The organism is Zemynaea arenosa (genome assembly GCF_004614185.1).
Lineage (GTDB): Bacteria > Pseudomonadota > Gammaproteobacteria > Burkholderiales > Burkholderiaceae_D > Telluria > Telluria arenosa.
In genome coordinates this window covers 1-55497 of record NZ_SPVF01000253.1, presented here as the reverse complement: position 1 = coordinate 55497, position 55497 = coordinate 1, and the positions used below count along the sequence as shown (strand labels likewise).

Annotated in this window: 55 protein-coding genes and 1 tRNA gene (1 of these 56 only partly in view); 31 read left to right on the top strand and 25 right to left on the bottom strand. The window is 65.2% G+C overall.

The features are described from left to right. Together E4L96_RS20480 and E4L96_RS20475 are read right to left on the bottom strand one after the other, a co-directional pair. Positions 1-2247: the 5' portion of an ABC transporter permease gene (locus E4L96_RS20480; protein ID WP_135209067.1), read on the bottom strand. 264 nt of this gene lie to the left of the window's left edge; only the first 2247 of its 2511 coding nucleotides appear in the window; it begins with the start codon at positions 2245-2247; the stop codon falls past the left edge of the window. A 29-nt stretch (positions 2248-2276) separates the two neighbouring features. Beyond that, a complete protein-coding gene (locus E4L96_RS20475; protein WP_135209066.1) occupies positions 2277-3290 on the bottom strand; it encodes an adenosine deaminase in 1014 nt (337 codons plus the stop codon). A gap of 585 nt (positions 3291-3875) precedes the next feature. Between E4L96_RS20475 and E4L96_RS20470 the strand changes: the two genes are divergently transcribed. The 15 genes from E4L96_RS20470 (at position 3876) to E4L96_RS20400 (ending at position 20929) form a co-directional block, all read left to right on the top strand. After that, positions 3876-5798, top strand: a complete 1923-nt coding sequence (locus E4L96_RS20470; protein WP_135209065.1) for a PrkA family serine protein kinase — start codon at positions 3876-3878, stop codon at positions 5796-5798. A gap of 86 nt (positions 5799-5884) precedes the next feature. Next, positions 5885-7156, top strand: coding sequence for a YeaH/YhbH family protein (locus E4L96_RS20465; protein WP_135209064.1), 1272 nt, complete (start codon positions 5885-5887; stop codon positions 7154-7156). A 12-nt stretch (positions 7157-7168) separates the two neighbouring features. After that, on the top strand, positions 7169-8698 hold the full coding sequence (locus E4L96_RS20460) for a SpoVR family protein (protein WP_135209063.1): 1530 nt from the start codon (positions 7169-7171) through the stop codon (positions 8696-8698). A 533-nt stretch (positions 8699-9231) separates the two neighbouring features. Continuing rightward, the gene (locus E4L96_RS20455; RefSeq protein WP_135209062.1) at positions 9232-9888 is read left to right on the top strand and encodes an energy transducer TonB; all 657 of its coding nucleotides are present in this window, start codon (positions 9232-9234) and stop codon (positions 9886-9888) included. 86 nt (positions 9889-9974) lie between these two features. Beyond that, positions 9975-10883, top strand: a complete 909-nt coding sequence (locus tag E4L96_RS20450; protein WP_220433461.1) for a MotA/TolQ/ExbB proton channel family protein — start codon at positions 9975-9977, stop codon at positions 10881-10883. A gap of 3 nt (positions 10884-10886) precedes the next feature. Continuing rightward, positions 10887-11318, top strand: a complete 432-nt coding sequence (locus E4L96_RS20445) for an ExbD/TolR family protein (RefSeq protein ID WP_135209061.1) — start codon at positions 10887-10889, stop codon at positions 11316-11318. Positions 11319-11380: 62 nt separating this feature from the next. Next, on the top strand, positions 11381-11812 hold the full coding sequence (locus E4L96_RS20440; protein ID WP_181017630.1) for an ExbD/TolR family protein: 432 nt from the start codon (positions 11381-11383) through the stop codon (positions 11810-11812). Between the two features lie 70 nt (positions 11813-11882). Beyond that, positions 11883-13103, top strand: coding sequence for a tetratricopeptide repeat protein (locus E4L96_RS20435; RefSeq protein WP_135209060.1), 1221 nt, complete (start codon positions 11883-11885; stop codon positions 13101-13103). 148 nt (positions 13104-13251) lie between these two features. Then, complete coding sequence (locus E4L96_RS20430; protein ID WP_135209059.1) at positions 13252-14202, top strand: bifunctional riboflavin kinase/FAD synthetase; 951 nt, start codon at positions 13252-13254, stop codon at positions 14200-14202. 9 nt (positions 14203-14211) lie between these two features. Next, positions 14212-17091 (top strand): isoleucine--tRNA ligase, encoded by a 2880-nt coding sequence (gene ileS / locus E4L96_RS20425; RefSeq protein WP_135209058.1) that lies wholly within the window; start codon positions 14212-14214, stop codon positions 17089-17091. Positions 17092-17115: 24 nt separating this feature from the next. Beyond that, positions 17116-17643: a signal peptidase II gene (gene lspA / locus E4L96_RS20420; protein WP_135209057.1), complete on the top strand. Its 528-nt coding sequence runs from the start codon at positions 17116-17118 to the stop codon at positions 17641-17643. Positions 17644-17661: 18 nt separating this feature from the next. Beyond that, positions 17662-18882, top strand: a complete 1221-nt coding sequence (gene coaBC, locus E4L96_RS20415) for a bifunctional phosphopantothenoylcysteine decarboxylase/phosphopantothenate--cysteine ligase CoaBC (protein WP_135209081.1) — start codon at positions 17662-17664, stop codon at positions 18880-18882. A 26-nt stretch (positions 18883-18908) separates the two neighbouring features. Further along, positions 18909-19358 carry a dUTP diphosphatase gene (gene dut / locus E4L96_RS20410; RefSeq protein ID WP_135209056.1) on the top strand — a complete coding sequence of 150 codons (450 nt, stop codon included), beginning with the start codon at positions 18909-18911 and terminating at the stop codon, positions 19356-19358. Positions 19359-19391: 33 nt separating this feature from the next. Then, positions 19392-20462, top strand: a complete 1071-nt coding sequence (locus E4L96_RS20405; protein WP_135209055.1) for a M48 family metallopeptidase — start codon at positions 19392-19394, stop codon at positions 20460-20462. Between the two features lie 2 nt (positions 20463-20464). Next, on the top strand, positions 20465-20929 hold the full coding sequence (locus E4L96_RS20400; RefSeq protein WP_135209054.1) for a surface-adhesin E family protein: 465 nt from the start codon (positions 20465-20467) through the stop codon (positions 20927-20929). 23 nt (positions 20930-20952) lie between these two features. Here the strand turns inward: E4L96_RS20400 and E4L96_RS23915 are convergent, their stop codons facing one another. Further along, positions 20953-21090: a hypothetical protein gene (locus E4L96_RS23915; protein WP_167758761.1), complete on the bottom strand. Its 138-nt coding sequence runs from the start codon at positions 21088-21090 to the stop codon at positions 20953-20955. 20 nt (positions 21091-21110) lie between these two features. Between E4L96_RS23915 and E4L96_RS20395 the strand changes: the two genes are divergently transcribed. From E4L96_RS20395 to E4L96_RS20385, 3 genes are all read left to right on the top strand, one after another. After that, complete coding sequence (locus E4L96_RS20395; protein WP_135209053.1) at positions 21111-22127, top strand: XdhC family protein; 1017 nt, start codon at positions 21111-21113, stop codon at positions 22125-22127. A 94-nt stretch (positions 22128-22221) separates the two neighbouring features. Beyond that, positions 22222-23112 (top strand): DMT family transporter, encoded by an 891-nt coding sequence (locus E4L96_RS20390; protein ID WP_135209052.1) that lies wholly within the window; start codon positions 22222-22224, stop codon positions 23110-23112. Between the two features lies 1 nt (position 23113). Beyond that, positions 23114-23995 (top strand): DNA-3-methyladenine glycosylase 2, encoded by an 882-nt coding sequence (locus E4L96_RS20385; protein WP_135209051.1) that lies wholly within the window; start codon positions 23114-23116, stop codon positions 23993-23995. A gap of 7 nt (positions 23996-24002) precedes the next feature. On the opposite strand, the gene E4L96_RS20380 is transcribed toward E4L96_RS20385, so the two are convergent. Further along, positions 24003-26474, bottom strand: a complete 2472-nt coding sequence (locus E4L96_RS20380; protein WP_135209050.1) for a hybrid sensor histidine kinase/response regulator — start codon at positions 26472-26474, stop codon at positions 24003-24005. 148 nt (positions 26475-26622) lie between these two features. On the opposite strand from E4L96_RS20380, the gene E4L96_RS20375 reads away from it, so the two are divergent. Next, positions 26623-26859, top strand: coding sequence for a hypothetical protein (locus E4L96_RS20375; protein ID WP_135209049.1), 237 nt, complete (start codon positions 26623-26625; stop codon positions 26857-26859). Between the two features lie 76 nt (positions 26860-26935). Here the strand turns inward: E4L96_RS20375 and E4L96_RS20370 are convergent. After that, a tRNA-Met gene (locus E4L96_RS20370) sits at positions 26936-27012 on the bottom strand. 129 nt (positions 27013-27141) lie between these two features. On the opposite strand from E4L96_RS20370, the gene E4L96_RS20365 reads away from it, so the two are divergent. The 5 genes from E4L96_RS20365 to E4L96_RS20345 are packed head-to-tail and all read left to right on the top strand — an operon-like array spanning position 27142 to position 31399. Next, a complete protein-coding gene (locus tag E4L96_RS20365; RefSeq protein ID WP_135209048.1) occupies positions 27142-27720 on the top strand; it encodes an NUDIX hydrolase in 579 nt (192 codons plus the stop codon). A gap of 3 nt (positions 27721-27723) precedes the next feature. Continuing rightward, positions 27724-28458 carry a leucyl/phenylalanyl-tRNA--protein transferase gene (aat, locus tag E4L96_RS20360; protein WP_135209047.1) on the top strand — a complete coding sequence of 245 codons (735 nt, stop codon included), beginning with the start codon at positions 27724-27726 and terminating at the stop codon, positions 28456-28458. A gap of 60 nt (positions 28459-28518) precedes the next feature. Continuing rightward, positions 28519-29253: an arginyltransferase gene (locus tag E4L96_RS20355; protein WP_135209046.1), complete on the top strand. Its 735-nt coding sequence runs from the start codon at positions 28519-28521 to the stop codon at positions 29251-29253. A 49-nt stretch (positions 29254-29302) separates the two neighbouring features. Continuing rightward, positions 29303-30340, top strand: a complete 1038-nt coding sequence (locus E4L96_RS20350) for a quinone-dependent dihydroorotate dehydrogenase (protein ID WP_135209045.1) — start codon at positions 29303-29305, stop codon at positions 30338-30340. Between the two features lie 12 nt (positions 30341-30352). After that, the gene (locus E4L96_RS20345) at positions 30353-31399 is read left to right on the top strand and encodes an aldo/keto reductase (protein ID WP_135209044.1); all 1047 of its coding nucleotides are present in this window, start codon (positions 30353-30355) and stop codon (positions 31397-31399) included. Here the strand turns inward: E4L96_RS20345 and E4L96_RS20340 are convergent. From E4L96_RS20340 to cysT, 6 genes are all read right to left on the bottom strand, one after another. After that, positions 31393-32166 (bottom strand): sulfite exporter TauE/SafE family protein, encoded by a 774-nt coding sequence (locus tag E4L96_RS20340; protein WP_135209043.1) that lies wholly within the window; start codon positions 32164-32166, stop codon positions 31393-31395. The genes E4L96_RS20345 and E4L96_RS20340 overlap by 7 nt on opposite strands. A gap of 120 nt (positions 32167-32286) precedes the next feature. After that, positions 32287-32925, bottom strand: coding sequence for a peroxiredoxin (locus E4L96_RS20335; protein WP_135209042.1), 639 nt, complete (start codon positions 32923-32925; stop codon positions 32287-32289). 62 nt (positions 32926-32987) lie between these two features. Then, positions 32988-33926 (bottom strand): CysB family HTH-type transcriptional regulator, encoded by a 939-nt coding sequence (locus tag E4L96_RS20330; protein ID WP_135209041.1) that lies wholly within the window; start codon positions 33924-33926, stop codon positions 32988-32990. After that, positions 33923-34933, bottom strand: coding sequence for a sulfate/molybdate ABC transporter ATP-binding protein (locus E4L96_RS20325; protein ID WP_135209040.1), 1011 nt, complete (start codon positions 34931-34933; stop codon positions 33923-33925). The genes E4L96_RS20330 and E4L96_RS20325 overlap by 4 nt, the downstream gene beginning before the upstream one ends. After that, entirely contained in the window at positions 34930-35817 is an 888-nt protein-coding gene (cysW, locus tag E4L96_RS20320; protein WP_135209039.1) for a sulfate ABC transporter permease subunit CysW, read from the bottom strand. The genes E4L96_RS20325 and cysW overlap by 4 nt, the downstream gene beginning before the upstream one ends. Then, positions 35814-36686, bottom strand: a complete 873-nt coding sequence (cysT, locus tag E4L96_RS20315) for a sulfate ABC transporter permease subunit CysT (protein WP_135209038.1) — start codon at positions 36684-36686, stop codon at positions 35814-35816. Before cysT ends, cysW begins: the two co-directional genes overlap by 4 nt. 149 nt (positions 36687-36835) lie before the next feature. Here cysT and E4L96_RS20310 point away from each other — a divergent pair, with 149 nt between their 5' ends. Then, positions 36836-37519, top strand: coding sequence for a hypothetical protein (locus E4L96_RS20310; protein ID WP_135209037.1), 684 nt, complete (start codon positions 36836-36838; stop codon positions 37517-37519). On the opposite strand, the gene E4L96_RS20305 is transcribed toward E4L96_RS20310, so the two are convergent. Next, a complete protein-coding gene (locus E4L96_RS20305) occupies positions 37434-38036 on the bottom strand; it encodes an RBBP9/YdeN family alpha/beta hydrolase (protein ID WP_135209036.1) in 603 nt (200 codons plus the stop codon). The two genes, E4L96_RS20310 and E4L96_RS20305, sit on opposite strands and share 86 nt — an antisense overlap. Positions 38037-38041: 5 nt before the next feature. Continuing rightward, positions 38042-39037: a sulfate ABC transporter substrate-binding protein gene (locus tag E4L96_RS20300; RefSeq protein ID WP_135209035.1), complete on the bottom strand. Its 996-nt coding sequence runs from the start codon at positions 39035-39037 to the stop codon at positions 38042-38044. A 158-nt stretch (positions 39038-39195) separates the two neighbouring features. On the opposite strand from E4L96_RS20300, the gene E4L96_RS20295 reads away from it, so the two are divergent. Then, a complete protein-coding gene (locus E4L96_RS20295; RefSeq protein ID WP_135209034.1) occupies positions 39196-40089 on the top strand; it encodes a helix-turn-helix domain-containing GNAT family N-acetyltransferase in 894 nt (297 codons plus the stop codon). Here E4L96_RS20295 and E4L96_RS20290 read toward each other — a convergent pair. Further along, the gene (locus E4L96_RS20290; protein ID WP_135209033.1) at positions 40073-40459 is read right to left on the bottom strand and encodes a diacylglycerol kinase; all 387 of its coding nucleotides are present in this window, start codon (positions 40457-40459) and stop codon (positions 40073-40075) included. The genes E4L96_RS20295 and E4L96_RS20290 overlap by 17 nt on opposite strands. A gap of 121 nt (positions 40460-40580) precedes the next feature. On the opposite strand from E4L96_RS20290, the gene E4L96_RS20285 reads away from it, so the two are divergent. Continuing rightward, positions 40581-41381 (top strand): IclR family transcriptional regulator, encoded by an 801-nt coding sequence (locus E4L96_RS20285; RefSeq protein ID WP_135209032.1) that lies wholly within the window; start codon positions 40581-40583, stop codon positions 41379-41381. A gap of 665 nt (positions 41382-42046) precedes the next feature. Here E4L96_RS20285 and E4L96_RS20280 read toward each other — a convergent pair. From E4L96_RS20280 to E4L96_RS20270, 3 genes are all read right to left on the bottom strand, one after another. Then, positions 42047-43156, bottom strand: coding sequence for a serine hydrolase (locus E4L96_RS20280; RefSeq protein WP_135209031.1), 1110 nt, complete (start codon positions 43154-43156; stop codon positions 42047-42049). Between the two features lie 97 nt (positions 43157-43253). After that, positions 43254-43949 (bottom strand): nitroreductase, encoded by a 696-nt coding sequence (locus E4L96_RS20275; protein WP_135209030.1) that lies wholly within the window; start codon positions 43947-43949, stop codon positions 43254-43256. 7 nt (positions 43950-43956) lie between these two features. Next, the gene (locus E4L96_RS20270) at positions 43957-44856 is read right to left on the bottom strand and encodes a DMT family transporter (protein ID WP_135209029.1); all 900 of its coding nucleotides are present in this window, start codon (positions 44854-44856) and stop codon (positions 43957-43959) included. A gap of 231 nt (positions 44857-45087) precedes the next feature. Here E4L96_RS20270 and phaP point away from each other — a divergent pair, with 231 nt between their 5' ends. Continuing rightward, complete coding sequence (gene phaP, locus E4L96_RS20265; RefSeq protein ID WP_135209028.1) at positions 45088-45666, top strand: TIGR01841 family phasin; 579 nt, start codon at positions 45088-45090, stop codon at positions 45664-45666. A 285-nt stretch (positions 45667-45951) separates the two neighbouring features. Here the strand turns inward: phaP and E4L96_RS20260 are convergent, their stop codons facing one another. The 6 genes from E4L96_RS20260 to E4L96_RS20235 form a co-directional block, all read right to left on the bottom strand. Next, on the bottom strand, positions 45952-46698 hold the full coding sequence (locus E4L96_RS20260; RefSeq protein ID WP_229414654.1) for an ABC transporter ATP-binding protein: 747 nt from the start codon (positions 46696-46698) through the stop codon (positions 45952-45954). 7 nt (positions 46699-46705) lie between these two features. Beyond that, positions 46706-47485: an ABC transporter ATP-binding protein gene (locus E4L96_RS20255; RefSeq protein ID WP_135209027.1), complete on the bottom strand. Its 780-nt coding sequence runs from the start codon at positions 47483-47485 to the stop codon at positions 46706-46708. Between the two features lie 9 nt (positions 47486-47494). Beyond that, on the bottom strand, positions 47495-48724 hold the full coding sequence (locus E4L96_RS20250; RefSeq protein WP_135209026.1) for an ABC transporter permease subunit: 1230 nt from the start codon (positions 48722-48724) through the stop codon (positions 47495-47497). Positions 48725-48742: 18 nt separating this feature from the next. Continuing rightward, positions 48743-49672: a branched-chain amino acid ABC transporter permease gene (locus E4L96_RS20245; RefSeq protein ID WP_135209025.1), complete on the bottom strand. Its 930-nt coding sequence runs from the start codon at positions 49670-49672 to the stop codon at positions 48743-48745. Positions 49673-49895: 223 nt separating this feature from the next. Beyond that, positions 49896-50846, bottom strand: a complete 951-nt coding sequence (gene ispH / locus E4L96_RS20240) for a 4-hydroxy-3-methylbut-2-enyl diphosphate reductase (protein WP_135209024.1) — start codon at positions 50844-50846, stop codon at positions 49896-49898. 13 nt (positions 50847-50859) lie between these two features. Next, the gene (locus tag E4L96_RS20235; protein ID WP_135209079.1) at positions 50860-51303 is read right to left on the bottom strand and encodes an FKBP-type peptidyl-prolyl cis-trans isomerase; all 444 of its coding nucleotides are present in this window, start codon (positions 51301-51303) and stop codon (positions 50860-50862) included. 61 nt (positions 51304-51364) lie between these two features. On the opposite strand from E4L96_RS20235, the gene radC reads away from it, so the two are divergent. The 3 genes from radC to rpmG all read left to right on the top strand — a co-directional run bounded on the left by radC (position 51365) and on the right by rpmG (position 52621). After that, the gene (radC, locus tag E4L96_RS20230; RefSeq protein ID WP_135209023.1) at positions 51365-52039 is read left to right on the top strand and encodes a RadC family protein; all 675 of its coding nucleotides are present in this window, start codon (positions 51365-51367) and stop codon (positions 52037-52039) included. A 161-nt stretch (positions 52040-52200) separates the two neighbouring features. Then, the gene (rpmB, locus tag E4L96_RS20225) at positions 52201-52437 is read left to right on the top strand and encodes a 50S ribosomal protein L28 (protein ID WP_091657194.1); all 237 of its coding nucleotides are present in this window, start codon (positions 52201-52203) and stop codon (positions 52435-52437) included. Positions 52438-52453: 16 nt separating this feature from the next. After that, positions 52454-52621 carry a 50S ribosomal protein L33 gene (rpmG, locus tag E4L96_RS20220; protein WP_135209022.1) on the top strand — a complete coding sequence of 56 codons (168 nt, stop codon included), beginning with the start codon at positions 52454-52456 and terminating at the stop codon, positions 52619-52621. Positions 52622-52968: 347 nt separating this feature from the next. Here the strand turns inward: rpmG and E4L96_RS20215 are convergent, their stop codons facing one another. Both E4L96_RS20215 and E4L96_RS20210 read right to left on the bottom strand, forming a co-directional pair. Then, complete coding sequence (locus E4L96_RS20215; protein ID WP_135209021.1) at positions 52969-54168, bottom strand: DesA family fatty acid desaturase; 1200 nt, start codon at positions 54166-54168, stop codon at positions 52969-52971. Positions 54169-54286: 118 nt separating this feature from the next. Then, positions 54287-55497 (bottom strand): mechanosensitive ion channel family protein (locus E4L96_RS20210; RefSeq protein ID WP_135209020.1); only part of this gene is annotated, 1211 nt, incomplete at its 5' end.

The following is a 55497-nucleotide window of genomic DNA, read 5'->3' as shown; positions in this document are numbered from 1 at the left end:
CAGGGCCCGCAGAAGGCCTGCTTCGCGGCGCCGCTCGTCGGTGGAGCTCATGAGGGCCGCGTACAGCACCAGCAGGCCGGAAGCGAGCGTGAACGCGAACAGGAACTCCACCGCCTGCACCACCTGGTCCAGCACATCCTGCAGCTGGCGGATGATCGCGGAGACGTCGATGATGGTCAGGTTGGGGTAGTCGCGCGTGAGCTCATTGGTCAGCTCCGTGGCGCGCGGCGGCTGGTGGTAGGCCGTCATGTAGGTGGTCGGCGCCTCGGCCATCGCGGCGGGATTGATGATGACGAAGAAGTTGGCGCGCATCGAACCCCATTCCAGCTTGCGCAGGCTGGTGATGGTCGCTTCCACCACCTGGCCGGCCATGTCGAAGCGCAGCTTGTCGCCAAGCTTCCAGCCCAGCGTCTTCGCGATGCCCTGCTCCACCGAGGCTTCCGCGCGGCCGGGCTGGTCCACATACCACTGGCCCGCGACGATGCGGTTGGTGGCCGGCATGTCCTTCATGGTGGAGAGATTGAATTCGCGTTCGGCCAGGCCGCGCGCGCGCCCTTCGGCATAGGTCTGGGCGGTGATGGGCTTCCCGTTCACGGCGACCAGGCGCCCGCGGATCATCGGGTACAGGGTGGCCTCGGGCACCTGTGCGCGCGCGAGCTGGCGCGCCACGCCATCCCTTTGGTCCGGACTGATGTTGATGATGAAGTGATTCGGCGCGTCCGGCGGTGTGGCCTGGCGCCAGGCGGCGAGCAGGTCGCCGCGCACCACGGTCAGCACCAGCAGCGCCATCAGGCCGAGCGCCAGCGACACCACCTGCACCACGGTGGCGCCCGGGCGCCGCTGCAGGGAGGTGATGGCGAAGCGCCAGGACTGGCTGGACGAAGCCCCGCGCAGGCGCCGCAGCAGCACCAATCCGCCCCACCCCACAAGCGCGAACAGCCCGAAGCCGCCGAGGAAGCCGCCCGCGATGATGCACGCGAGCTGCAGATCCCCCGCCTGCCACAGGAGCAGCGCGCCGAAGGCCAGCGCCCCGACGCCATAGGTGGCCAGCACCATCGGCTGCGGGGCCGCCTGCTCGCGCCGGATCACACGGTTGTGCGGCACGTTGCGCAGCTGGAGCACGGGCGGCAGCGCAAAGCCGAGCAGCAGGACCATGCCGGTGGCGAGACCATGCGCGGCGGGCACCCAGGACAGCGGCGGCAGCTCGGTGTTGATCAGCGGGGCCAGCGAGGCGGCCAGCACGTAATGCGCGCCCAGGCCCACCAGCACGCCGAGCACCGAGCCGGCCAGGCCGACCAGCAGGAACTCGACCAGGTACATGAGCGCGACCTGGTTCTGCGTCATGCCCAGGCAGCGCAGCATGGCGCAGGCGTCCAGGTGGCGCAGCATGAAGCGGCGCGCGGCCATGGCCACCGCCACCGCCGCCAGCAGCGCGGACATCAGCCCGACCAGCGACAGGAAGCGCTGTGCGCGGTCGATGGTGTTCTGCATGTCCGGCCGCGCATCGTCGAGCGTTTCGATGCGCACACCGCGCACGTTGTCCGCCTTGACCCGGTCGCGCAGCCACTCGGCGTAAGCCGCGACCGGGCGCATGTCGTTGATGTCCTGCGCCGCCACCTGCATCCGGTACGACACGCGCGCGCCGGTGGCCACCAGCCCGGTCTCGGGCAGGTCGTGCAGGGAGAACAGCACGTGCGGCGCCAGGCTGGCCATGGTCGGACCACGGTCCGGTTCCTGCGCGATCAGCTGGGCCACGCGGAAGGTCTTGTCGCCCAGCTTGACCTGATCGCCGACATGGATCTTGAGGGCGCCCAGCAGGGACGGGTCGAGCCACACCGTGCCGCGCCGCGGCTCGTAGCTCACGGCCTGGCCGATGCCGTTGAGGGCATCCTCCCGGCTGGTGGTGACCTTCATGCGTCCGCGCAGCGGGAACAGTTCGGACATCGCCTTGGCCATGATGAGCTGCGAGGCCGACTGCTCGCCCTCCCCGGCTTGCAGCATGCTGGGGAAGTTGACGCTGTCCGCCAGCAGCAGGTGGCGGCGCAGCGCTTCCTCGCGCCACTCCAGCGGCACCGGCCCATCGCTGTTGACCAGCATGTCGGCGCCCATCAGCTGGTGCGCGTCGCGCTCCAGGCCGGAGCGCATGCGCTCGACGAAGAAGCCGACCCCGCACAGCGCCGACACGGCCACGATCAGCGCCACCAGCAGGAAGCGCAGCTCACCCGCGCGCCAGTCGCGCAGGGTCATACGGAAAGCCTGTCTCACATGACTCATCATCAGGGCATCACTTCCCGGAAGTACGCATCGACTTCGCCGAGATAGCGCTGTTTGGTGGCGTCATCGAGGAAGGCCGCGGCGAAGCTGTTGCGGGCCAGGCGCTGCGCGTGGGACAGGCCAAGGGGCAGCGCATCGAAGGCGGCTTCGAAGTTCGCATTCATGTAGCCGCCGAAGTAGGCCGGGTCGTCCGAGTTGATGGTGACCGCCAGCCCGGCATCGAGCAGGCGCAGCAGGTTGTGCTCATCCATGCGGCCGAACACGCACAGCTTGATGTTGGAGAGCGGGCAGACCGTGAGCGCCATCTGCTCGCGCGCCAGTCGCGCGGTCAGCTCCGCGTCCTCGATGGCGCGCACGCCGTGGTCGATGCGCTCCACGTGCAGCACGTCCAGCGCGGAATGAATGTAGGCCGGCGGCCCTTCCTCGCCCGCATGCGCGACCAGGTGCAGGCCCAGCTCACGCGCCTGTGCGAATACGCGCGCAAATTTCTCGGGCGGGTGGCCGACTTCGGAGGAATCGAGGCCCACGCCGATGATCTTGTCCAGGTGCGGCCGCGCCATCTCCAGCGTCTGCAGCGCCGCCTCTTCCGACAGATGGCGCAGGAAGCACATGATCAGGGTGGCGCTGATCGGCCCTTCCGCGCAGGCGCGGTGGATGCCGTTGATGACCGTCTCGAACGGCACCCCGCGGCCGGTGTGCGTCTGGGGGTCGAAGAAGATCTCGGCATGGCGCACGTTGTCCGCGGCGGCGCGGCGCAGGTAGGCCATGGTCATGTCATAGAAGTCCTGCTCGTGCAGCAGCACGCTGGCGCCGGCGTAGTAGACGTCGAGGAAGGATTGCAGGTCCGTGAACGCGTATGCCGCACGCAACTCTTCCACCGACTGATAGGCCAGCTGGACAGCATTCCGTTGCGCCAGCTCAAAGATCAGCTCGGGCTCCAGAGACCCCTCAATATGGATATGTAATTCAGCTTTTGGCATGCCGCGGACAATGCCGCGCAACTGCTCGTTCATCATGGTGATTCCTCGATATCCAGACCTGGGTAGCGCAGTGTAGCGCATGCCCGCCAATCGCCTCGGAGCACCCCGAATGCGAATCGGAAAGAGTGTAAAACATGTTTCGCGTGCGCCAGTCGGGCTGAAGATCGGGCAATATCGAATCAGGCTTTTGGATTGATGCATCGCTATCGCGGGCGACGCTGCAACTGGCTGCACAACGGCTGGGTTACGCCATCAGTAAGAGTCGGGATTTGACACACGATCCGCGCCAATCGAATCGGTCTTTTTTCATATTAATCAATGACTTACGGCAGTTACAAATGCTCACTAGGGATTGCTTTGACTTCAGCAACCAATAGGCACATAATCAATTTCACAGGCGTAAGAAGACGTTGATACAACGCGCAAATCCCGGACAAAACCGGGCAAAAAAATACCATCCATATTCGATTTTTGTTGCCGACTTTGTAAAGCAGGGTTGGTCCGAAACCGAATATCGGCTCAAGAAGAAGGAGTACGCCCACGACCAGGTGCCGGTCAGCATGCCAGAGTGCGTTCGACTGCCGACGACAGTGATGAGTTTTTCTTAAAGAGGACATTCATATGACCATTTTTGACAACTACGCTGCGCGCTACGAGCGTACTCGCGAAGAGGAGTACTCCCTCTCCGAGTACCTCCAGCTCTGCAAGAAGGACCCGCTGACCTATGCCAGCGCGCCTGAGCGGATGCTGGCGGCGATCGGGGAACCGACGCTGATCGATACGCGCAACGATACGCGGCTGTCGCGCATCTTCGCGAACAAGGTCATCAAGATTTACCCGGCATTCAAGGACTTCTACGGCATGGAAGAAGTCATCGAGCAGGTCGTGTCCTATTTCCGCCATGCCGCGCAAGGGCTGGAAGAGCGCAAGCAGATCCTCTATCTGCTGGGGCCGGTCGGCGGCGGCAAGTCGTCGATCGCCGAGAAGCTCAAGCTGCTGATGGAACAGGTCCCCTTCTACTGCCTGAAGGGGTCGCCGGTGAACGAGTCCCCGCTGGGCCTGTTCAACGAAGACGAAGACGGCCAGATCCTCGAAGAGGACTACGGTATCCCGCGCCGCTACCTGCGCGGCATCCCCAGCCCGTGGGCGGTCAAGCGCCTGCACGAGTACGGCGGGGACATCAACAAATTCCGCGTGGTCAAGCGCTACCCGTCCGTGCTCAAGCAGATTGCGATCTCGAAAACCGAGCCGGGCGACGAGAACAACCAGGACATCTCCTCCCTGGTCGGCAAGGTCGACATCCGCAAGCTCGAGGATTACGCCCAGGACGACCCGGACGCCTACAGCTATTCCGGTGGCCTGTGCCTGGCCAACCAGGGCCTGATGGAATTCGTGGAGATGTTCAAGGCCCCGATCAAGGTGCTGCACCCGCTGCTGACCGCCACGCAAGAAGGCAACTACAAGGGCACCGAGGGCTTCGGCGCGATCCCGTTCGAAGGCATCATCCTGGCCCACTCCAACGAGTCGGAATGGAAGACCTTCCGCAACAACCGCAACAACGAAGCCTTCCTGGACCGGATCTACATCGTCAAGGTGCCCTACTGCCTGCGGGTGCAGGACGAGGTCAAGATCTACGACAAGCTGCTGCGCAACTCGTCGCTGGAAAAGGCGCCCTGCGCGCCCGGGACCCTGCGCATGATGGCGCAGTTCGCGGTGCTGTCGCGGCTGAAGGATCCGGAAAACTCCTCGATCTTCTCCAAGATGCTGGTGTACGACGGCGAGAACCTGAAGGACACCGACCCGAAGGCCAAGTCGATCCACGAGTATGTGGACTACGCGGGCGTGGACGAGGGCATGAACGGCCTGTCGACCCGCTTCGCTTTCAAGATCCTGTCCAAGGTCTTCAACTTCGACAACACCGAAGTGGCGGCCAATCCGGTGCACCTGCTGTACGTGCTGGAGCAGCAGATCGAGCGCGAGCAGTTCCCGCCCGAGACCGAGCAGCGTTACTTCTCCTACATCAAGGAGCACTTGGCGCAGCGCTATGTCGACTTCATCGGCAAGGAGATCCAGACGGCCTACCTGGAGAGCTATTCCGAGTACGGCCAGAACATCTTCGACCGCTACGTGACCTTTGCCGACTTCTGGATCCAGGACCAGGAGTTCCGCGACCCGGACACCGGCGAATCGTTCGACCGCGAGCAGTTGAACTCGGAACTGGAGAAGATCGAGAAGCCGGCCGGCATCTCGAACCCGAAGGACTTCCGCAACGAGATCGTCAACTTTGCGCTGCGGGCGCGGGCGACCAACGGCGGCAAGAATCCGGCCTGGACCAGCTACGAGAAGTTCCGCAACGTGATCGAGAAGAAGATGTTCTCGAACACCGAGGAGCTGCTGCCGGTGATTTCGTTCAACGCGAAGGCCAGCGCCGAAGACGCCAACAAGCACGCCGACTTCGTCGCGCGCATGGTGGAGAAAGGCTACACGGCCAAGCAGGTCCGTTTGCTGTGCGAATGGTATCTGCGTGTGAGGAAGTCGTCGTAAGCGGCTAATATAAGGTGACGGCGCCGCGCCCGCGTTTCACCGCAGCGGGCGCGGCGGGCCGCGCCAACAGAAGCAGGAGGCCCGTTTTGACTTACCTCATCGACCGACGCTTGCAGGGCAAGAACAAGTCAGCAGTCAACCGCGAGCGCTTTCTCCGCCGCTACAAGGCCCAGATCAAGGACGCGGTCGGCCGCGCCATCAAGGGCCGCTCGATCACCGACATCGAGAACGGCGAGAAAGTCTCCATCCCCGTCAAGGACGTGAACGAACCGCACTTCGGCCATGCCCATGGCGGCGTGTGGGAAACCATTAACCCCGGCAACACCGAGTACCAGAAGGGCGACCAGTTCAACCGGCCGCGCGGCGGCGGAGGCGGTTCCGGCCGCGGGCGCGCCGGCAACAGCGAGCAGACCACCGAGGACGACTTCATCTTCGAGCTCACCCGCGAAGAATTCATGAACTACTTCTTCGAGGACCTCGAGCTGCCGAACATGATCAAGACGCAGCTGACCTCGACCGTCGAGTTCCGCACCCAGCGCGCCGGCTACAACATCAGCGGCACGCCGTCCAACATCCACGTGCTGCGCTCGCTGCGCGGCGCGCTCGGCCGGCGCATCGCCGTCGGCGGCAAGCCCAAGCGCGAAGCGGCGCTGCTGGAAGAAGAACTGGCCGAGCTGCGCGAGCAGGGCGTGCCGGAAGAAGACACCCGCGTCATCGAACTGAAGGACCGGCTGCGCCACCTGCACACGCGGCTGCTGGCGATTCCGTTCATCGACCCGTTCGACCTGCGCTACTCCAACCGCATCAAGGTACCCAAGCCGAGCACCTCGGCGGTGATGTTCTGCATCATGGACGTGTCCGGCTCCATGGACGAGCAGCGCAAGGACACCGCCAAGCGCTTCTTCATCCTGCTGTACCTGTTCCTCAAGCGCGTGTACGAGCACATCGACGTGGTCTTCATCCGCCACCACACGGCGGCGGCGGAAGTCGACGAGAACGAATTCTTCCACTCGCGCGAGTCGGGCGGCACGGTGGTATCGTCGGCGCTGCACCTGCTGGCCAAGATCATCCAGGAGCGCTACCGCGGCGGCGACTGGAACAGCTACGTGGCCCAGGCCTCGGACGGCGACAACTGGGACAACGATTCGGTGCTGTGCAAGCAGCTGCTGACCAACACCATCATGCCGCTGGTGCAGTACTACACCTACGTCGAAATCACCGACGGGCCGCCGCAGAACCTGTGGGAGCAGTACTCCGAGGTGAAGGACCACCATCAGAACTTCGCGATGCAGAAGATCGTCACCCCGGCCGACATCTATCCCGTCTTCCGTGAGCTGTTCAAGAAGCAGCCCAAATAGCAGGTAAACCCCATGCCCAAAGATCCCCCGAATCCCCGCGCCTTGCCCGAACAGTCGGAGTGGACCTTCGACCTGATCGAGCAGGCGCATGAAGAAATCCGGCGGGTGGCCAGGAATTTCGGCCTGGACACCTATCCCAACCAGCTCGAGATCATCACCGCCGAGCAGATGATGGATGCCTACACGTCCGTCGGCCTGCCGGTGTCCTACCACCACTGGTCGTTCGGCAAGCACTTCCTGGCCACCGAGAAGAGCTACAAGCGCGGCCAGATGGGCCTCGCCTACGAGATCGTCATCAACAGCAATCCCTGCATCGCCTACCTCATGGAGGAGAACTCGCTGACCATGCAGGCGCTGGTGATCGCGCACGCGGCCTATGGGCACAACTCCTTCTTCAAGGGGAACTACCTGTTCCGCACCTGGACCGATGCGGATGCGATCGTCGACTACCTGGTGTTCGCCAAGAACTACATCGCCGAGTGCGAGCAGCGCTACGGCATCGACGAGGTGGAGCTGCTGCTGGACTCCTGCCACGCGCTGCAGAACTACGGCGTGGACCGCTACAAGCGTCCGGCCAAGCTCACCCTGGCGCAGGAGAACGCGCGCCGCAAGGAACGCGAGGAGTACGCCCAGTCCCAGGTCAACGAGCTGTGGCGCACCCTGCCCTACCGCGAGGAAGGCGTGCCGGAGGCGCGCATCCCGCGCTTCCCGCCCGAGCCGGAAGAGAACCTGCTGTACTTCATCGAGAAGTACGCGCCGCTGCTGGAACCCTGGCAGCGCGAGATCGTGCGCATCACGCGCAAGATCTCGCAGTATTTCTACCCCCAGCGCCAGACCCAGGTGATGAACGAAGGCTGGGCCACCTTCTGGCACTACACCATCCTGCAGCAGCTGTACAAGGAAGGCATCGTGGGCGACGGCTTCATGCTGGAGTTCCTGCAGAGCCATACCAACGTGGTCTACCAGCCGCCCGCCACCAGCCCCTACTACAACGGCATCAACCCCTACGCGCTCGGCTTCGCGATGATGACGGACATCCGCCGCATCTGCGAGGACCCGACCGCCGAAGACCGGGAGTGGTTCCCCGACTTCGCGGGCAAGGACTGGCAGAAGACGCTCGACTTCGCGATGCGCAACTTCAAGGACGAGAGCTTCATCGCCCAGTACCTGTCGCCCAAGCTGATCCGCGACTTCCACTTCTTCGCCGTGCTGGACGACGACCGCAGCGACAAGCTCACCATCTCGGCGATCCACGACGAAGCCGGCTACCGCTACGTGCGCAACCAGCTGGCCGAACAGTACAACCTCGGCAACCGCGAGCCCAACATCCAGGTGTGGTCTGTGAATACCCGCGACGACCGCGCCCTGACCTTGCGCCACACGCAGTTCAACCGGCGGCCGCTGAATGCCCAGGCCAACGAGGTCCTCAAGCACGTGGCGCGCCTGTGGGGCTTCGACGTGCGGCTCGAAACCTGCGACCCGCAGGGCAATGTGGTGAGCACCCTGGAGTGCCGGCGCGAGAAGCGCAACCGGGCGTTCTGACGCGCGCGCTGCAGCGCATCCCGCCGCGCGCTGGACCGGTCGGGCAGCGCCCGCGGACGCGTGCTTGAAACGTGCGCTGCCCCAAAACCGTTTGTTATATCGTCAATGGTATAAAGTCAATAACGAGCCCGCATAACGCGGCGCATCCGGATGCAGTTTTTGGCCCCGCCGCAGCCCGCTTGAGCTGCATCAGCGGACCGGTCTGAACCCGCCTCCACCGCTCCAGTCCAAGCTAGGTCGCATGCATATACGAGCTGCCCGCGCCGGTCCGCGGTACGACGAACGGACCCTACGGGCAAACGATTTCCTGCGATTTTCTCGAGATTGAAATTGGCACGCGAACACCCATTCTTTGCAAGCTCGTGCAGGCCGCCTAACACGGACTTTCGGCCCCCGTTTTGATGGCTAAAAAAGTATGTGAAAAAAAGAATTCGTAGGTATAATTCCCCGACGTCCCGAACCCGGCGGGTGGTTTGCCGTGTTTTGTGGGTTTAAGCAGCAGCAAAAAAAAGTAGGTACTGGAGAAAGCAGGCATGAATTTTTCGCACGATAAGAAGGCTGGTCGGAACTGGACCGGCATCGCCATCGTGGTCGTTCTGCACATCATCGTCGGCTACGGGATCATTCAGGGTCTCGGCAAGCGGATGATTGCGAAGATCAATGAAGCGGTGGAGACGAAGATCATCGAGGACGTGAAACCACCTCCTCCCAAAGAGATTCCGCCGCCGCCGCCGCCGCCGGAAATGAAGGCCCCGCCCCCGCCGTTCATCCCGCCGGTCGAGGTCAACGTGCAGCAGCCGCCGCCGCAGAACAACCCGATCGCCGTGGCCACCACGGCCAAGCCGGCCAATACCGATATCCGCCCGGCCCCGCCGGCGCCGCCTGCCCCGCCGGCCGCCAAGCCGGTGGTGTCGAACGTGCCCGCCGTGGTCGACTTCAATACCTGCGCCAAGCCGGAGTACCCGAAGAACTCGCAGCGTAACGAAGAAACCGGCACCGTCGTCCTGCAGTTCCTGATCAGCCAGGACGGCGCCGTCAAAGAGTCGAAGATCCAGAAATCCTCGGGCTTCCGTGACCTGGATCGCGCAGCGCAGACTGCTCTCGGCCGCTGCCGCTTCAAACCCGGCATCGTCGATGGCAGGCCGCAAGAAAGTTGGACAAGCGTGCAGTACGTTTGGACGTTGGATTAATAAACCCGGGGCGGACCACCGCCCCACAGCAAGAGTTTCGTTGTCGATACGTTCAGCGAACTGTTTATTTTATTTTTGGAGGAAGCATGTTTAAGAATTCCCGTTTGTCCGCGATCCTGGCGGCAGTCCTGTTCTCGGTGTCCGCTGCCGGCGCCCTGGTGTCCGCACCGGCGACCGCGCAGGAGGCATCGGCTCCGGCCGCCTCCGCGCCCGCGGCTGACGCCCAGCCGGCTGCCACCGACGCTGCCGCCGCTCCGGCGGCCCCGGCTGTCGCAGCCGAGAAAAAGGAAGAAGCGCCTAACCCGTACGGCATCACCGCCGCCTGGGAATCGGGCCCGGTGCCGAAGGCCACCATGATCATCCTGTCGATCATGTCGATCGGCTCCTGGTACATCATCATCACCAAGCTGCTGGACCAGATGAAGATCTTCAAGCAGGCGAAAGAGACCCAGGCCAAGTTCTGGAAGGCCAACTCGATCGCTGCCGGCGCCGCCACCCTGAAGGATGGTTCGCCGTTCCGCTTCATCGCTGAAACCGGCACCAAGGCCATCCAGCACCACGACGGCGCCCTGCTCGAGCAGATCGACCTGTCGACCTGGGTCACCATGTCGATCCAGCGCGCGGTGGACAAAGTCCAGTCGCGTCTGCAAGACGGCCTGTCGTTCCTGGCCACCGTCGGTTCGACCGCACCGTTCATCGGTCTGTTCGGTACCGTGGTCGGTATCTACAACGCACTGACCAACATCGGTATGACCGGTAACGCGTCGATCGACAAAGTGGCCGGCCCGGTGGGTGAAGCCCTGATCATGACCGCCTTCGGTCTGCTGGTCGCAGTGCCGGCCGTGCTGGGCTACAACTGGCTGGTGCGTCGTAACAAGGCGGCGATGGAAGATGTCCGTTCGTTCTCGGCTGACGTGCACTCGGTGCTGGTCTCCGGCGCCATGTCCACCTCGGAAGCTGCCCGTGCAGCCGCTGGTGCTAAAAAGGTTGGCTAAATCATGTCGATGAGCGTAGGCGGAGGCGACTCCGACGGCGAAGATCAAGTCATGTCTGAAATCAACACGACGCCCCTCGTGGACATCATGTTGGTTCTGCTGATTATCTTCCTGATTACGAGCCCGGTCGTGCTGCACCTTCAGAAGATCAACCTGCCGGCGGAAGAAAACATGCCGGTCAAGACGACTCCTGAAGACGTGAACATCGTGGTGAATAAAAACGGCGAGTTCTGGCTCAACCAGACCAAGCTGGCCGATACCGACGCCCTGTTCGAGCTGCTGAAGAAGGAAGCCGTGAAACTGCCCCAGCCTGTGGTGCACGTGCGCGGCGACCAGGATACGCGCTACGAATTCGTGGGCAAGGTGATCTACACCGCGCAGCGCGCCGGCATCCAGAAGGTCGGTTTCATCACGGAACCGCCGGACAAGGCTTAAGGCCGGATGCGGGCGAGGCCGTTACGGCCCTCGCCCGCTTTAGTCAAGTAAAGGATTTCTTCATGAGTATGAGCGTTGGTAACGCCGGCCCCAGTGCCGAGCCGGAACCGATGATGGAAATGAACATGACGCCGATGATCGACGTCCTGCTCGTTCTCATCATTCTGCTGATTATTACCATCCCGAAGGCGAACCACGCGGTCAACCTGAACATGCCGACGCCGAACAACGCGCCGCCGCCGGACAAGGAGCCGGTGGTCGTGACGGTCGACGTGGACTTCGACGGGACCATCCTGTGGGACAACCAGGTCATCAACAACCGCCAGGAGCTGGAAGCGAAACTGGCGAATGTCGCGGCCCAGGCCGATCAGCCGGAAGTGCACTTGCGTCCGAACAAGCTGGTCCCATATAAGGTCGTGGCAGGCGTGATGGCTTCGGCCCAGCGTCTGGGTGTGACCAAGATCGGTATGGTTGGTCAAGAACAGTTCCAGTAAAACTGTGTAACCCCGCAAATAGGCAGGCCAATCCCCTGCCTATTTCGTTTTATAGGTGAAAGATTTTCAAATGGCAAAATTCCGTCTCGCCCACCTCGGCCTTGCGATGGCCGCACTGAGCTTCACTGCGGCGACGCCGCTGTTCGGCCTGTCGTCGGCCTACGCCGCGGAGAGCGTCCGCCCCGAAGTCGGCAAGCCGCTGCAGGAAGCGCAAGCGCTGATCAAGGCTGGCAAGAACAAGGAAGCGCTGGCCAAGCTGCGTGAAGCGGACGCTGCCGCAGGCAAGAACGCCAATGAATCGTTCCTGGTCGACCGCGTGCGCGCCTCCGCCGCGATGGGCGCCGGCGACTACGACCTGGCCGCCAAGACCTTCGAAGAGCTGATCGCCTCGGGCCGCCTGTCGGCCAAGGAAAAGGAATCCTTCTCGGAAGGTCTGATCGGCATCTACATGCGCGCCAAGGACTACGGCAAGGCCAACGCCGCCATCCAGCGCCAACTGAAAGAACACTACGATCCGAAGCTGCAGGCCTACCTGCTGCAGAACTACTACGCACAAGGCAACACCGCCGCCGTGCTGGACGCCGTGCGCGCCGAAGAGAAGGCCGGCCGCGTCCCGTCGGAAGACATGTACGGCATGGTCGCCAACCTGCAGAACAAGAGCGGCGACAAGAACGGCTACGTGCAGACCATCGAGAAGCTGGCCGCCCACTACCCGAAAGAGCGCTACTGGCAGGATCTGCTGAACCGCGTGCAGGGCAAGAGCGGCTTCTCGTCGCGCCTGGCCGTGGACGTGTACCGCCTCAAGCTGGCCAACAACCTGATGAAGAAGCCGAGCGAGTACCTGGAAATGGGCCAGCTCGTGCTGCAGGCGCGTGCGCCGGCGGAAGCACAGAAAGTCGTGGCCGCAGGCTACAAGGCCGGTGCCCTGGGTGTCGGTTCCGACGCCGCCCGTCACCAGCGCCTGAAGGACCTGGCCGACAAGGACGCCGCTGAGCAGGTGAAGAACGCCGCCGCCCAGGAAGCCTCCCTGAACAAGGAGAAGGATGGCGACGGCCTGGTCGCGCTGGGCTACGGCCTGGTGCAGGCTGGCCAGACTGACAAGGGCCTCAAGATGATCGATGCCGCTATCAAGTCCGGCAACGTCAAGAACGTCGAAGAAGCCAAGCTGCACCAGGGCGAAGCCTACCTGGCGGCCGGCAACAAGGCGAAGGCCATCCAGACCTTCAAGACCGTTGGCGGCAACGACGGTTCGGCCGACCTGGCCCGCTACTTCATTATGACCGCCAAGTAATCGGGCGCGCTCATCCTCAAAACGCCGCCCGCGCAAGCCGGCGGCGTTTTGTTTTGTCCGGCGGACCGGCGCCCAGTGGCGGCGCCCCCGAAGCCGCCCCTTTCTCTAGGTATAATTGCTCTTTTAGGTACCCCGAAGCCTCCATCGCATGCAAGTCTTCCGCGGCCTCCCCAACGACCGTGCCCGCGCCCCCTGCGCGCTCACGATCGGCAACTTCGACGGCGTCCATCGCGGCCACCAGGCCCTGCTGGCGCACGTGCGCGCCGCCGCCGACCGCATGAACCTGGAAGCGGCGGTGATGACCTTCGAGCCGCATCCGCGCGAGTTCTTCGCGCAAAAGATGGGCGACCTGTCCAGGGCGCCCAGCCGCATCGCCAACTTGCGCGACAAGCTCGGTTCGCTGCAGCGGGCCGGCATCGACCGCGTGATCGTCGAACACTTCAACGCCCACTTCGCGTCCATGAGTCCGCAGGAGTTCACCGAACGGATCCTGGTGCAGGGCCTGCACGTCAAATGGCTGATGGTCGGGGACGATTTCTGCTACGGCGCCAAGCGCGCCGGCAACGTCGCCATGCTGGCCGAGGCCGGGCGCGAGTTCGGCTTCGAAGTCCACACTCTGCCGACCGTGATGCACGGCGACGTGCGCATTTCCAGTTCGGCCGTACGCGCGGCGCTGGCCGAGGGCGACTTCGTGCAGGCCAAGGAATTGCTCGGCCATGGCTATGCGATGTCCGGCCACGTCATCCACGGCGCCAAGCTGGGCCGCACGCTCGGGTTCCCGACGCTCAACCTGCGCGTGGCGCACCGCCCGGCGCTGTGGGGCGTGTTCGTCGTGCAGGTGCACGGCCTGGCCGAGCGGCCCGTGCACGGCGTCGCCAGCCTCGGCGTGCGCCCCACGGTGGAAGACTCCGGCCGCATGCTGCTGGAAGTCCACCTGTTCGACTGGAGCGCAGCCTGCTACGGCAAGCTGGTGCGCGTCGAGTTCCTGCAAAAAATCCGCGATGAGGAAAAGTACGATGGCCTGGACCCGCTGGTCGAAGCCATCCGCAACGACGCCGCCATTGCCCGCCGCTATTTCGAAAATACACACACTGCCTGATGGATCGTCATGTCCGATAAGCCCGCCAAGAAACCCGAAAGCAAATACCCGGTCAACATGCCGGACACCCCCTTCCCCATGCGCGGCGACCTTGCCAAGCGCGAGCCGGGCTGGGTCAAGCAATGGCAGGACAAGCAGATTTATCACCGCATCCGCAAGGCCGCCAAGGGCCGCCCGATGTTCGTGCTGCATGACGGCCCGCCGTACGCCAACGGCGACATCCACCTCGGCCACGCGGTCAACAAGATCCTCAAGGACATGGTGGTCAAGTCGCGCACCATCGCCGGCTTCGACGCGCCCTATGTGCCGGGCTGGGATTGCCACGGCATGCCGATCGAGATCCAGATCGAAAAACAGTACGGCAAGAACCTGCCGACCGCCGAGGTGCTGACCAAGGCGCGCGCCTACGCGGAAGAGCAGATCGACCGCCAGCGCACCGGCTTCATCCGCCTGGGCGTGCTGGGCGAGTGGGAGAACCCGTACAAGACCATGGCGTACGGGAACGAAGCCGACGAGCTGCGCGCCCTCGGCACGCTGCTGGAGAAAGGCTACGTCTACCGCGGCCTCAAGCCCGTGAACTGGTGCTTCGACTGCCAGTCGGCCCTCGCCGAGGCCGAAGTCGAATACCAGGACAAGCGCGACCCGGCCATCGACGTCGGCTTCCCGTTCGCGGAGCCGGACAAGATCGCTGCCGCCTTCGGCCTGGAGCAGCTGCCGGCCAGCGACGGCTTCATTATCATCTGGACCACCACCCCCTGGACCATCCCGTCCAACCAGGCGCTCAACGTGCACCCGGAAGTGACTTACGCGCTGGTGCAGACCGAGCGTGACGGCCAGCCGCTGCTGCTGATCCTCGCGCAGCAGCTGGTCGAGGAATGCCTGGGCCGCTACAAGCTGGAAGGCACCACCATCGGTTCCTGCCACGGCGCCGCGCTGGCGGACATCAAGTTCCACCATCCGCTGTACCGCAAGGACCCGTTCTACGACCGCCTGGCGCCGGTCTACCTGGCCGAATACGTGACCACCGATAGCGGCACCGGCATCGTGCACTCCGCGCCCGCGTACGGCCTGGAAGACTTCGTGTCCTGCAAATCGCACGGCATGAAGGACGACGCCATCCTCACGCCGGTGATGGGTGACGGCAAGTTCGCGCCCACCCTGCCCCTGTTCGCGGGCATGACGATCTGGGAAGCCTCGAAGCCGATCTGCGAAGCGCTGCGCTCGGAAGGCGCGCTGTTCGAACTGAAGATGTTCGACCACAGCTACATGCACTGCTGGCGCCACAAGACCCCGATCATCTATCGCGCCACCTCGCAGTGGTTCGCAGGCATGGACCTGCATCCGAAAGCCGGCGGCGAAACCCTGCGCCAGACCGCCCTGCGCAGCGTGGACGAGACCCAGTTCTTCCCGAGCTGGGGCAAGGCGCGCCTGCACGGCATGATCGCCAACCGCCCGGACTGGACCCTCTCGCGCCAGCGCCAGTGGGGCGTGCCGATGGCCTTCTTCGTCCACAAGGTGACGGGCGAGCTGCATCCGCGCACGCCGGAGCTGCTGGAGCAGGTCGCGCAGCTGATCGAAAAGAACGGCATCGACGCCTGGCAGACCCTGGACCCGAAAGACCTGCTGGGCGCGGACGCCGACAACTACGTCAAGAACAAGGACACGCTGGACGTCTGGTTCGACTCCGGCACCACCCACCAGACGGTGCTGCGTGGCTCGCACGCGGCGCAATCTGGCGGGGGCGCCGAGCTATTCCCGGCCGACCTGTACCTGGAAGGCTCGGACCAGCACCGCGGCTGGTTCCACTCGTCCCTGCTGACGTCCTCGATGCTCAATGGCCGCGCGCCGTACAAGGCGCTGCTGACCCACGGCTTCACCGTGGACGGCGAGGGCAAGAAGATGTCCAAGTCGCTCGGGAACACGCTGGCACCGGACAAGATCTCCAGCACCCTGGGCGCAGACATCCTGCGCCTGTGGATCGCCTCCACCGACTACTCGGGCGAACTGGCGATCTCGGACGAGATCCTCAAGCGCGTGACCGAGTCGTATCGCCGCATCCGCAACACGCTGCGCTTCCTGCTCGCGAACACCTCGGACTTCGACCCGAAGACGCAGGCCGTGCCGCTCGCCGGGCTGCTGGAGATCGACCGCTTCGCGCTGGCCAACCTGGACCAGCTGCAGCGCGAGATCCAGGCGCACTACGAGGTCTACGAGTTCCACCCGATCGTCGCCAAGCTGCAGAATTACTGCTCCGAATTCCTGGGCGGCTTCTACCTGGACGTGCTGAAGGACCGCCTGTACACCACCGGCGCGGACTCGGTGGCGCGCCGCTCCGCGCAGACCGCGCTGTGGCACATCACGCACGCCGTGCTGCGCATCATGGCGCCGATGCTGTCGTTCACGGCAGAGGAAGCGTGGGCCGTGTTCGCGGGCGCGGACGGCTATGCTGCCAGCGACGAGACCATCTTCACCCAGACCTTCTGGGAGATCCCGCAGGTCGCCGATGCCGAAGCCCTGCTGGCCAAGTACGGCACCCTGCTCGCGGTGCGCGCCGAGGTGACCAAGCAGATGGAAGAGGTGCGGATGTCCGGCGCCATCGGCTCCTCGCTGCAGGCCGAACTCACGATCAAGGCCGCCGGTGACAAGTACGCCGCGCTGGCGAGCCTGGACGACGACCTCAAGTTTATCTTCATCACCTCGCAGGCCAAGGTCGAACAGGTGGCGACGGAAGCCGAGGAAGCCATCGTCGTCACCCCGTCGCAGGACGCCAAGTGCGAGCGCTGCTGGCACTACCGCGCCGATGTGGGCAGCCACGCCGAGCACGCGGGCCTGTGCGGTCGCTGCTTCGCCAACCTGTTTGGCAATGGCGAACCACGCCGCTACGCTTGATCGAGACGAGACCCGAAAGCACCCATGGCCACCAAAAAAGCATCCAAGCCGACCTTCTCCGCCTCCCGCTCCAGCGGCGGCAGCACCTCGCTGTCGCCCTGGCTCGGCATCGCCTCCATCGTGATCCTGGCGGACCAGCTGTCGAAGATCGTCGTCAACAAGCTGTTCCTGTATGGTGAAGAAAAACCCATCACCAGCTTCTTCAACCTGGTCCTGGCCTACAACAAGGGCGCAGCCTTCAGCTTCCTCGCCTTCGAGAGCGGGTGGCAGCGCTACTTCTTCACCGGCATCGGCATCGCGGCCGTGGTCTTCATCATCCTCCTGCTGCGCAAGCACGCGGGCCAGCGGCTGTTCTGCTGGTCGCTCGCGCTGATCATGGGCGGCGCCATCGGCAACGTGATCGACCGCGTGGTGTACGGCCACGTGGTGGACTTCCTGGACTTCCACTGGGCGGGCCACCACTTCCCGGCCTTTAATATCGCCGATACCGCCATCACCATCGGTGCCGCGCTGTTCATCCTGGACGAGCTGCGGCGCGTGAACAAACACTGACGGGAGACCGGCATGACGATGGACCTGAGAGGCAAGCGCATCGTACTGGGCCTGTCCGGCGGCGTGGCCTGCTACAAGGCCGCGGAGCTGTGCCGCGCGCTGGTGAAGGAAGGCGCGTCCGTGCAGGTCGTGATGACCGACGCGGCCTGCCACTTCATCACGCCGGTCACCATGCAGGCCCTGTCCGGCCAGCCGGTCTACAGCGACCAGTGGGACCCGCGCGTGGCCAACAACATGGCCCATATCGACACCACGCGCGACGCGGACGCGATCCTGATCGCGCCCTGCTCCGCGGACTTTATCCGCAAGCTGGCGCATGGCGCCTGCGACGACCTGCTGTCCACCATGTGCGTGGCGCGTCCGCGCCGCGTGCCGCTGCTGGTGGCGCCGGCGATGAACGTGGAGATGTGGTCCAACCCCGCCACCCAGCGCAACGTCGCGCAGATCAAGGCCGACGGCGTTTGCCTGTTCGGCCCCGCGTCCGGCGACCAGGCCTGTGGCGAAGTGGGCCTGGGCCGCATGCTGGAGCCGCAGGAGCTGGTCGATGAACTGATCGCGTCCTTCCAGCCCAAGGTCCTGGAGGGCAAGCGCGTCCTGATCACCGCCGGGCCGACCTTCGAAGCCATCGACCCGGTGCGCGGCATCACCAATCTGTCGTCCGGCAAGATGGGCTATGCCATCGCCCGCGCGGCGCGCGAAGCGGGGGCGGAAGTCATCCTGGTCTCCGGCCCCACCGCCCTGCCCACGCCGCACGGCGTGCGCCGCGTGAACGTCATCAGCGCGCGCCAGATGAGCGAGGCGGTAATGGATGCGGTCCACGGACAGCATGTGTTCATCGGCGTGGCCGCGGTCGCGGACTGGCGCGTGTCCAACGCATCCGACCAGAAAATGAAGAAGCAGGCCGGCGGCGAAACGCCGCACCTGGAATTCGAGGAAAACCCGGATATCCTGGCCTCCGTGGCCGCCACCACCTCGCTCTCCGGCTGGCCCTACTGCGTCGGTTTTGCGGCCGAATCCGAAAACCTGGTGGAATACGGCGCCGCCAAGCGCGAACGCAAGGGCATCCCGCTTTTGGTCGGGAACATCGGCCACCACACCTTTGGCCAGGACGACAACCAGATCGTCCTGTTCGACGACGACGGCCACACCGTGCTGCCGCGCGCCGACAAGCTCACGCTCGCGCGCCAGCTGATCTGCGAAATCGCCAAGCGCCTCGACAAGCGCTCGCTCCTGAAATAACGCGCCCTGCGCGTAGACCCCGAACCATGAAGACCATCGACCTCAAGATCATCGACCCGCGCATGAAGGACTACCTGCCTTCCTACGCCACCCCCGGCAGCGCGGGCCTGGACCTGCGCGCCTGCATCGACCAGCCGGTCGTGCTCGAACCCGGTGCCACGGTGCTGGTGCCCACGGGCCTCGCGATCCACATCGCCGATCCGGGCTACGCGGCCATGATCCTGCCCCGCTCTGGGCTCGGCCATAAGAGCGGCATTGTGCTGGGGAATCTGGTAGGCTTGATCGACAGCGACTACCAGGGCCAGCTCATGGTCTCGACCTGGAACCGCGGGCAGCAGGCCTTTACGCTGCAGCCCATGGACCGCCTCGCACAGCTGGTCATCGTGCCGGTGCTGCAGGTCGGCTTCAAGGTGGTCGAGGATTTCGACGAAAGCGCGCGCGGTGCGGGAGGCTTCGGCAGCACCGGCAAACATTAAAGCTAGACGCAAACAACAAAAAGAGGAGCAATCATGACCCGTAGGCTTGCACTGCTGGCCGTTTCGACCGCCATCCTGTTGGCCGCCTGCGCCACCAAACCGCCCACCGCACCCGGCGTGCCCGCGGCGCAGCAGCCCAGCGAACCGGGCGCCCCGGCCATCTCGCCGAAGATGGCGGCCAATGTCGAGTACCTGACCAAGGTCGCAGCCCTGCAGGACCGCCTGTACCAGGTGGCCGCGCCGCTCCTCATCCAGAACGCGGAGCTGTGCAAGTCGCACGCCCGCAACCTGCTCGGCTTCACGGCCAAGAACCGGTTCTACTATCCCGGTGAATACAACGAGGCCTCGCACCTGGCGTTCAACATGGGCGACCAGTTGCAGGTGACCGGTGTGCTGGCGGGCAGCGGTGCGGCCCACGCGGGCCTCAAGCGCGGCGATGGCCTGGTGGCGGCGGAGGGCAAGCCGCTGCCGACCGGCGCCAATGCATCGACCCTGGCCGGTTCGGTCTTTGGTCCGCTGGTGTCCAGCAAGGCCACCATCAACCTGACGATCAATCGCGATGGCGACCAGCGCGACGTGCCGGTGCCGGTCACGCGCGCCTGTGCCTTCGCCATCGAGCTGGGGAACGCGGACAACGTCAACTCCTACGCCGACGGCAACCGCGTACTGGTCACCCGCGGGATGATGAACTTCACCCAGAACAACGACGAACTGGCCTATGTGCTGGCACGCGGCATGGCGCACAACCTGCTGGGCCACGCACAGTCGCAGCGCCAGACCGGCACCCTCGGGTCCCTCATCGACAACCTGGTGAGCGTGCGCCCGGACCTGTCCATGCTGATCGGCAGCGGCGGCATCAAGGCCATGCCGTCCGAGGCCGACGCCGCGGCGGACAACCTGGCCGTCTTCCTGGTCGCCCGCGCGGGCTACAAGGTCGATGGCATCGACGACTTCTGGAAGCGCCTGGCGGCGGCCTACCCGGCCTCGGTGCTGAACGGGTACGTGGCCAACCACCCGTCCACGCAGGCGCGCCTGGCGGCCATCGCCAAGGCGCAAGGCGAGGTCAAGTCCAAGCGCGCGGCCAAGCAGCCGCTGGTGCCCTGACGATGAACCGCCCGGTGCTCGCCGCACTGGCATTGCCTGCGCTGCTCGCGCTGCCCGGGCTGGCCCAGGCGGCGCAATGGAGCAAGCTGCCTGCGCCACCCGGCGCGAGCGCTGCCATCGACCGCAGCAGCATCGTGCGCTCGGGCGCTTCGTACAAGGCCTGGACGCTGGAGGCGCCCGCCGCCCAGCACATGACGCCGGACGGCAAACCCTACCGCGCCGTCAAGGCCCTGAATCTCTACTCCTGCGAGGACCGCACCGCCACGCTTCTCATGCAGGTGTTCTATGCCGATGCCAAAGGCCTCGGCGAAGCCGTGCAGACGATCCGCTTCGAGAAGTTCACGCCGGATGAAGTGGTGCCGGACAGCGTGAACGATGGCGCCATGCAGGTGGTCTGCAAGGTCGCGAAGGACGATGCCGCGAAGGCCGAGGCGGCGGCAGCGGCGGCGGCGCCGAAGAAAAAGTAGCGCGAGTCGCCGCGCGGCGCGCGCTAGCCGGGGAAGTTCGGGAAGTAGGTCGCCATCACGTAGGTCAATACGCCCAGCAGCGCCACCGTGCCCACGCACACCGCCAGCAGCAAACCAAACCTCGGCGACGCGCGTTCGCCCTTTTCTGTATCATTGTCCATCCGCCCAGTATAAGCGAACGATGGACAGCATTGACCTCGAAGTTCTGAAAACCGCCTCCGCCTGGATCGCCGAGGGGCACCGCGCGGAGCTGGTCACGGTCGTCAAGACCTGGGGGTCGAGCCCGCGCCCGATCGGCGCCACGCTCGCGATCTGCGACGATGGGCGCGTGGTCGGTTCCGTGTCCGGCGGCTGCATCGAGGATGACCTGATCGAGCGCGTACGCGCGCACGGCATCACGCGCACGGTTCCGGAGCTGGTCAAGTACGGCATCACCGCGGACGAAGCGCACCGCTTCGGCCTGCCCTGCGGCGGCACCATCGAACTGGCCATCGAACCGATAGGCCGCGACAGCGGCATCGACCAGCTCCTGGAGCGGCTGGAGCAGCACCAGCTGGTGGCACGGCACGTGAATTTGCAGACCGGCGCGGCCGCCCTGGATACCGCCGCACCCGGCATGCAGCTCGAGGTGCGCGATGGTGTGCTGACGACGATCCATGGACCGCGCTGGCGGCTGCTCATCATTGGCGCGGGCCAGCTCTCGCGCATCCTGGCGCAGATGGCCAGCGCGATGGACTACCACGTCACGGTCTGCGATCCGCGCGAGGAATACCGCGCCACCTGGAACCTGCCGGGCATCGAGCCGGTGCATGCGATGCCGGATGACCTGGTGATCGACATGCGGCTGGACCATCGCAGCGCGGTCGTTGCGCTCACGCATGACCCCAAGCTCGACGACCTCGCCCTGATGGAAGCCTTGAAGTCACCCGCCTTTTACATCGGCGCCATCGGATCGCGCGCCAACAATGCCAAACGGCGCGAGCGGCTCAAGGAGTTTGACCTGACGGACGAGCAGATCGCGCGGCTGCATGGGCCGATTGGGCTGTACATCGGCAGCAAGACGCCGGCGGAGATTGCGGTCTCCATCATGGCGGAGATGACGGCTGTGAAGAACGGCGTGCCGCAGGAATTGCAGGTGCAGCACGCCGACGCGCTGGCCCGCCAGCAAGCCGAATCGAACGCCGGCTGCACAATCTGAGGCAGCGGTCCGCCGATGACTTTGGCGCGTTCTTGAAATTCAAAGGCAAGATTTGCATAGCGCGGCCGCAGCGCGGTGCCGCATACTCATCCCCATGAACTCCGCAAACTTCCTCCGCCTCGTCCTGCTGGCCGCCATCTGGGGCAGCTCCTTCCTCTTCATGCGCATCGCCGCGCCCGTGCTTGGGCCAGCGGTGCTGATCGAATACCGGGTCGCCTCGGCCTCGCTGTTCCTGCTGGCGATCGGCTGGTTCCTCAAGAAGCGGCTCGACCTCGGCGCACACTGGAAACACTACCTGATGCTGGGCTTCTTCAACTCCGCCCTGCCCTTCCTGCTGTTCGCCTTCGCCGCACGCACGCTGTCGGCCTCCGTGCTGTCGGTGCTGAATGCGACTGCGCCCATGTTCGGTGCCCTGATCGCCGCCCTGTACCTGCGCCAGGGGATCGCCGCGCGCACGCTGCTGGGCCTCGTCCTGGGGACCATCGGGGTGGCGGTGCTGGTGGGCTTTGACAGCGTGACGTCCCGCCCGGGCGCTGGCATCGCCATCGCCGCGGGGCTCGCCGCCGCCTTCTGCTATTCGATTGCCAGCACCTACGCCAAGAGCGCCAGGAGCGTGGAACCGTTCGCCAATGCGCACGGCAGCATGTGGGCCTCGACCCTGCTGGTGCTGCCCGCCCTGCCCTTCTTCCCGCAGCCCGCACCCGCCACGCCGGGAACCCTCGGCGCGGCCATTGCGCTGGGCGTCATGTGCAGCGGCATCGCCTACCTTATCTACTTCAAGCTGATCGCCGATGTTGGGCCGACGTCGGCGCTCACGGTGACATTCCTGAACCCGCTGTTCGGCATCCTGTGGGGCGCGCTATTCCTGCATGAGGTGATCGGCTGGTACACCATCGCCGGCGCGGCGATCACGATCGCAGGCACGATGCTGGTGACAGGTTTCCGCCCGCGCTGGCCGGGCACCGCACCGGCCGCGGCGCGCTGACATGGCCACCACTGTGCGTATTCCCCTGCCGCGCGCCTATCGCGTGGCGGATATCCTCGCCTTCCACAGCCGCGACGTGGAAGGCGTGGCCGAGCAGGTGCGCGGCGGTGGCCTGCGCAAGGGCTTGCTGCTGGCGGGCGTGCCCGTGGTGCTGGATGTGGCCTTCACGCCAGCGGAAGCGGTCTGTGTCATCGACCATGACGGCCGTCTGAGCAAGTCGGCGCGCGCGTTGGCCGATGATGCGCTGCTCAATATCCTTGGCCTGCGCATCGATCCGGCGCCCTTCCTGAAGTTCGCACGCGCCCATCCGCACCTCGGCGCACTGGCGCGCCAGCACAAGGGCCTGCGCATCGTGCAGTCCGCGACGATCTTCGAGGCGCTGACCTGGGCCATCATCGGCCAGCAGATCAACCTGACCTTCGCCATCGCGCTGCGCCGCACTTTCATCCTGCAGGCGGGCCGCCAGCACAGCAGCGGCTTGTGGTGCTATCCGGAGGCGCAGGACGTGGCGCGGCTGGACCTCGATGAGCTCACCAGCCGCAAGTTCTCGCGTGCAAAAGCGGAGACCCTGCTCCGCCTCGCACGCATGGTCGCCGAGGGCGCAGTCACGCTGGACCGCAATCACGATCTGGACGAGACGATGGCCACCCTCCTGTCGATCAAGGGCATCGGCCCGTGGACGGTGAACTATGCGCTGCTGCGCGGCTATGGCTACGCCGACTGCTCGCTGCACGGCGACGTCGCGATCCGCACCGCCATGCAGCGCGTGCTGGGTACGGAGGAGCGGCCGGACATCGCCGAGACCGAGCGCTGGCTGGCGCAATTCAGCCCGCACCGGACCATGACGGCGGCCCATCTGTGGGCCAGCCTCGCGCACGAGTAAGCGAAAACTAGGTGGTGCGTGCACCCAGCGCGGCGATCAGCTCCAGCAGATGCGGCGCATGCACCGGCTTGACCAGATGATGGTGAAAGCCCGCGGCCAGGGAGCGCTCGCGGTCCTGCTGCCTGCCGTAGCCGGTGAGCGCCACGAACACGGCATGCGGTGCCGCGCGCCCACGCAGGGCGGTGGCCAGCGTGTAGCCGTCCATATCAGGCAGGCCGATATCGAGCACGAACATCTCCGCCTGCGCCACCTGGTCCGATTCCAGGGCGCTGCGCGCCGACGCGTGCAGCGTGACGCGATGGCCTTGCGTGCGCAGCCAGCTGGCCAGCAGGGTACCGCCGTCGGCATGGTCGTCCACGACGACGATGTTGCGCGGCTGCGCCGCCACGCGCGCGCCTGCGTCGGGCATGCGCTCCGCGCCTGCGGCCACGCGCGGCAGCGTCACTGTGAACGTGCTGCCCTGGCCGCGGCCCGCGCTGCGCGCCGTGACCGAGCCGCCATGCAGCTGCACCAGCCGCTGTACCAGTGCGAGACCGATCCCGAGGCCGCCCTGTGAACGGTCGGGTGTCCGCTCGCCCTGGCTGAACAGGTCGAACACGCGCGGTAGCAGTGCGGCCTCGATGCCGCTGCCGTTGTCGCGCACCGTGACGGTCACAGTGCTGTCGGAACCGCCCAGTTCCAGCACGATCTGGCCGCCCGGCGGTGTGTACTTGGCGGCGTTATTCAACAGGTTGGCGATGACTTGCACGAGCCGCGTGCGTTCACCCAGCACCCAGCTGGCTTCCAGGTCCGCGCGAAGGTCCAGCCGGTGGCCACGCGCTTCGATCAGGGGCCGTGATTGTTCGACCGCGCTGGCCGCGATGGCACCGAGTTCGCACGGCGCCATCTCCAGCTGCACCAGGCCGCGGGTGACGCGCGAGACATCCAGCAGGTCGTCGACCAGCGCCGTCATGTGGCGCACCTGCCGGTCGATCACGTCGACGGCGTGGCGCGCGCGGGCGGTGTCGACCTCAGGGAGCTTGAGCAGCATGGCCGCGGTGGCGATGGGTGCGAGCGGGTTGCGCAGCTCGTGCGCGAGCATGGCGAGGAATTCGTCCTTGCGGCGGTTGGCGGCCTGCAGCTCCTGCTCGGCGGCCACGCGCTCGGTCACGTCGACGGTGATGCCGCGCACGGCGATGGCCGCGCCTGCGTCATCGCGCACCACGGTACCGCGGTTGTCGACCCAGATCACACGGCCATCGTCGGGGCGGATGCGGCGCGAGATCACTTTCAGGTTGCCGTCGCCGGCGATGGCCTCGGCGAACGCGGAGCGCAGCTGGTCCACATCTTCCGGCACCACCTGCTTCCAGCGCTCCTCGACGTCGGCCAGGTCGTAGCCCAGGATCTCCCTGGCGTTGTCGGAGCAGGTGACCGTGCCGGTGCGCAGGTCCCACTCCCACGCCACCATGCGCGCGGCGGTGGCGCCCTCGCGCAGGCGCTGTTCGCTCAGGCGCAGGGCTTCGTTGGCCACCACGGCGGCCGTGACGTCGGACGCCTGATGGAAGATGCCGACAATTTCACCGTTGTCGTTGCGGATCGGGTGGTAGACGAAATCGAGGTACACGCGGCGCGTGCCGCCCTCGGGGGCCGGCAAATCCACGGCAGTGGCGCGGCCGACCAGCGGCTCGCCGGTGCGGTAGACGTTATCGAGCAGGCCGACGAATTGCGCGATCAGTTCAGGCGGGAACAACTCGCGCACGGCGCGGCCTTCCAGTGCGAGGCCGCCGGTGTAGGCGCTGTTGGCACGGTTCGAGAAGACGTAGCGGTGTTCGGGGCCGCTCAGGATGGCGATGGGGCCGGGCGCGAGGTCGAACAGCTCATGCAGCCGCGCGAGATTGTCGAGCGGCGACGGCGCCGGCACAGGCACCGCCACCGGTGCCGCCAACAGCAGCACTCCTTGCACCCGCGTGCCATCGAACACCGGCACGCAGCTCAGCTGCACCTGCGCCCCGCCACAGCGCACGTCGTCCGTGCCGGTGCTGCTGTCGCCGCAACCGCCGGTGTCGCCGCTGCCGCTGGCTGAGCTCGCCGCGCCGTCGCTGTCTGCGCTCGCCGCGTCGCCGCAGTTTGCGCTGTCCGCGCCGCTGCGTCGGCCTTGGCTCACCACGACGATCCGGACCGTCCCGCGCGCTGCGGCGTCGATCGCCGCGGCCAGCGCGTCGATTCCTGGCAGCCGCTCCAGCGCCAGCAGGTCGGCTTCCGCGCCCGGCAGGCCGCACGCCTCTGCAAACGCATCATTGCAGAATACGCGTCCGTGGCCGGCCACCACCAGCGCCATGGGAACGGGCGCCGCCAGCAGGGTATTCACCTGCCCGCGCAGCCAATCCGGCCAGCTGTCCGGCGCCCCCAGCGGATCGTTCTCCCACGCATGCGCGCGCAGGAAGGCACCCGCAGTGCCGCCGCCGATGACGCCGCCCTGCGCCGGACTGTCCTTATCCACCACGGTCGGTATCCAATTAGCAAGATGAGCAAGACTTGCATTCTAGCTCGCCCATACCGGCCTGTCCGCCGATTCGTTGACCTGCGCCGACGCCAACATGTTGCCGCCGCGCTAGTCTGAGAGACTCGACCTCACTCCGGAGCGGCCCATGTACACGACCGTCAGCATGAACCTCACCGATGAAGAACTGGAAATCGTTGGCTACCTGCGCAGCACCATGCAGCTGGACGCCAACACCGACGCCGTGGGCGAAGCCCTCAGGCTCACCCACATGATCTTTCAACAACTGGAACTCGGACACGAAATTGCCGTGCTCGACCCGGCCAGCGGCGCCACCCTGTCCCTGCTGGAAGTCACCACCCGCAAGCCGCCCCTGCTGAACTGACCGCACCGCGCCCGGCCAGCCCCGACCGGAAAAGGAAAAAGCCGCTGATTCTTGCGAAGCAGCGGCTTTTTGAATTTGGTTGCGGGGACAGGATTTGAACCTGTGACCTTCGGGTTATGAGCCCGACGAGCTGCCAGACTGCTCCACCCCGCGTCTGATGAAATGAATTATACGCGCCTTTCCCACATTAGGCAATGTCAATCTGAAGCTTATGTGCGATAGCGGAACCGCAATGGTTTCCGCTTGGTGTAAAGTACAAGTAGATCCGAGAAAGTCCCGTCCATGAAATTCTGTTCCGAATGCGCCCATCCGGTCGCGCTGGTGATCCCCGAGGGGGATAACCGGCCGCGCTACGTGTGCGCGCAGTGTTCCGCGATTCACTACCAGAACCCGAAGCTCGTCATCGGCTCCATCCCCGTGTGGGAGCGCGACGGCGAGCTCAAGATCCTGCTGTGCAAGCGCGCCATCGAGCCGCGCTTTGGCTACTGGACCTTGCCGGCGGGGTTCATGGAGAACGAGGAAACCACGGCCCAGGCGGCGGTGCGGGAAACGGAAGAGGAAGCCGGGGCCAACATCGAGATCGGCGACCTGTTCACCTTGCTGAACGTGGTGCACGTGCACCAGGTCCACATGTTCTACCTGGCGCGCCTGCTGGACCTGGACTTTGCGCCGGGCATCGAAAGCCTGGAGGCCCAGCTGTTCGCCGAGCACGAGATTCCCTGGGACGACCTGGCCTTCCCCACCATTCGCAAGACGCTGGAACTGTTCTTTGCCGACCGCGCGCGCGTGGCGCAGGGTGGCAGCTACGGCTTCCACAGCCACGACATCGTGCGCCCGATGCGCAGTCCAGAACTCGCCTGATCCATGATCCCGTGGCTTGAAACGAATACGCCCTTTCCGGACGTGTCCGAGGCCTTGACCGTGGATGCGCCCGGGCTGCTGGCCGCGGGAGCCGACCTGTCGCCGGCGCGGCTGCTGCAGGCTTACCGGCAAGGCATCTTCCCGTGGTTTTCCGAGGGCCAGCCCATCCTGTGGTGGAGCACCGACCCGCGCATGGTGCTGTGGACCGGCCAGTTCCATATATCGGCGAGCCTGAAGAAGGCCATCCGCAAGGTCGAGCGCAGCATGGCCGGGCCCGCGCCGCGCGAATGGGAGGTGCGCTTTGACAGCGCCTTCGAGGACGTGATGCGTGCCTGCGCCGAGCCGCGCCGCGACGGGCCGGGCACCTGGATTTCCGAGGACATCGTGGCGGGGTATTCGGGCCTGCACCGGATGGGTTACGCGCATTCGTCCGAGCTGTGGCACCACGGCGAGCTGGTCGGCGGGGCCTATGGGGTCTGCATCGGCCGCATGTTCTACGGCGAATCGATGTTCGCCCGCGTGACCGACGGCTCCAAGATCGCCCTCGCCTTCCTGGTCGCCTTCCTGCGCAGCCACGGCGTCAAGATGATCGACTGCCAGCAGGAGACGGCCCACCTCGCATCCCTGGGCGCCGCCCCCATCCCCCGCGACCAATTCCTGGCGCATCTGCGCCACGCAATCGACGCGCCCCCCATCGAGAACTGGAAACCGCTCGCTCCGCTAAATGCCGCACAATAGCGGGCCCGATCTTTCGTTAAAATAGGCTGCACTTGTCGCCCATTCTCCGGCCCCCGAGACATGACGCACCTGAACGACCTGCCCTTTTCGACGCTGCAGTTCTACACCACGGCGCCCTACCCGTGCAGCTACCTGGATGCACGGCAGGCGCGTTCGCAGGTGGCCACGCCGTCGCACCTCATCAACGCGGACGTGTATTCGGAACTCGTGCGCAGCGGCTTCCGCCGCAGCGGCATCTTCACCTACCGCCCGTATTGCGACGGCTGCCAGGCCTGCATCCCGGTGCGGGTGCGGACCATGGACTTCGCTCCCAACCGCGCCCAGCGCCGCGCGTGGGCGCGCCATGAGCAGCTGGTGGCCACCGTCGCCACCCTCGCCTTCTCAGACGAACACTACGACCTGTACCTGCGCTACCAGACCACCCGCCACGTCGGCGGCGGCATGGACCAGGATTCGCGCGACCAGTACGCGCAGTTCCTGCTGCAGAGCCGCGTCAACACCCGCCTGGTCGAGTTCCGCGAGCCCGATGGCACGCTGCGCATGGTCTCCATCATCGACGTGCTGACCGATGGCCTGTCGTCGGTCTACACCTTCTTCGATCCCGACCTGCCGGGCGCCTCGTTCGGCACCTACAACGTGATGTGGCAGATCGCCCAGGCGCGCGAACTGGGCCTGCCCTATGTCTACCTGGGCTACTGGATCGAGCAAAGCCGCAAGATGGCCTACAAGATCAACTTCCGCCCGCTGGAAGCCCGCAAGGACGGTGCCTGGAGCGTGCTGACGGACGCGCGGTAAAATACCGGGCTGCCTTGCAGTCCCGATAACCGCGCCGCCCTCAGCTCCCATGTCCGACAAGCTCCTTTACTCCCTCGCCCGCCCGCTGCTGTTCACGCTCGACCCGGAAGCCGCCCACAATCTCACGCTGCCCGCCCTGCGCCGCGCCGCCGCGCTCGGCCTCACGGGCTTCGTGCGCAAGCCGGATGCGGACCCGCGCCGCGTGATGGGCATCGACTTTCCGAACCCGGTCGGCCTGGCCGCGGGCCTGGACAAGGACGGCGCCTACATCGACGGCCTGGCGGCGCTGGGCTTCGGCTTCATCGAAGTAGGCACGGTGACGCCACGCCCGCAGCCGGGCAACGCGATGCCGCGCATGTTCCGCCTCCCGCAGGCCCAGGCCATCATCAACCGCATGGGCTTCAACAACCGCGGCGTGGATGCCTTCGTGGCCAACGTACAGGCTTCGCGCTTCTACCAGAACAGGGAAGGCGTGCTCGGTCTGAACATCGGCAAGAACGCGGACACGCCGATCGAGCGCGCGGCCGACGACTACCTTCACTGCCTGGGCAAGGTGTACCCGTACGCGAGCTACGTGACGGTGAACATCTCCTCGCCCAACACCAAGAACCTGCGCCAGCTGCAGGGCGCGTCCGAACTCGATGGCCTGCTGGCGCAATTGAAGGACGCCCAGCAGCGCCTCGCCGACCAGCACAAGCGCTACGTGCCCATCACGCTGAAGATCGCGCCGGACCTGGACGATGAGCAGATCAAGAACATCGCGGACGCCCTGCTGCGCCACAAGATCGATGGCGTGATCGCCACCAACACCACGCTGTCGCGCACCGCCGTGCAGGGCATGAAGCACGGCGAGGAAGCGGGCGGCCTGTCCGGCGCACCTGTGTTTGAATTGTCGAACGCCGTGGTGCGGGGCCTCAAGCGCGAGCTGGGCGACACCATCCCCATCATCGGCGTGGGCGGCATCATGCAGGGCAGCGACGCGCGCGCGAAGATCGATGCGGGCGCGCAGCTGGTGCAGCTCTACAGCGGCCTGATTTACGCCGGCCCGGCCCTGGTGCGGGACGCGGCCGAGGCCATCAAACGCTAACGGGACACACACATGCAACGCACGAAGCTCGGCCGCACGGACCTGAAGGTATCGAAGGTCTGCCTCGGCACCATGACCTTTGGTGAGCAGAACACCGAGGCGCAGGCCCACGCGCAGCTGGACTACGCGCTCGAGCGCGGGATCAACTTCATCGACACCGCCGAGATGTATCCGGTGATGCCGAGCGCGCGCACGCAAGGCTCGACGGAGCGCTTCATCGGCACCTGGCTGAAGAAAAGCGGCAAGCGCGCGGACGTGGTGCTGGCGACCAAGGTGGCGGGGCCCAACGCCAGCATGTACTGGGTCCGCAACGGCCAGAACAACCTGGACGAACGGAATATCCGCGCCGCCGTCGAGGACTCGCTGCGGCGCCTGCAGACCGACTACATCGACCTGTACCAGCTGCACTGGCCGAGCCGGAACGTGCCGATTTTCGGCAACAACACCTTCAACCCAACGCGCGAGCGCGCCTGCGTGGCCATCGAGGACACGCTGGCGGCGCTGGGCCAGCTGGTTGAGGAAGGCAAGATCCGCCACATCGGCGTGTCCAACGAATCGTCCTGGGGCGTGAGCGAGTTCGTGAAGCAGGCGGAGTCGAAAGGCCTGCCGCGCATCGCGACCATCCAGAACCTGTACAACCTGACGGCGCGCGCCTTCGAGACCAGTTTCCTGGACGAGACCTGCTACCGCGAGGACGTCTCGCTGCTGGCCTACAGCCCCCTCGCCTTCGGCCAGCTCTCGGCCAAGTACCTCGACGATCCGAAGGCGCATGGTCGGCTGACGATTTTCCCGCCGACCTGGAGCCCGCGCTATTTGCGCCCGGCAGTGCTGGAGGCGGTGCAGGAATATGCGGCGCTGGCACGCGCCCATGGGATAACGCCCGCGCAGATGGCGCTGGCGTGGTGCTACACCCGCTGGTTCGTGGCCTCCACCATCATCGGGGCGACCACGCTGGAGCAGCTGAAGGAAAACATCGACGCGGCCGGTCTGGTGCTGCCGCCGGATGTGGTGGACCGCATCGACGCGATCCACGCCCGCTGGACCAACCCCGGTCAGTAGATCATCTTGGCCGCCACGCCGGTGAGCGTGGCCGCCAGCACACCGCGCAGGAAGCGCTCCGGCATGGAGCGCGCGGCCCACGAACCGATCGTGATGCCCGGCAGGGAACCAATCAGCAGCGTAAAGAGCAGCGCCCAATTGATGGAGCCGAGGTACCAGTGGCCCACCGCCGCAATCGCGGTCAGCGGGACCGCGTAGGCGATGTCGGTGCCTGCCACTTCGGCTGGGGTCAGGCGCGGATACATCATCACCAGCAAGGTGGCGCCGATGGCGCCGGCGCCAATCGAGGAGATGGTGACCAGGGTGCCCAGGACGACCCCGGACACCACCGTGGCGGTGGTCAGCGCGCGGCCTTGCAGCTGGCGCCCCGGGCGCGCGTGCACCCAGTCCAGCATGCGGCGGCGGAACAGGATGGCGACGACGGTGAGCAGCACCGAGATGGCGATCGAATAGCGGATGAAGACCGCCACGCCCTGATTGAGCGTCCCGAACTGCTGCAGGCCCCAGGTGGCGACGAGGGCCGCGGGCAGCGCGCCCGCGCACAGGCGGCGCACGATGTCCCAGCGGACGGTCCCGCGCAGGCGGTGGGTGATGGTGCCCGCGCCCTTGGTGACCGAGGCGAAGGCGAGGTCCGTGCCGACGGCCACCGAGGGGTGGACGTTGAAGAGGAGCGTCAGCAGCGGCGTCATGAGAGAACCGCCACCTACCCCGGTCATGCCGACCAGGAGGCCCACGGCGAAGCCGGATGCGATGTAGGTGATGTCCATCTTGCGATCATCTCATCGACGGGCTCAGGGGTAAACGACCGTATCCTTATTTGTTTAGATACCTAAGCTATAAGGTGGCCGCATAAGAAAAAGGCCCCGGGTGGGGCCTTTGGGCAGCACTTACTTGTTCGGCTGAGGGGTCAGGCGCAGATACGGACGCGGCGACTCGTACCCTTTCGGGAACTTCTGCTTGATCACTTCCGGATCCTGGATGGTCAGCGGGATGATGACGTTGTCGCCATCCTTCCAGTTGCCCGGGGTCGCCACCGAGTAGCCATCGGTCAGCTGCAGGGCGTCGATGACGCGCACGATCTCGTCGAAGTTGCGGCCGGTGCTCAGCGGATAGGTGAGCATCAGGCGGATCTTCTTGTTCGGATCGATGATGAAGACCGAGCGCACGGTCGCGGTCACCGACTGCTCCGGGTGGATCATGTCGTACAGGACCGAGACCTTCTTGTCCGCGTCCGCGATGATCGGGAAGCCGACCACGGTCTTCTGGGTCTCTTCGATGTCCTTGATCCAGGCCTTGTGCGACTCGGCCGGGTCCACGGACAGCGCGATCGCCTTCACGTTGCGCTTGTCGAATTCCGGTTTCAGCTTGGCGGTCAGACCCAGTTCGGTGGTGCACACCGGCGTGAAATCGGCAGGATGGGAGAACAGCACCACCCACGAATTGCCCGCCCATTCGTGAAACTTGAGGCGGCCGATCGAGGAGTCCTGTTCGAAGTCAGGAGCGGTATCACCGAGGCGAAGAGTCATGTTGTTGTTCTCCAGTGAGTGAGTGGGGGACGGTCATGTTAACGCAAATACAAACATTCTGCTCAGGCAGCTTCGTCTTCGGGCTGGGTGACCGCGCGTTCGATGTCGGTTCGCCGCAACTCAGGCGCAAACTGCTGGATGAATTCATAGGCATAGCGGCGCAGGTAGACGCCGCGGCGCACCGCGAGGCGGGTGGTGTTCACCGCGAACAGGTGCGACGCTTCCACCGCGCGCAGGCCGCGGTCGCGCCCATGATCGAAGGCCATCGAGGCCACGATGCCCACGCCCAGGCCAAGCGAGACATACTGCTTGATCACGTCCGAGTCCATCGCGGTGAGCACGATGTCGGGGCGCAGGCCGGCTTGCGCGAAGGCGTCGTCCAGGTGGCCACGGCCGGTGAAGCCGACGTCGTAGGTGATCAGCGGGTACTCGGCCAGGTCCTGCAGGCGGATCGGCGAGTGGCCCAGCAGCGGGTGCCCGTCCGGGACCACGATGGCGTGGCTCCAGCGGTAGCACGGGAAGGACACCAGGTCGGCGAAGGTGGACAGGCCTTCGGTGGCGATGCCGATGTCCGCCTTGCCCGACAGGACCCACTGCGCGATGTGTTCCGGCGCGCTTTGCTGGAGCGCGATGCGCACGTTCGGAAACAGCTGGCGGAACTGCTGCACCACTTTCGGCAGCGCGTAGCGCGCCTGCGTGTGGGTGGCGGCGATGGTGAGCGTGCCGCTGTCCTGCCCCGCGTATTCGCGGCTGGCGTGCTGCAGGTTCTCGGCTTCCACCAGCAGGCGGTCGATGATCTTCAGGATGCCCTTGCCCGGCTCCGTCATTCCGGTCAGGCGCTTGCCATTGCGCTCGAAGATGACCACGCCCAGTTCGTCCTCCAGCTCACGGATCTGGCGGGAGACGCCCGGCTGGGAGGTGAACAGCGCGTTGGCGACCTCGGTCAGGTTGTAGTTGCGGCGCGCGGCTTCGCGCACGGAGCGCAGCTGCTGGAAATTCATATCGAGGCTCCCTGGTCGACAAACACCTGCGAACGTTTTGGACGGACCAGGAGCGTCTCGCCTTCCTTGAGCGCCAGCTGGCCGTAGCGCTCCGTGGGGATCACCGCTTCCACGATGCTGCCGTCGTCGGCCCGTTCCAGGTCCAGCTGGGCCAGGGGACCGATGGCGTGGGCGCGGCGCAGGCGCACCACAACCCCGTCCGCGCCTTCGGGAGCGGTGTCCACACGCTCCACATGCAGGTCGTGCGGACGCACATAGGCCGCGCCTTCGCGCCCGTGGAACACGTTGACGTTGCCGAGGAAGCTGTAGACGAACGGCGAAGCCGGGTCGTTGTAGACCGCTTCCGGCGCGCCCACCTGCTCCACGCGGCCGTGGTTCATCAGCACCACCTGGTCGGCCACTTCCAGTGCCTCTTCCTGGTCGTGGGTGACGAAGATGGAGGTGACGTGCAGCTCGTCGTGCAGGCGGCGCAGCCAGCGGCGCAGCTCCTTGCGCACCTTGGCATCGAGCGCGCCAAAGGGTTCGTCCAGCAGCAGCACGCGCGGCTCCACCGCCAGTGCGCGCGCGAGGGCAATGCGCTGGCGCTGGCCGCCCGAAAGCTGGGGCGGATAGCGGTCGGCCAGCCAGTCCAGCTGCACCAGCTCCAGCAGCTCCTTCACTTTGGTGCGGATCTGTGCCTCGGACGGGCGCTGGGAACGCGGCTTGACGCGCAGTCCGAAGGCCACGTTCTCGAACACCGTCATGTGCTTGAACAGCGCGTAGTGCTGGAACACGAAGCCGACCTGGCGCTCGCGCACGTGGCGGCCGGAGGCATCCTCGCCATCGAGCAGCACCTGGCCCGCGTCCGGGTGTTCCAGGCCCGCGATACAGCGCAGCAGCGTGGTCTTGCCGCAGCCGGAGGGGCCGAGCAGCGCGGTCAGCTCGCCCTGCGGGAAGGCCAGCGAGACGTCGTCCAGCGCGGCGAAATCGCCAAAGTGCTTGCTGATGTTTTTCACTTCGATGGTCATGCGTGTTCTCCCAGCGGCCGCGCGGACTCGCGCAGGCGCCATTCGACTAAGGACTTCACGGCCAGGGTCACCAGCGCCAGCAGCGCCAGCAGCGAGGCCACGGCGAAAGCGGCCGCGAAGTTGTATTCGTTGTAGAGGATCTCCACCTGCAGCGGGATGGTGTTGGTCTCGCCGCGGATGTGGCCCGAGACCACGGACACCGCACCGAATTCACCCATCGCCCGCGCGTTGCACAGGATGACGCCATACAGCAGGCCCCATTTGATGTTGGGGAGCGTCACGCGGCGGAAGGTCTGCCAGCCGGACGCGCCCAGCACGAGCGCGGCCTGCTCTTCTTCCGTGCCCTGCGCCTGCATCAGTGGAATCAGCTCGCGCGCCACAAAGGGGAAAGTCACGAAGATCGTGGCCAGCACCATGCCCGGCACCGCGAACAGGATCTTGATGTCGTGCTCCTGCAGCCAGGGGCCGAGCCAGCCCTGGGCGCCGAACAGCAGCACGTAGATCAGGCCCGAGATCACCGGCGAGACCGAGAACGGCAGGTCGATCAGGGTGAGGAGGATGCTCTTGCCCCTGAAATCGAACTTGGCGATGCACCAGGACGCGGCCACGCCGAACAGGAGGTTCAGCGGGACGGCGATGCCAGCGGTGATGAGGGTGAGCTTGATGGCGGCGATGGCATCGTCCTCGCGCACGGCTTCGGCGTAAGTGTCCCAGCCCTTGCGCAGCGCTTCCGCGAACACCGCGGCCAGCGGCACGAACAGGAAGACCGTGAGGAACAGCAGGGCGACGATGGTCAGCGTCCAGCGCAACCATTGTGGTTCCAGCGGTTGCGCGGCCGAAGCCAGCTCGCCGCGGCGCGGGCCCGGAATGGAGGCCGGATTCATAGGCCCCCCGCCCGTTTGCGCGCCCAGGCCTGCAGCAGGTTGATGGCCAGGAGCAGGAGGAAGGAGACGATCAGCATCACCACCGCGATCGCCGTGGCGCCCGCGTAGTCGTACTGTTCCAGCTTGGTGATGATGAAGAGCGGCGTGATCTCGGAGACCATCGGCATGTTCCCGGCGATGAAGATGACCGAGCCATATTCGCCGGTGGCGCGCGCGAAGGCCAGTGCGAAGCCGGTCAGCAGCGAGGGCAGTACGGTCGGGAACACAACGCGCGCAAACACCTGCCACGCGTTGGCACCAAGGCTGGCCGCGGCTTCCTCCAGTTCGCGCTCAGCTTCCTCCAGCACCGGCTGCACCGTGCGCACCACGAACGGCAGGCCGATGAAGGTCAGTGCGATCACCACGCCGAGCGGGGTGAAGGCGACCTTGAGACCGAGTTTGGCTTCCAGGATGCGGCCGAACCAGCCGTTGGCGGAGTACAGCGCGGTGAGCGTGATGCCGGCGACGGCGGTGGGCAGCGCGAACGGCAGGTCGACCAGCGCGTCGATGATGCGTTTGCCCGGAAAGCGGTAGCGCACCAGCACCCAGGCGGTGATGCCGCCGAAGACCACGTTGATGGCGGCGCCGATCAGGGAGGCCCCGAAGGTCAGCTTGTAGGAAGCGACCACGCGCGGCGAGGTGACGGCGGCGTAGAACGCGTCCCAGGTCAAGGTCGCGGTCTTGAGGAACACGGCAGAGAGCGGGATCAGGACGATCAGGCTCAAGTACACCACTGTGAACCCGAGGGACAGCCCGAAGCCCGGCAGCACGCGGCGCTGGACGCGCGGTGCCGCGGACGCCAGCAAAGGGGATGCAAGGACGGCGGACATGGTTCGCTTATTACCAATTCAAATATCGAAAGGGGAGTTTGCGCCCGTCGTGTAATAAAGAAAACGATTACTTTCTCATTTGCTTAGTTGATCCTCGTCTTAAGTCGGCGTACAGTTTCCAAACAAATAACAACGAGGGAGGAGACACCATGTATCGCACCGCGCCGTTCTGGTTTGGCCTGGCATGTCTGGTGGCCGTCGCCGGCTTCTATCCGACGTATCTGTCGCGCTTGTCGGAGGCCAGCCTCAGTCGCCATGTCCACGGCAGCATCGCCGCCGTGTGGCTGATGGTCCTGCTCCTGCAGGCCTGGTTCATGCGCCAGCGGCATATCACCGCCCACCGGGCGCTGGGCCGGGCCACGCTGGCGATCGTGCCCCTGTTCCTGTTCTCGGGCGCGCTGGTGGTGCACGACATGCTGAGTGAAACCAGCCGTGGCTTCGTGCAAGCGTTCGGCAACCGGCTGGCTTTTCTGGACGTGACCTCGATGGCCTACTTTGCGTGGACCTATGGCATGGCCCTCCGGCACCGGCGCGAGGTCCAGCTGCATGCGCGCTACATGGCATCGACGGTCGTGTTGCTGCTGCCGCCCGCGCTCGCCCGCGCCACCAACATCTACCTGCAGCTCCCGGCCTTCGAGACCGGGCTCCACCTGAGCTACGCCATCACCGAACTGGCGGTCGCGGCACTGCTGTTCGATGATTTCCGCAAAGGGGGCCTGCGCCGGCCGTATGTGATCCTGATGGTGTTCACGCTGTTCCAGCACGCGAGCTTCGTGCTGTCGCCGTCGTGGGCGTGGTGGCAGGCGATCTGTCGCGGGATAGGCGCGCTGTGAGCGCCACCGCATAACGCTGGCCGAAAGTCCAGTCGCCCAGGTTGGAAGCGGAATTGATGTGGCCGAGCGGCCCGGCGTCGACGAACTCGGCGCCCCAGAGTTGAGCCCAGGCGCTGGCGCGCGCGATGTCCATCCAGGGGTCGTCGGTGCTGGCGATGAGGATGCTCGGCACCGGCAGCGGGTGGCGCGGCAGCAGGCCGGCCACGCCGAACTTGTCGGGGTCGGCCGGGGCCACCAGCAGCAGTCCAGCCACGCCGCCAGGCCGCGCCGCGACGCTGCGCACCGCCGCCAGACAGCCAAAGCTGTGCGCGAGGATCAAGGTCGGGCGCGGGTCGTCGGCCCGCACCTCGTCCACCCGCCCCGTCCAGCGCGGCAGGTCTGGCGCGGACCAGTCATCCTGGACGATGCGCCGGGCCTGGGGAAGCAACCGTTCCCAGTGCGACTGCCAATGGCCGGGCCCGCTACTGTGGAGTCCAGGCGCGATCAGGATGCGGTAGGGCTGGAGTGCTTCGAGCATAGGACTTAGCGAGGCTGGTAGATCTGGTCGAACACGCCGCCATCGGCGAAGTGCGTCTTCTGCGCGGTGGCCCAGTCACCGGCCACGTCCTTGATGTTGAAGAGCTTCACGTTCGGGAACTGGGCGGCGTATTTCTTCGCTTCCTTTTCCACGGCCGGGCGGTACCAGTTCCTGGCGATGATCTCCTGCGCGGCATCAGTGTAGAGGAAGTTCAGGTAGGCCTCCGCCACCTTGCGGGTGCCGTGCCTGTCGACGACCTTGTCGACCACGGCGACCGGGGGCTCGGCCAGGATGGAGACGGACGGGGCGACGATCTCGACCTTGTCCGGCCCCAGTTCCTTGATTGCCAGGAAGGCTTCGTTTTCCCAGGCGATCAGCACGTCGCCAATGCCGCGCTCGACAAAGGTGGTGGTGGCGCCGCGCGCGCCGGAGTCCAGCACCGGCACGTTCTTGTACAGCTTGGACAGGAACTCGCGGGCCCGGGCGTCGTTGCCACCCGGCTGGCGCAGGGCGTAGCCATAGGCGGCCAGGTGGTTCCAGCGGGCGCCGCCGGACGTCTTCGGGTTCGGGGTGATCACGGCGATGCCGGGCCTGACCAGGTCGTTCCAGTCCTTGATGCGCTTGGGATTGCCCTTGCGCACCAGGAACACGATGGTCGAGCTGTACGGCGTGCTGTTGTGGGCCAGGCGTTTTTGCCAGTCCTTGCTGAGCAGGCCTTTCTGGGCAACTTCGTCAATGTCCCAGGCCAGGCCGAGAGTGACCACGTCGGCGTCCAGGCCGTCGATCACCGCGCGGGCCTGCTTGCCCGAGCCGCCGTGGGACTGCTTGATCTTGACGGTGTCGCCGGTCCTGGCCTTCCAGTCCTTGGCGAAGGCGGCATTGATGTCCTGGTAGAGCTCGCGCGTCGGGTCGTACGAGACGTTGAGCAGATTGATGTCGGCAGCCGAGGCGGCCAGGGAGGCGGTGGCGAGCAGGAGCGCGGCAAATGGTTTCGACAGCATATTGTTTTCCTTGAAGGCACGTGAACAACGATGCGTTGAGATTAGCCGCGTCCCTTATGAATGGAAACGAAGATATTCGAGCGCTCTTATGCTGGCCGCGCATAAGATTTTGGTATATTCTCTGACTCAAGTCAGACAATACGTTGAGGAGCGGGACCGTGGATACAAACGCATTGCAACAAGTTCGCCGCTTCAACCGCACCGTCACCCAGCGTATCGGCGCTCTCAGCAGCAGCTACCTGGACAGCGGGCGGCCGCTGGCGGAGGCCCGGCTGCTCTTCGAGATCGGTCGCGAGGGCGCCACCGTGCGCGCTCTGCGCGGCCGGCTCGGTCTCGACTCTGGCTACCTGAGCCGGTTGCTCCGGGTGCTGGAATCGGACGGGCTGGTGGAAACCGGCCGCGCGGCCGGGGACGCCCGGGTGCGGCGCGTCGAGTTGACGGCGCGCGGACTGACGGAATGGGAACGCCTGGACGGCCGCTCGCAGGACCTCGCGGCCACCCTGCTGGCGCCGCTGGCGCCGTCCCAGCGGCAGCGTCTGCTCGATGCCATGACGGTGGTGGAACGCTTCATGCGGGCGGCAGCAGTCGAGATCGCGTGTGTGGACCCGGCCGGGGCCGAGGCCCGGGCCTGCCTGGACGCCTATCTGGCCGAGCTGAACGCCCGGTTTGAGGGCGGCTTCGATCCGGCGCGGAGCGTGTCCGCCGCACCGGACGAACTGGTCCCGCCGCGCGGCTGGTTCCTGCTGGCCCGTCTCGACGGCGAGCCGGCCGGGTGTGGCGCTCTCAAGCGTCTTGATGGCGGTGTTGGCGAGCTGAAACGGATGTGGGTAGCGCCCGCAGCGCGTGGACTCGGCGTGGCGCAACGCCTGCTGGACGCCCTGGAGGCGCAGGCGGTGTCAGCCGGGGTGACGGTACTGCGGCTGGACACCAACCGCACGCTGGCCGAGGCGCAGCGGCTGTACCTGCGCAATGGCTACGCCGAGATTGCCGCCTACAACGACAACCCGTATGCGGACCACTGGTTCGAGAAGCGGCTCAGTAGAAACGGTTGACCAGCACGGTGGCCCAGGTCAACGCGGCGATGATGAAGGCGAGCATGACGGCGGCGCTGCCGAGGTCCTTGGCGCGCTTGGAGAGCGGGTGGCGCTCCAGCGAGATGCGGTCGACGATGGCTTCGATCGCGGAATTGATCAGCTCGACGATTAGCACGAACAGCAGCGCCACGATCAGCACCAGCTTTTCGAACGGCGAAATGGCCAGCCCCAGCGCCACCACCGTGCCGATCACGACCACCACCAGTTCCTGCCGGAAGGCATGTTCGTGCAGCCAGGCGGCTTTGAAGCCGTCCAGGGAGTACGACATGGCCGAAAAGATCCGGCGCAGGCCGCTTTTGCTCTTGAATTCGCTGATCGGGTGGTCCATTCGCTTGGTATCAAATCGTCATGCAACACGCCATTATGCCCTTCAATCGGGCGGGATTGCTCAAGGTTTTCACAATATGGTATAAAGAAAGCTCGACATCGTGCAGCGCACCAACCACATCATGAAAATCGAAGCCCTTGAACCGCAGAAGACCTCGATCCAGGTGATCGAGCGGATGGTTGCTTTGCTGGACGCGCTGGCGTCCTACACCGATCCGGTGAGTCTCAAGGAGCTGTCGAAAGTGTCCGGCCTGCATCCCTCAACGGCGCACCGTATCCTCAACGACATGGTGCTGACGCGCTTCGTGGACCGGGTCGAGCCCGGCACCTATCGGCTGGGGATGCGCTTGCTGGAACTGGGGAATGTGGTCAAGTCGCGCCTCTCGGTGCGCGAGGCGGCGGTGGATTTCATGCGTGCACTGCACAAGAAGACGCAGCAGACGGTGAATTTGTCGGTGCGCCAGGGCGACGAGATCGTCTACATCGACCGCGCGTTCTCCGAGCGCTCCGGGATGCAGGTGGTGCGCGCGATCGGCGGGCGCGGGCCGCTGCACCTGACCTCCACGGGTAAGCTGTTCCTGTCGGTGGACGAGCCCAAGGCCATCCGCGCCTACGCGACGCGCACCGGCCTTGCTGGCCACAACAAGAATTCGATCACCGATCTGGGCCGCCTCGAGCGCGAGCTGAGCCTGGTGCGCGCGCGCGGGTATGCGCGCGACAACGAGGAGCTGGAGCTGGGCGTGCGCTGCATGGCGGCCGGCATCCACGACGACTCCGGCAAGCTGGTGGCCGGCCTGTCGATCTCCGCCCCCGCCGACCGGCTGCAGGAAGACTGGCTGGAAGACCTGGTCAACACCGCCACGCAGATCTCCGCCACCCTCGGCTACCGCCCCGGCCTTGCCATCGACGGCAAGCGCGGCTAACGCCCTTCCCCGTCCTCGCCGGGATCGCCCCGCTGTTTCCCCACGCCCACGCAAGTCGCATTCCCCGCTACCGGGGTCAGGCCTGTTTTTGATTTTCCGCAAACCCCTGCAGGGCGCGCCGTCGGCGCGGGAACCGGGTGCCAGACCCCGGTAGCGTCAGGCGCGACTTTGTGGCGGCATCTGCTACCGGGGTCTGGCCTGTTTTTGATTTTCCGCAAACGCCTGCAGGGCGCGGCTTCGGCGCGGGAACTCGGGGTCAGACCCCGGTAGGGGAACTCGGGGTCAGACCCCGGTAGCGTCAGGTGCGACTTTGTAGCGGCATCTGCTACCGGGGTCTGGCCTGTTTTTGTTTTCCGCAAACGCCTGCGGGGCGCGGCTTCGCGGCGGGAACTTGGGGTCAGACCCCGGTAGCGTCAGACGCGACTTTGTAGCGGCATCTGCTACCGGGGTCTGGCCTCTTTTTGATTCGACGCAAACGCCTGCAGGGTGCGGCTTCGGCGCGGGAACCTGGGGTCGGAGCCGGGTAGCGGAAAGTGCGACGAAGGAGTGGCAGCGGCTTCCGGAACCGGGCATTGTTTGCGGCGGCGCGAGCGGGCCACGGATGAAGCAGCGGGTGGGGTAGCGGGCGTCCCCGGTGGCGGGAGGCGCTGCCGGGGGAGGAACACTCAGGACCCGCCGAGCGGCGGGGCGGCAGTGGCAGTGACGGGAACAGCGGCGGCGGTCGGCACCGTCGGGCGCAGCGCTTCGAGCCACTTGCGCATCCGGCCGGCATCGGCGGTGCGCGACAGCTTGCCCTTGGAGTCGAGGAACACCATGATCACGTTGCGACCGGCGATCGCCGCCTGCATCATCAGGCAACGTCCGGCTTCATTGATGAACCCGGTCTTCTGCAGACCGATATTCCAGTCCGGCAGGCTCACCAGATAATTCGTGTTCCCGAACTGCATCGGCGTCTTGCCCGCGTAGACCACAGCCTTCGGGTCGGTCGAGTACTCGCGCAGCAGCGGTTCCTGGTGCGCCGCCATGGCCAGCTTGGCCAGGTCGCGCGCGCTGGCGACGTTCCGGCTGGACAGGCCATTGGTGTCCACGTAATGCGTGTCGGTCATGCCCAGCTCGCGTGCCTTGGCGTTCATGGCGTCCACGAAGGCCGCGCGGCCGCCCGGATAGTTGCGGCCCAGTGCGGACGCTGCGCGATTTTCCGAACTCATCAGCGCAATATGCAGCAGGTTCCCGCGCGTCATGCGGGTGCCCACGCGCAGGCGCGAACTGCTGAACTTTTCGCGGTCGACGTCGTCCTCGGTGATGGTCAGGACTTCATCCATGTCCTGGCGCGCCTGCACCACAACCAGCCCGGTCATCATCTTGGTGATGGACGCGATCGGCAGCGCCACATTGGCGTTCTTTTCGAACAGCACTTCGGAGCTGGCCTCGTCCAGCACGAAAGCCACGGACGACTTCAGGTCCAGCGGATCGCGGGTGAGGTTCAGCCCCGCCAGGTCGCCCATGCTCATGGCCGGGGGTGCGGCGCGCACGGTGGCGGCGCGCTCGTAGACCACCCTGCGGCGGCCCTTGACCGTGATCACCCGGCGCACCAGGCGCTCGCGGGTCTCGATCACGACGGGGGCGGCGGATTTCTTGCGAAGCCGTAGCTTGCGGGCCTGCTTGACCGGTTTGACGGCCTCGGCCGCCTCCTGGGCGTGCACGGTCTGGACCGGGGCGGCCGCCATCAACATGACGGACGCGAACACCAGGGCGGCGGGAGCGAACTTGAACATCGGACATCCTCGAAGCGGCGAAACGTCGGGCAATTTGTCTTGCGGTAACGCAAATTGCTCCCGGAAAGTTTACCTCATCCGTCGCCCAAATATACCGTTACTCGACAAATTTCACGAACTCTGCCAACTGTGCGCGTTGCGTAATCAGCGAGTTTTCCACCTTGGCATGATCGGCGTAGCCCAGCGCCATGCCGCACACGACCATCTCGTTCTCTGGCAAACCGAGCTGTTGCTGGATAATGCGGTGGAAGGGGGTGAACGCCGCCTGCGGGCAGGTGTCCAGCCCGCGGCCGCGCGCCGCCACCATGATGTTCTCCAGGAACATGCCATAGTCGAGCCAGGAGCCCTGCTCCAAGATCCGGTCGATGGTGAAGATCAGACCGACCGGGGCGTCGAAGAAACGGTAGTTGCGCCCGTGCTGATGGTGCATGCCGGCCTTGTTCTCGCGTGTGATGCCGAGCAGGCCGTACAGGTCCCAGCCGACCTTGCGGCGCCGCTCGATGTAGGGCGAGGTCCACTGGCGCGGATAGTACGCGTACTCCTCCGTGTGCTGGCGGGCCGCGTCCGGGTCGTCGTGCGCCTGCAGGATGGCGGCCGACAGCTGCTCCTTGCGCGCGCCGGTCAGCACGTACACCTTCCATGGCTGGATGTTGGTGCCGGACGGCGCCCGCGCGGCCACCTCCAGGATCTTTTCGATGTCTTCGCGCTCCACCGGTGTCGGCAGGAAGGCGCGGATCGAGCGGCGCGAGGTGATGGCCGCGTCGACGTGTTCTTGCTGGGTACTGGTAATCATCTGGATCCTATTTTTTGACAACGCACACGACGCCCGCCACCGCCAGCGCCATCCCGCCCGCGCTCAGCCAGGTGAAGGCTTCGCCGAACAGCAGCCAGGCCATCAGCGCGGTGGTCGGCGGCGTCAGGTAGAGCAGACTGGTCACTTCGGTGGCCTGGCTGCTGCGGATCAGGCGGAACAGCAGGAACAGCGCCCCGATCGACAGCGCCAACACCGACCACAGCAGCGAAGCCGTGAAGGAACCCGTCCATTGTACGTGCGACAAGCGCCAGTCCATGCCCTCCCGCACGATAGCCAGCGGCACCAGCACCGCCAGCGTGGCCAGGAACTGCACCACGGTGCCGGTCCGCAGGTCGAACGAGGGGCAATAGCGGCGCTGGTACATGGTCCCGGCCGTGATCGACACCAGCGCGAACCCGCACCAGGCCAGCGCGGCGGACGACACGCCGGCCAGCGTGACCTTGCTGTACACCACCAGCCCCACCCCCGCCAGCCCGAACAGCAGTCCCAGCCACTGGCGCGGGCGCACCTGCTCGCCGATCAGCGGGGCCAGCACCGCCGTCAGGATCGGCTGCATGCCCACGATCAGGGCTGTCACCCCGGCCGGCATGCCCAGCTTGATGGCGCTCCATACCCCGCCCAGGTATCCGGCCTGGAGCAGCAAACCGGCCACCGCCAGCCGCCCCGGCCGCGCCGGCCACGGCGCGCGCAGTGCCAGCACCAGCGGCAGTAGCACCAGGACCACGCCGCCGCAGCGCAGCACCAGGAACGTCAGCGGCGGCGCATACGGCAGGCCGAATTTCGCCACGATAAAGCCCGTGCTCCACAGCACCACAAAGAACACAGCCACCGGGGACAGGACAGAATTTCGCGCCGCAACAGGATTGATCAGAGTTTTGTTTGACATACATCAACGACGGAGCGCGCTGAAGAGGGAACCATGGCAGTCTAGCACGGTCGTTCCACTGATGCCTGGGGCCAAGCATTCCTCATGGAAATCAATAAGTTAGCGCTGAACAACACCATTTTGTGCAGCGCACAAAAAGTGCTTGACTTGCCTCACCACAGCGATAGAATGCGAGGTGTTGCGTTGCACAATTCCTGTAACCGAAATTCCGTTTCCTGATTGGAGAACTACATGTTTGCAATTCCCGAGCAGTTTTCGAATGCGACGAAGGCCAGTTTCGACACCCAGTTCGCCATCCTGTCCTCGCTGACGAACACCACCTTCCAGGGCGTGGAAAAGCTGGTCGACCTGCACCTGACCGCGGCCAAGGCCACGCTGGAAGAGTCGTCGGCCGCCGCGCGCCAACTGCTGTCGGCCAAGGACCCGCAAGAGTTCTTCTCGCTGACCGCCGCCCAGGCCCAGCCGAACGCCGAGAAGGCCCTGTCGTACGGCCGCCAGGTGGCTTCGATCGCCGCCGGCACCCAGGCTGAACTGACCAAGACCGCCGAAGGCGCGATCGCCGAGACCAACCGCAAGGTGGTCCAGCTGATCGACGACGTGACCAAGAACGCGCCGGCCGGCACCGAGAACTTCGTGGCCGCCGTCAAGGCCTCGATCAGCAATGCCAACGCCGGCTACGAGCAGTTCGCCCGCACCACCAAGCAGGCCATCGAAGCGTTTGAATCGAACGTCTCGACCGCGGTGAACCAGTTCGCGCAAGCGACCCAGAAAGCTGCCGAGGCAGCGCCCAAAGCAGCTCCGAAGAAGTAATCCCCTCGGCGGAGCCGACCTGAAACCAGCGCCCCGGCGCTGGTTTTTTTTCGCCCGCGCAACCGGGGTCAGGCCCCAGCTCTGGCAGCCGGGGCCTGACCCCCAGAGGACCCCCGGGGCCTGACCCCGTACTGTTTAACGATCGCTGCAAGGTCCCGCGGTTGCGGGCTCCCGGCCGGATCAGAACGGCTGCGAAACGTGACACAACCGCTTTGAAAAAAACGCCGGGGTCAGGCCCCCTCTATGAGAGGCAGGCCTGACCCCGGCGTTGACGCAGATCAGAGGTCAGCCGGCCTCTTCTTCACCCAGGTAGGCGGCGCGCACGCGCGGGTCGTGCAGCATGTCGGCGGCGGCGCCGCTCATGATGATGGCGCCGGAGTCCATCACGTAGCCGCGGTGCGCGGCTTCCAGCGCCAGCTTGGCGTTCTGCTCCACCAGCAGGATCGTGATGCCCTGCTGCGACACAGTGCGAATCACGTCGAAGATCTTCTCGACCATGATCGGCGAGAGCCCCATCGACGGTTCGTCCAGCAGCAGCAGGGTCGGATGGCACATCAGCGCACGCGCCATCGCCAGCATCTGCTGCTCGCCGCCGGACAGGGTGCCCGCCAGCTGCGCGGAACGCTCCTTCAGGCGCGGGAACACGCCGTACCACTTGTCGATGTCGGCATCGATGCCCGCCTTGTCGTCGCGCGTGTAGGCGCCCATCAGCAGGTTCTCGTGGATGGTCATGCGGGTGAACACGCCGCGGCCTTCCGGCACCATCGCGAGCTTCTTCTGCACCAGCTGGAACGACTTGGCGTTTTTCAGGGGCTGGCCGAGATACGCGATCGCGCCCTCCACCGAGCCGCCGGGCAGCGTCCCGGTGATGGCCTTCAGCGTGGTGGTCTTGCCCGCGCCGTTGGCACCGATCAGGGTCACCAGCTCGCCCTGGCGCACCTCCAGGTCGATACCCTTGACGGCCTTGATGCCGCCGTAGGCCACCTTCATGCCTTCGATCTTCAGGACGGTTTCGCTGTTCATGCTCGTCATGCTCATATCAGTGGGCGCCTCCGAGATAGGCCTCGATCACCGCGGGGTTCTTCTGGATCTCCGCGGGCAGGCCCTCGGCGATCGGCTTGCCGTATTCGAGCACGGTGATGCGGTCGCACAGGCCCATCATCAGCTTCACATCGTGCTCGATCAGCAGCACGGTGCGGCCCTCGGCCTTGATCTTCACGAGCAGCTCGCGCAGCGCCAGCTTCTCGGTCGCGTTCATGCCGGCCGCCGGTTCGTCCAGCGCCAGCAGCTTCGGATCGGTGGCCAGCGCGCGCGCGATCTCGAGGCGGCGCTGGTCGCCGTACGACAGGAACTTGGCGGTGCGCTTGGCAAACTGGCCGATCCCCACGAAGTCCAGCAGCTCCTGCGCGCGGCGGCGGATCGCGGTCTCTTCGTCACGTGCGGCCTTGTGGCGGAAGATGGCGCCGAGCACGCCCTGCTTGGTGCGCACATGGCGCCCCACCATCACGTTCTCCAGCGCGGTCATCTCGCCGAACAGGCGGATGTTCTGGAAAGTGCGCGCGATGCCGGCCTTCGCCACCTCGTGCGGCGCGGACGGCGAATACGGCTTGCCGTCCAACTCAAAGGTGCCGGTGTCCGGCTGGTACAGGCCCGTGATCACGTTGAAGAAGGTGGTCTTGCCCGCGCCGTTCGGGCCAATCAGCCCGTAGATCTGGCCCTTCTCGATGCGGATGCCCACTTCGGTCAGCGCCTGCAGGCCGCCGAAGCGCTTGTTCACGCCCGCGATATTCAGCAGCAGTTGGTCACTCTTGTCACTCATGATTCGTCCTCACGCGGTGCGCGCGCCGGATTCGGCGGCGACGTCGCGGTTGTCCTCATTCCGGTCGTTGTCCGGGCGGTCCTCATGCTTGGGCGCGGGCCACAGGCCAGCCGGACGATTGAGCATGATGACGACCATGGCCAGGCCGTACAGCAGCTGGCGCAGCACCTCGGCTTCGATCAGCACCTTGCCAAAGAGGGTCATCTGCACCGGCTCCACCACGTGGCGCAGCAGCTCCGGCAAACCGGCCAGCAGCACGCCGCCCAGGATCACGCCAGGAATGTGGCCGATGCCGCCCAGGACCACCATCGCCAGCACGGCAATCGATTCCATCAGCGAGAACGACTCGGGCGAGACGAAGCCCTGGAAGGCGCCGAACATGGCCCCCGCAACACCGCCGAACGAGGCGCCCATCGAGAACGCCAGCAGCTTGACGTTGCGGGTGTTGATGCCCATGGCCTTGGCCGCGATCTCGTCCTCGCGGATCGCGACCCAGGCGCGGCCGAGGCGCGAGTGCTGCAGGCGCGAGGTGATGAAGACGATCGCGATGCACAGCACCAGGAACAGGTAGTAGTAGGCGTTCACCGACGGCATGGCGTGGCCGAACACGGAGACCATGCCGCCCGAGCCCTCCTCGCCCGCCAGCGACACGCCAAAGATGCGGATCGGGTCGATCAGGTTGATGCCCTGGGGGCCATTGGTCAGGTTGATCGGCTCATTCAGGTTATTCATGAAGATGCGGATGATCTCCCCGAAGCCGAGCGTCACGATGGCGAGGTAGTCGCCGCGCAGCTTCAGCGTCGGTGCGCCGAGCAGCGCGCCGAAGAAGGCCGCCACCAGCGCCGCCAGCGGCACGATCCACCACACCGAGAGGTGGATGCCGTTCTGCTGGATCTCCGGCCCCATCACGCTGATCAGCCATTCGCCCAGGCCCGGATGGGTGTTGACGACCGACTCGATCACCGCCGCGAACTGGGGCGAGGCAAACAGCCCGGCGAGGTAGGCGCCGACCGCGAAGAAGGCGATGTAGCCCAGGTCCAGCAGGCCCGCGAAGCCGACCACGATGTTGAGGCCCAGCGCCAGCATGATGTACAGCAGCGCCATGTCGAGGATGCGCACCCACGAATTCCCGTACTGGGACGCGAAGAAGGGAAACGCCAGCAGCAGCACCAGCAAAATCGCAATGCTGGTCCAGGCCTTGCCCTTGTCGCGCTGGACGTCGAAGGAGATGAGAGACATTTCGGGGATCTCCTGAAATTACGCGCGGTCCGCCACGCGCTCGCCCATGATGCCGGACGGACGGATGGTCAGCACCACGATCAGCACGATGAAGGCGAAGATGTCGACATAGTTCGAGCCGAGGAAGCCGCCCGTCAGGTCGCCGATGTAGCCGGCGCCGAAGCTCTCGATCAGGCCCAGTACCAGGCCGCCGATCATGGCGCCGTAGATATTCCCGATGCCGCCCAGGACCGCGGCGGAGAAGGCCTTCAGGCCAGGCAGGAAGCCCATCGCGAACTGCACCGAGGAATACACGGCGCCCCACATCACGCCCGCCACCGCAGCCAGCGCCGCGCCGATGGCGAAGGTAGCGACGATCACGCGGTTGGAGTCGATGCCCATCAGGCCCGCGACGCGCGGGTTCTCGGCGGTGGCGCGCATGGCGCGGCCCATCTTGGTTTTCTCGACCAGGAACACAAGGGCCAGCATGGAGCCGGCGGCCAGTACCAGCAGCAGGATCTGGGTCTGCGAGATCACCGCGCCGCCGACCGGCACCGGGTCGCTGGAGAGCAGCTGCGGGAACGGCAGCGGGCTGCGGCCCCAGATCATCATGGCGAACGTCTGCAGCAGGATCGAGACCCCGATCGCGGTGATCAAAGGCGCCAGCCGGGGCGCATTGCGGAGGCGCCGGTAGGCCACCCGCTCGATGATGATATTGACGATCATGCAGACCGGGATCGCGCCGATGATCGCGATGCCCAGCTTGGCGAAGCCCGGCAGGTCCGGCGCCACCTGCCCCAGCAGGTTGAGGATCGACAGGCCGACCATGGCGCCGATCATCAGCACGTCGCCGTGGGCAAAGTTGATCAGGTTGAGGACGCCGTACACCATCGTGTACCCGAGCGCGACCAGTGCGTACATGCTGCCCAGCACCAGCCCGTTGATGAGTTGTTGGATAAAGGTATCCATGCTTCCTGCTGTGAGTACTGTGAGTAAGACCTAACAAAAACGGCACCCGGGATCGCTCCCGCAGTGCCGCTCATGGACTACGCCGGATCCCGCCCCGTTTGGCGGGATGAATGCATCAATTCCGAGCGCAGCAATAATAACGATGTTTTGGAAAAACTAATATCGGAAAGTGGAAATCCGCCCAAATAATCTTTGCTTATGACTGACGGCAATATTACCAATATCACGCCGCCGCCGGCTTGGCGCCCCCGTCCAGGCCCTTGGGCAGCGGGAAGGTCACGTGCTCTTCCACGCCCTCCAGGGTACGCACGCTGGCCGCACCCAGCTGCTTCAGACGGTCGATCACGGCGTTGACCAGCACTTCCGGGGCCGAGGCGCCGGCGGTGACGCCAATGCGCTTGTAGCCGTCCAGCCATTCCGGCTTGATCTGGCCGGCGTTATCGACCATGTAGGCGGGCGTGCCCATCTTTTCGGCGACTTCGCGCAGGCGGTTCGAGTTGGAGCTGTTGGGGCTGCCCACCACGATCACCACTTCCACCTGTGGCGCCATGAACTTCACCGCTTCCTGGCGGTTGGTGGTGGCGTAGCAGATGTCGCCCTTCTTCGGCTCGATGATGTTCGGGTAGCGGGCCTTCAGCGCGGCGATGATGTCGGCGGTGTCGTCCACGGACAGGGTGGTTTGCGAGACGTAGGCGACCGCGTCCGGGTTGGCGACGTTCAGCCTGGCGACGTCCTCGACCGTTTCCACCAGGTGCATGCCGGCGTCGGCCTGGCCCATAGTGCCCTCCACTTCCGGGTGGCCGTCGTGGCCGATCATCACGATCTCGCAGCCCTGCTTGCGCATCTTGGCGACTTCAACGTGCACCTTGGTCACCAGCGGGCAGGTCGCGTCGAAGATCGACAGGCCGCGCGCCTCGGCTTCGGCGCGCACGGCTTTCGATACGCCGTGGGCCGAGAACACCAGCGTGTTGCCGGCCGGGACGTCGTCCAATTCCTCGATGAAGATGGCGCCCTTGGCGCGCAGATCTTCCACCACGTAGGCGTTGTGGACGATCTCGTGGCGCACGTAGATGGGCGCGCCAAACTGCTGCAGGGCGCGCTCGACGATCTCAATGGCGCGATCCACGCCGGCACAGAAGCCGCGCGGCTGGGCGAGGAGGATTTCGTTGTTCATGTCTGTGGCCTGGTTACAGAACGGAGATGAGCTTGACTTCGAACAGCAGCGGCTGCCCCGCCAGCGGATGGTTGAAGTCGAACACGGCGGCATCGTCGCGCAGTTCGCGCAGGATGCCGGCGAAGCGGCCACCGCCGGGGGCGGCAAAATCGACCAGGTCGCCGATCGCGTAGCCGGCGTCGGGGGCCGAGTTTTCGTCCAAAGTCGCCCGGGACACGGCCTGGATCAAGTCCGGGTTGCGCGGACCGAACCCTTGCTCGGCGCTGAGCTCAAAGGTCTGGTGCGTGCCTTCGGGCAGGCCGAGCAGCACCTGTTCCAGCGACGGGGCCAGCTGGCCCTGGCCGAGCATCAGGGTGGCCGGGTTGCCGGTGAAGGTTGTGACGATGTCCGTCCCGTCCAGGCTGGCGAGGCGGTAATGCAGGGTCAGATAGGACGATGCGGTGACGACGTTGGACATTGCGTTGTGGGCCAAAAATGCTGCGGATCAAAGGCGATATTGTATTCCACTGGGGGCAAGCATGGGGATTGCTGATTGGCCGGAAGAGCTGCGTCCGCGCGAGCGCCTGCTGGCGCAGGGGCCGCAGGTGCTGACCGATGCGGAGCTGCTGGCGGTGTTCCTGCGGGTCGGGATACCGGGGCGGGACGCGGTGGCGCTGGGACGGGATATCCTGCAACAGTTCGGCTCGCTGAGCGCGCTGTTTGCGGCGCCGCGGGCCGCATTCTGCGAGGTCAAGGGGCTGGGGCCGGCCAAGTTCGCCCAGCTGCGGGCGGTGATGGAGCTGGCGCAGCGGGCCATCGCCGCAGAATTGCAGACGGGCGAGGTGCTGACGTCGCCGGACATGGTCAAGCGCTATCTGCAACTGCGGCTGGGGCGGCAGCCGCATGAGGCCTTCCACGTGCTGTTCCTGGATGTGAAGAACCGCCTGCTGGCCTGCGAGGAAATGTTTCGAGGGACCTTGACGCACACGTCGGTGTACCCGCGCGAGGTGGTCAAGGCCGCACTCGGCCACAATGCGGCCAGCGTCATGCTGGCCCACAACCACCCGTCGGGTTCGCCGGAGCCCAGCGAGTCCGACCTGCTGCTCACGCGCGCGCTGATGCAGGCGCTGTCGCTGGTCGATGTGCGCATCCTGGACCACTTTGTGGTGGCCGGGCCACACGTGCATTCCTTCGCGGAGCACGGGCAAATCTGAGCTTTAATAGAGCGGAAACACTGTGTCTTCAAGCTCTTCGGCAATTGTGAATTTTTCACGAGGCAGGTTTAACTATTTTTTTCCGCAAGTGATTGATAATCCGACGGTTTTCGCGCTATACTCTCGTTTTTCCAAATTCTGGATTATCTAAGGAGTGCGCTATGGCACGTGTTTGCCAAGTAACTGGCAAGGGTCCGATGGTTGGCAACAACGTCTCCCACGCTAACAACAAAACCAAACGCCGTTTCCTGCCGAACCTGCAGAACCGTCGTATCTTCGTTGAATCCGAGAACCGCTGGGTGTCCCTGCGCGTGTCGAACGCTGGTCTGCGCGTGATCGACAAACTCGGCATCGACGCTGTGCTCGCTGACATGCGTGCGCGCGGCGAAAAAATCTAATTAGGGAGTCACGAACATGGCAAAAACTGGCCGCGACAAGATCAAGCTGGAGTCGACCGCAGGTACTGGTCACTTCTACACCACGACCAAGAACAAGCGCACCATGCCGGGCAAGATGGAAATCATCAAGTTCGACCCGAAGGCACGCAAGCACGTGACCTACAAAGAGACCAAGATCAAGTAATCGATCCGCTCTCTATGCAGAAGCCGCCCGCGAGGCGGCTTTTTTTATTTCCTGGCCCCCAGCAAAAGTAGCGCCCACCGCTACCGGGGTCTGACCCCAGGTTCCCAGACCGAAGAATCCTCCTCCCGGCCCTTGAGGAATCTCAAAACCAAGCCAGACCCCGGTATCAAAAACGGCCGAATTTAATACCGGGGTCAGGCACCGGGTTCCCGGGCCGAAGGATCCAGCTGGGGGAGGTTGAGGAATCTCAAAAACAGGCCTGACCCCGGTGGCGGAAAGCGATACCGTTGTTGTTGGGACGTAAAAAAACGGCTCCGGGGAGCCGCTTGATGTTTCAGCGCGGAAGGTCAGGCGTAGCTGCGCAGGCGCAGGGAGAATTCCTGCAGGGACTTGATGCCCGACGCTTCGGCACGCACGCACCAGTCTTGCAGCTGGTGCAGCAGCTGGTCGCGCGTCAGGTGGGAACGCTCCCACATCACGCCCAGCTCCACGCGCATCTGGTGCATCGTCTCCAGCGCCTTGGAGTGCTTGAAGAGCTCGGACAGCTGCTGTTTCTGCTCGCCTTCCAGCTTGGCCGGGTCGCGCTTGAGCAGCTTGCGCGAGGACTTCAGGAAGCGTGCCTCCAGCTTGGCTTTTTCCTTCAAGTGCTCGACTTCGTCATGCCACGCCGTCTTGACCGACTTGGCGTACTTGGCCATCACGTCGTAGCGGTTGGCGATGATCGACTGCAGCGTGTCGAAGTCCGCCACCACCTTGGCCTTGTCGAAAGCGGGCTTCGGAATCGTCTTCTTCACCTTGGCCAGGCCGACCATCTCCATCATGCGGATATACATCCAGCCGATGTCGAACTCGTACCACTTGCTCGACAGCTTGGCCGAGGTCGCAAAGGTGTGGTGGTTGTTGTGCAGCTCTTCGCCGCCGATGATGATGCCCCACGGCAGAACGTTGCGCGACGCGTCCACGCAGTCGTAGTTGCGGTAGCCCCAGTAGTGGCCGATGCCGTTGATGATGCCGGCCGCGGTGATCGGGATCCACAGCATCTGCACGGCCCACACGGTGATGCCGAGCGCGCCAAACAGCAGCACGTCCAGGATCAGCATGACCGCCACGCCCTGCCAGCTGTACTTGCTGTACAGCTTGTGCTCGATCCAGTCGTCCGGGGTGCCGTGGCCGTACTTGGCCATGGTTTCTTCATTCTTGCACTCGGCACGGTACAGCTCGGCCCCTTCGAACAGCACCTTGCGGATACCGCGCGTTTGCGGGCTGTGCGGATCTTCCTCGGTCTCGCACTTGGCGTGGTGCTTGCGGTGGATCGCCGCCCACTGCTTGGTCACCTGCCCCGTCGTGAGCCACAGCCACAGCCGGAAGAAATGGCTGGCGATCGGATGCAGGTCCAGCGCGCGGTGCGCCTGATGGCGATGCAGGAAGATGGTCACGCTGGCGATCGTGACGTGCGTGAGAGCCAAAGTCACCAGAACGATCTGCCAGGCCGCCAGGTTCAGCAACCCGGTGTTCAGGAAATCGAGGACGGCGTTCAAAACGGTCATTAATTACTGCTCCATAGAATTGCGGATTGCCGCACGCCACGAAAAACCGTACCAGCGACAGCATCACATTCTACGCGTTTACACCGTCCGGCGGCACGAATGTCACCAATGATTTCACTTATTCCGAGGGCGAGGCTTGGCGAGGACGCATCATTTCGGCGGCAAACTCGCTCTCCACCCAGCGAATGTCCTGCGCCGCGCGCGGAAGCTTAACTCCTTGATCTTGCAGGACTTTCCAGATTCTCATGTTGGCCTCGGACAACACGCCGCCGCTGCCGTTCTGCGGATCGGAGATCCACATCCCCACGTCGAGCTCGAAACCGGTGGCGCCGATCCGTAACAATGAGGCGCCCGGGGCCGGCTCGTCCAGCACGCGTGGGATGCCGCGGCAGGCGTCGGCCAGCAACGGCAGCAGAGTCCGCACATCGGTCTCGAACGCCACTGTGATCTGGGTCGCAACGCGCTGGGTCGGCGAGGACAGCGAAAAATTCTGCACCGCGCCCGAGATCAGCATCTCGTTAGGGAGCACGGCCTCAGTCCCGTCCAGCGCCTGCAGCACCGTGTAGCGCGTGTTGATCTGGGTGACCTTGCCGGTGTACTTGTCGACCGCGATCATGTCGCCGATCTTGAGGCTGCGCTCCAGCAGGATCACGAAGCCGGACACATAGTTACTGGCAATCTTCTGCAAGCCGAGACCGAGGCCCACGCCCAGCGCACCGCCGAACACGGACAAGACCGTGAGGTCGATGCCCACCATGCGCAGGCTGGCCAGCACCGCCACCACGATCAGCAGCGCCCGGCTCACCCGCGCCAGCACCACCCGCGCCGACAGGTTCAGCGCATCCAGGCGCATCAGCCGGTCGTCCAGCGCCTTGCCGGCCCACATGGCCAGGATCAGCAGCACCGCCACCGAGGCCACTGCCTTCAGGATGGTCAGCAGCTCGACATCGTTCTTCGGCCCCAGCGGCACGGTCGTGTGTGTGAGGTAGTGCTCGACGTCCGGCCACAGCCCGGTGATGTACAGCGCCACCGCCAGCCACACCAGCAGCGCGAACACGCGCTCGAAGGTGACGATCGCCGCGCCCACCTGCCCCGCGCGCGCGAACACGCGGCGCAGCAGGAAGAACGCAATCCGGATCAGGGCAAAGGAGGAGGCCAGCGCGACAGCGAGGCGCAGCAGGTTCACGTGCATCACGGACGCCAGGCCGTAGCGCGCGGCGGTGAGAAAGCCCAGCACCAATAGCGGCCCGAGCACGCGCGGCAGACCGGCCACGCCGAAGCCCAGCGCCTGCGCCTGCGAGGCGCGCGCCCGCGTCGCCAGCGCCGAGC

What these genes read in the sequence shown, in the direction of transcription:
- E4L96_RS20475 (WP_135209066.1), bottom strand. Translation starts at nt 3,290, where the DNA reads ATGATGAACGAGCAGTTGCGCGGCATTGTCCGCGGCATGCCAAAAGCT.
- E4L96_RS20470 (WP_135209065.1), top strand. Translation starts at nt 3,876, where the DNA reads ATGACCATTTTTGACAACTACGCTGCGCGCTACGAGCGTACTCGCGAA.
- E4L96_RS20460 (WP_135209063.1), top strand. Translation starts at nt 7,169, where the DNA reads ATGCCCAAAGATCCCCCGAATCCCCGCGCCTTGCCCGAACAGTCGGAG.
- E4L96_RS20455 (WP_135209062.1), top strand. Translation starts at nt 9,232, where the DNA reads ATGAATTTTTCGCACGATAAGAAGGCTGGTCGGAACTGGACCGGCATC.
- E4L96_RS20450 (WP_220433461.1), top strand. Translation starts at nt 9,975, where the DNA reads ATGTTTAAGAATTCCCGTTTGTCCGCGATCCTGGCGGCAGTCCTGTTC.
- E4L96_RS20445 (WP_135209061.1), top strand. Translation starts at nt 10,887, where the DNA reads ATGTCGATGAGCGTAGGCGGAGGCGACTCCGACGGCGAAGATCAAGTC.
- E4L96_RS20440 (WP_181017630.1), top strand. Translation starts at nt 11,381, where the DNA reads ATGAGTATGAGCGTTGGTAACGCCGGCCCCAGTGCCGAGCCGGAACCG.
- E4L96_RS20435 (WP_135209060.1), top strand. Translation starts at nt 11,883, where the DNA reads ATGGCAAAATTCCGTCTCGCCCACCTCGGCCTTGCGATGGCCGCACTG.
- E4L96_RS20430 (WP_135209059.1), top strand. Translation starts at nt 13,252, where the DNA reads ATGCAAGTCTTCCGCGGCCTCCCCAACGACCGTGCCCGCGCCCCCTGC.
- ileS (WP_135209058.1), top strand. Translation starts at nt 14,212, where the DNA reads ATGTCCGATAAGCCCGCCAAGAAACCCGAAAGCAAATACCCGGTCAAC.
- lspA (WP_135209057.1), top strand. Translation starts at nt 17,116, where the DNA reads ATGGCCACCAAAAAAGCATCCAAGCCGACCTTCTCCGCCTCCCGCTCC.
- coaBC (WP_135209081.1), top strand. Translation starts at nt 17,662, where the DNA reads ATGGACCTGAGAGGCAAGCGCATCGTACTGGGCCTGTCCGGCGGCGTG.
- dut (WP_135209056.1), top strand. Translation starts at nt 18,909, where the DNA reads ATGAAGACCATCGACCTCAAGATCATCGACCCGCGCATGAAGGACTAC.
- E4L96_RS20405 (WP_135209055.1), top strand. Translation starts at nt 19,392, where the DNA reads ATGACCCGTAGGCTTGCACTGCTGGCCGTTTCGACCGCCATCCTGTTG.
- E4L96_RS20400 (WP_135209054.1), top strand. Translation starts at nt 20,465, where the DNA reads ATGAACCGCCCGGTGCTCGCCGCACTGGCATTGCCTGCGCTGCTCGCG.
- E4L96_RS23915 (WP_167758761.1), bottom strand. Translation starts at nt 21,090, where the DNA reads ATGGACAATGATACAGAAAAGGGCGAACGCGCGTCGCCGAGGTTTGGT.
- E4L96_RS20395 (WP_135209053.1), top strand. Translation starts at nt 21,111, where the DNA reads ATGGACAGCATTGACCTCGAAGTTCTGAAAACCGCCTCCGCCTGGATC.
- E4L96_RS20390 (WP_135209052.1), top strand. Translation starts at nt 22,222, where the DNA reads ATGAACTCCGCAAACTTCCTCCGCCTCGTCCTGCTGGCCGCCATCTGG.
- E4L96_RS20385 (WP_135209051.1), top strand. Translation starts at nt 23,114, where the DNA reads ATGGCCACCACTGTGCGTATTCCCCTGCCGCGCGCCTATCGCGTGGCG.
- E4L96_RS20375 (WP_135209049.1), top strand. Translation starts at nt 26,623, where the DNA reads ATGTACACGACCGTCAGCATGAACCTCACCGATGAAGAACTGGAAATC.
- E4L96_RS20365 (WP_135209048.1), top strand. Translation starts at nt 27,142, where the DNA reads ATGAAATTCTGTTCCGAATGCGCCCATCCGGTCGCGCTGGTGATCCCC.
- aat (WP_135209047.1), top strand. Translation starts at nt 27,724, where the DNA reads ATGATCCCGTGGCTTGAAACGAATACGCCCTTTCCGGACGTGTCCGAG.
- E4L96_RS20355 (WP_135209046.1), top strand. Translation starts at nt 28,519, where the DNA reads ATGACGCACCTGAACGACCTGCCCTTTTCGACGCTGCAGTTCTACACC.
- E4L96_RS20350 (WP_135209045.1), top strand. Translation starts at nt 29,303, where the DNA reads ATGTCCGACAAGCTCCTTTACTCCCTCGCCCGCCCGCTGCTGTTCACG.
- E4L96_RS20345 (WP_135209044.1), top strand. Translation starts at nt 30,353, where the DNA reads ATGCAACGCACGAAGCTCGGCCGCACGGACCTGAAGGTATCGAAGGTC.
- E4L96_RS20340 (WP_135209043.1), bottom strand. Translation starts at nt 32,166, where the DNA reads ATGGACATCACCTACATCGCATCCGGCTTCGCCGTGGGCCTCCTGGTC.
- E4L96_RS20335 (WP_135209042.1), bottom strand. Translation starts at nt 32,925, where the DNA reads ATGACTCTTCGCCTCGGTGATACCGCTCCTGACTTCGAACAGGACTCC.
- E4L96_RS20330 (WP_135209041.1), bottom strand. Translation starts at nt 33,926, where the DNA reads ATGAATTTCCAGCAGCTGCGCTCCGTGCGCGAAGCCGCGCGCCGCAAC.
- E4L96_RS20325 (WP_135209040.1), bottom strand. Translation starts at nt 34,933, where the DNA reads ATGACCATCGAAGTGAAAAACATCAGCAAGCACTTTGGCGATTTCGCC.
- cysW (WP_135209039.1), bottom strand. Translation starts at nt 35,817, where the DNA reads ATGAATCCGGCCTCCATTCCGGGCCCGCGCCGCGGCGAGCTGGCTTCG.
- cysT (WP_135209038.1), bottom strand. Translation starts at nt 36,686, where the DNA reads ATGTCCGCCGTCCTTGCATCCCCTTTGCTGGCGTCCGCGGCACCGCGC.
- E4L96_RS20310 (WP_135209037.1), top strand. Translation starts at nt 36,836, where the DNA reads ATGTATCGCACCGCGCCGTTCTGGTTTGGCCTGGCATGTCTGGTGGCC.
- E4L96_RS20305 (WP_135209036.1), bottom strand. Translation starts at nt 38,036, where the DNA reads ATGCTCGAAGCACTCCAGCCCTACCGCATCCTGATCGCGCCTGGACTC.
- E4L96_RS20300 (WP_135209035.1), bottom strand. Translation starts at nt 39,037, where the DNA reads ATGCTGTCGAAACCATTTGCCGCGCTCCTGCTCGCCACCGCCTCCCTG.
- E4L96_RS20290 (WP_135209033.1), bottom strand. Translation starts at nt 40,459, where the DNA reads ATGGACCACCCGATCAGCGAATTCAAGAGCAAAAGCGGCCTGCGCCGG.
- E4L96_RS20285 (WP_135209032.1), top strand. Translation starts at nt 40,581, where the DNA reads ATGAAAATCGAAGCCCTTGAACCGCAGAAGACCTCGATCCAGGTGATC.
- E4L96_RS20280 (WP_135209031.1), bottom strand. Translation starts at nt 43,156, where the DNA reads ATGTTCAAGTTCGCTCCCGCCGCCCTGGTGTTCGCGTCCGTCATGTTG.
- E4L96_RS20275 (WP_135209030.1), bottom strand. Translation starts at nt 43,949, where the DNA reads ATGATTACCAGTACCCAGCAAGAACACGTCGACGCGGCCATCACCTCG.
- E4L96_RS20270 (WP_135209029.1), bottom strand. Translation starts at nt 44,856, where the DNA reads ATGTCAAACAAAACTCTGATCAATCCTGTTGCGGCGCGAAATTCTGTC.
- phaP (WP_135209028.1), top strand. Translation starts at nt 45,088, where the DNA reads ATGTTTGCAATTCCCGAGCAGTTTTCGAATGCGACGAAGGCCAGTTTC.
- E4L96_RS20260 (WP_229414654.1), bottom strand. Translation starts at nt 46,698, where the DNA reads ATGACGAGCATGAACAGCGAAACCGTCCTGAAGATCGAAGGCATGAAG.
- E4L96_RS20255 (WP_135209027.1), bottom strand. Translation starts at nt 47,485, where the DNA reads ATGAGTGACAAGAGTGACCAACTGCTGCTGAATATCGCGGGCGTGAAC.
- E4L96_RS20250 (WP_135209026.1), bottom strand. Translation starts at nt 48,724, where the DNA reads ATGTCTCTCATCTCCTTCGACGTCCAGCGCGACAAGGGCAAGGCCTGG.
- E4L96_RS20245 (WP_135209025.1), bottom strand. Translation starts at nt 49,672, where the DNA reads ATGGATACCTTTATCCAACAACTCATCAACGGGCTGGTGCTGGGCAGC.
- ispH (WP_135209024.1), bottom strand. Translation starts at nt 50,846, where the DNA reads ATGAACAACGAAATCCTCCTCGCCCAGCCGCGCGGCTTCTGTGCCGGC.
- E4L96_RS20235 (WP_135209079.1), bottom strand. Translation starts at nt 51,303, where the DNA reads ATGTCCAACGTCGTCACCGCATCGTCCTATCTGACCCTGCATTACCGC.
- radC (WP_135209023.1), top strand. Translation starts at nt 51,365, where the DNA reads ATGGGGATTGCTGATTGGCCGGAAGAGCTGCGTCCGCGCGAGCGCCTG.
- rpmB (WP_091657194.1), top strand. Translation starts at nt 52,201, where the DNA reads ATGGCACGTGTTTGCCAAGTAACTGGCAAGGGTCCGATGGTTGGCAAC.
- rpmG (WP_135209022.1), top strand. Translation starts at nt 52,454, where the DNA reads ATGGCAAAAACTGGCCGCGACAAGATCAAGCTGGAGTCGACCGCAGGT.
- E4L96_RS20215 (WP_135209021.1), bottom strand. Translation starts at nt 54,168, where the DNA reads ATGACCGTTTTGAACGCCGTCCTCGATTTCCTGAACACCGGGTTGCTG.